At 60.6% G+C, this 57230-nt stretch carries 53 protein-coding genes, 1 tRNA gene and 1 pseudogene (1 of these 55 running past the window's edge); 18 read left to right on the forward strand and 37 right to left on the reverse strand.

All coding sequences use genetic code 11. The features are described 5' to 3' along the window. From ACEWFR_RS09275 to ACEWFR_RS09295, 5 genes are all read right to left on the reverse strand, one after another. On the reverse strand, positions 1–995 hold a 995-nt coding region (locus ACEWFR_RS09275; protein WP_374060756.1), incomplete at its 3' end, for a DUF2254 family protein. A gap of 178 nt (positions 996–1173) precedes the next feature. Further along, positions 1174–3135, reverse strand: a complete 1962-nt coding sequence (locus ACEWFR_RS09280; protein ID WP_374060757.1) for a hypothetical protein — start codon at positions 3133–3135, stop codon at positions 1174–1176. A 246-nt stretch (positions 3136–3381) separates the two neighbouring features. Next, positions 3382–3888, reverse strand: a complete 507-nt coding sequence (locus ACEWFR_RS09285; RefSeq protein ID WP_374060758.1) for a hypothetical protein — start codon at positions 3886–3888, stop codon at positions 3382–3384. Between the two features lie 18 nt (positions 3889–3906). Further along, positions 3907–4476, reverse strand: coding sequence for a hypothetical protein (locus tag ACEWFR_RS09290; protein WP_374060759.1), 570 nt, complete (start codon positions 4474–4476; stop codon positions 3907–3909). A 206-nt stretch (positions 4477–4682) separates the two neighbouring features. After that, entirely contained in the window at positions 4683–7280 is a 2598-nt protein-coding gene (locus tag ACEWFR_RS09295; protein ID WP_374060760.1) for an N-6 DNA methylase, read from the reverse strand. Positions 7281–7561: 281 nt separating this feature from the next. Between ACEWFR_RS09295 and ACEWFR_RS09300 the strand changes: the two genes are divergently transcribed. After that, complete coding sequence (locus tag ACEWFR_RS09300; RefSeq protein ID WP_374060761.1) at positions 7562–8122, forward strand: uracil-DNA glycosylase family protein; 561 nt, start codon at positions 7562–7564, stop codon at positions 8120–8122. A gap of 138 nt (positions 8123–8260) precedes the next feature. On the opposite strand, the gene ACEWFR_RS09305 is transcribed toward ACEWFR_RS09300, so the two are convergent. The 3 genes from ACEWFR_RS09305 to ACEWFR_RS09315 all read right to left on the reverse strand — a co-directional run bounded on the left by ACEWFR_RS09305 (position 8261) and on the right by ACEWFR_RS09315 (position 11597). Further along, positions 8261–8668 (reverse strand): FxLYD domain-containing protein, encoded by a 408-nt coding sequence (locus ACEWFR_RS09305; RefSeq protein ID WP_374060762.1) that lies wholly within the window; start codon positions 8666–8668, stop codon positions 8261–8263. 303 nt (positions 8669–8971) lie between these two features. Continuing rightward, positions 8972–10039, reverse strand: coding sequence for a hypothetical protein (locus ACEWFR_RS09310; protein WP_374060763.1), 1068 nt, complete (start codon positions 10037–10039; stop codon positions 8972–8974). 1069 nt (positions 10040–11108) lie between these two features. Then, positions 11109–11597, reverse strand: coding sequence for a hypothetical protein (locus ACEWFR_RS09315; protein WP_374060764.1), 489 nt, complete (start codon positions 11595–11597; stop codon positions 11109–11111). A gap of 1870 nt (positions 11598–13467) precedes the next feature. Here ACEWFR_RS09315 and ACEWFR_RS09320 point away from each other — a divergent pair. The 3 genes and pseudogenes from ACEWFR_RS09320 to ACEWFR_RS09330 all read left to right on the forward strand — a co-directional run. Then, the gene (locus tag ACEWFR_RS09320) at positions 13468–14112 is read left to right on the forward strand and encodes a hypothetical protein (RefSeq protein WP_374060765.1); all 645 of its coding nucleotides are present in this window, start codon (positions 13468–13470) and stop codon (positions 14110–14112) included. A gap of 226 nt (positions 14113–14338) precedes the next feature. Then, a tRNA-Gly gene (locus ACEWFR_RS09325) sits at positions 14339–14409 on the forward strand. A gap of 362 nt (positions 14410–14771) precedes the next feature. Then, positions 14772–14933 (forward strand): annotated as a pseudogene (locus tag ACEWFR_RS09330) (acetolactate synthase large subunit); the annotation flags it as partial. 108 nt (positions 14934–15041) lie between these two features. Here ACEWFR_RS09330 and ACEWFR_RS09335 read toward each other — a convergent pair. Beyond that, the gene (locus ACEWFR_RS09335; RefSeq protein ID WP_374060766.1) at positions 15042–15683 is read right to left on the reverse strand and encodes a helix-turn-helix domain-containing protein; all 642 of its coding nucleotides are present in this window, start codon (positions 15681–15683) and stop codon (positions 15042–15044) included. Positions 15684–15962: 279 nt separating this feature from the next. On the opposite strand from ACEWFR_RS09335, the gene ACEWFR_RS09340 reads away from it, so the two are divergent. Next, positions 15963–18827 (forward strand): MMPL family transporter, encoded by a 2865-nt coding sequence (locus tag ACEWFR_RS09340; protein ID WP_374060767.1) that lies wholly within the window; start codon positions 15963–15965, stop codon positions 18825–18827. Between the two features lie 648 nt (positions 18828–19475). Here ACEWFR_RS09340 and ACEWFR_RS09345 read toward each other — a convergent pair. Continuing rightward, positions 19476–19727: a hypothetical protein gene (locus tag ACEWFR_RS09345; protein ID WP_374060768.1), complete on the reverse strand. Its 252-nt coding sequence runs from the start codon at positions 19725–19727 to the stop codon at positions 19476–19478. Positions 19728–19836: 109 nt separating this feature from the next. Here ACEWFR_RS09345 and ACEWFR_RS09350 point away from each other — a divergent pair, with 109 nt between their 5' ends. Next, a complete protein-coding gene (locus ACEWFR_RS09350; protein WP_374060769.1) occupies positions 19837–21084 on the forward strand; it encodes a sulfatase in 1248 nt (415 codons plus the stop codon). A gap of 54 nt (positions 21085–21138) precedes the next feature. On the opposite strand, the gene ACEWFR_RS09355 is transcribed toward ACEWFR_RS09350, so the two are convergent. The 3 genes from ACEWFR_RS09355 to ACEWFR_RS09365 are packed head-to-tail and all read right to left on the reverse strand — an operon-like array spanning position 21139 to position 23374. Then, on the reverse strand, positions 21139–21909 hold the full coding sequence (locus tag ACEWFR_RS09355) for an ABC transporter permease (RefSeq protein WP_374060770.1): 771 nt from the start codon (positions 21907–21909) through the stop codon (positions 21139–21141). Continuing rightward, a complete protein-coding gene (locus ACEWFR_RS09360) occupies positions 21906–22964 on the reverse strand; it encodes an ATP-binding cassette domain-containing protein (RefSeq protein WP_374060771.1) in 1059 nt (352 codons plus the stop codon). The genes ACEWFR_RS09355 and ACEWFR_RS09360 overlap by 4 nt, the downstream gene beginning before the upstream one ends. Then, positions 22961–23374 carry a hypothetical protein gene (locus tag ACEWFR_RS09365; RefSeq protein ID WP_374060772.1) on the reverse strand — a complete coding sequence of 138 codons (414 nt, stop codon included), beginning with the start codon at positions 23372–23374 and terminating at the stop codon, positions 22961–22963. The genes ACEWFR_RS09360 and ACEWFR_RS09365 overlap by 4 nt, the downstream gene beginning before the upstream one ends. Positions 23375–23494: 120 nt before the next feature. On the opposite strand from ACEWFR_RS09365, the gene ACEWFR_RS09370 reads away from it, so the two are divergent. Continuing rightward, a complete protein-coding gene (locus ACEWFR_RS09370; protein ID WP_374060773.1) occupies positions 23495–24067 on the forward strand; it encodes a GNAT family N-acetyltransferase in 573 nt (190 codons plus the stop codon). 263 nt (positions 24068–24330) lie between these two features. Here ACEWFR_RS09370 and ACEWFR_RS09375 read toward each other — a convergent pair whose 3' ends face one another. Next, the gene (locus tag ACEWFR_RS09375; RefSeq protein WP_374060774.1) at positions 24331–25335 is read right to left on the reverse strand and encodes a sulfurtransferase; all 1005 of its coding nucleotides are present in this window, start codon (positions 25333–25335) and stop codon (positions 24331–24333) included. Positions 25336–25484: 149 nt separating this feature from the next. Between ACEWFR_RS09375 and fen the strand changes: the two genes are divergently transcribed. Further along, positions 25485–26462, forward strand: coding sequence for a flap endonuclease-1 (gene fen, locus ACEWFR_RS09380; RefSeq protein ID WP_374060775.1), 978 nt, complete (start codon positions 25485–25487; stop codon positions 26460–26462). A gap of 139 nt (positions 26463–26601) precedes the next feature. Here the strand turns inward: fen and ACEWFR_RS09385 are convergent, their stop codons facing one another. From ACEWFR_RS09385 to ACEWFR_RS09400, 4 genes are all read right to left on the reverse strand, one after another. Next, the gene (locus tag ACEWFR_RS09385) at positions 26602–26889 is read right to left on the reverse strand and encodes a HalOD1 output domain-containing protein (RefSeq protein WP_374060776.1); all 288 of its coding nucleotides are present in this window, start codon (positions 26887–26889) and stop codon (positions 26602–26604) included. 122 nt (positions 26890–27011) lie between these two features. Beyond that, a complete protein-coding gene (locus tag ACEWFR_RS09390; RefSeq protein ID WP_374060777.1) occupies positions 27012–27482 on the reverse strand; it encodes an Lrp/AsnC family transcriptional regulator in 471 nt (156 codons plus the stop codon). A gap of 150 nt (positions 27483–27632) precedes the next feature. Next, a complete protein-coding gene (gene mvaD / locus ACEWFR_RS09395; RefSeq protein WP_374060778.1) occupies positions 27633–28616 on the reverse strand; it encodes a phosphomevalonate decarboxylase MvaD in 984 nt (327 codons plus the stop codon). A 404-nt stretch (positions 28617–29020) separates the two neighbouring features. Continuing rightward, positions 29021–29650: a hypothetical protein gene (locus ACEWFR_RS09400; protein WP_374060779.1), complete on the reverse strand. Its 630-nt coding sequence runs from the start codon at positions 29648–29650 to the stop codon at positions 29021–29023. Between the two features lie 220 nt (positions 29651–29870). Here ACEWFR_RS09400 and nth point away from each other — a divergent pair, with 220 nt between their 5' ends. Continuing rightward, complete coding sequence (nth, locus tag ACEWFR_RS09405) at positions 29871–30554, forward strand: endonuclease III (protein ID WP_374060780.1); 684 nt, start codon at positions 29871–29873, stop codon at positions 30552–30554. A gap of 88 nt (positions 30555–30642) precedes the next feature. Continuing rightward, positions 30643–30903: a hypothetical protein gene (locus ACEWFR_RS09410; RefSeq protein ID WP_374060781.1), complete on the forward strand. Its 261-nt coding sequence runs from the start codon at positions 30643–30645 to the stop codon at positions 30901–30903. A gap of 114 nt (positions 30904–31017) precedes the next feature. On the opposite strand, the gene ACEWFR_RS09415 is transcribed toward ACEWFR_RS09410, so the two are convergent. Continuing rightward, entirely contained in the window at positions 31018–31878 is an 861-nt protein-coding gene (locus tag ACEWFR_RS09415; RefSeq protein WP_374060782.1) for an NAD(+)/NADH kinase, read from the reverse strand. A 447-nt stretch (positions 31879–32325) separates the two neighbouring features. Beyond that, on the reverse strand, positions 32326–33648 hold the full coding sequence (locus ACEWFR_RS09420) for a M28 family peptidase (RefSeq protein ID WP_374060783.1): 1323 nt from the start codon (positions 33646–33648) through the stop codon (positions 32326–32328). 137 nt (positions 33649–33785) lie between these two features. Here ACEWFR_RS09420 and ACEWFR_RS09425 point away from each other — a divergent pair, with 137 nt between their 5' ends. The 3 genes from ACEWFR_RS09425 to ACEWFR_RS09435 all read left to right on the forward strand — a co-directional run bounded on the left by ACEWFR_RS09425 (position 33786) and on the right by ACEWFR_RS09435 (position 35713). Next, entirely contained in the window at positions 33786–34850 is a 1065-nt protein-coding gene (locus ACEWFR_RS09425; RefSeq protein ID WP_374060784.1) for a polyprenyl synthetase family protein, read from the forward strand. A 138-nt stretch (positions 34851–34988) separates the two neighbouring features. Next, the gene (locus ACEWFR_RS09430; protein WP_374060785.1) at positions 34989–35408 is read left to right on the forward strand and encodes a hypothetical protein; all 420 of its coding nucleotides are present in this window, start codon (positions 34989–34991) and stop codon (positions 35406–35408) included. 56 nt (positions 35409–35464) lie between these two features. After that, entirely contained in the window at positions 35465–35713 is a 249-nt protein-coding gene (locus ACEWFR_RS09435; protein ID WP_098724228.1) for a DUF6684 family protein, read from the forward strand. A 29-nt stretch (positions 35714–35742) separates the two neighbouring features. Here the strand turns inward: ACEWFR_RS09435 and ACEWFR_RS09440 are convergent, their stop codons facing one another. Then, the gene (locus ACEWFR_RS09440; RefSeq protein ID WP_255291393.1) at positions 35743–35877 is read right to left on the reverse strand and encodes a hypothetical protein; all 135 of its coding nucleotides are present in this window, start codon (positions 35875–35877) and stop codon (positions 35743–35745) included. A gap of 657 nt (positions 35878–36534) precedes the next feature. Here ACEWFR_RS09440 and ACEWFR_RS09445 point away from each other — a divergent pair. Further along, entirely contained in the window at positions 36535–36801 is a 267-nt protein-coding gene (locus ACEWFR_RS09445) for a hypothetical protein (RefSeq protein WP_374060786.1), read from the forward strand. A 50-nt stretch (positions 36802–36851) separates the two neighbouring features. Here the strand turns inward: ACEWFR_RS09445 and ACEWFR_RS09450 are convergent, their stop codons facing one another. From ACEWFR_RS09450 to ACEWFR_RS09525, 16 genes are all read right to left on the reverse strand, one after another. Continuing rightward, a complete protein-coding gene (locus ACEWFR_RS09450; RefSeq protein WP_374060787.1) occupies positions 36852–38552 on the reverse strand; it encodes a methylmalonyl-CoA mutase family protein in 1701 nt (566 codons plus the stop codon). 226 nt (positions 38553–38778) lie between these two features. Further along, the gene (locus ACEWFR_RS09455; RefSeq protein ID WP_374060788.1) at positions 38779–39606 is read right to left on the reverse strand and encodes a CBS domain-containing protein; all 828 of its coding nucleotides are present in this window, start codon (positions 39604–39606) and stop codon (positions 38779–38781) included. An 82-nt stretch (positions 39607–39688) separates the two neighbouring features. Next, positions 39689–41185: a DHH family phosphoesterase gene (locus ACEWFR_RS09460; protein ID WP_374060789.1), complete on the reverse strand. Its 1497-nt coding sequence runs from the start codon at positions 41183–41185 to the stop codon at positions 39689–39691. Between the two features lie 55 nt (positions 41186–41240). After that, positions 41241–42767 carry an NADH-quinone oxidoreductase subunit N gene (locus tag ACEWFR_RS09465; RefSeq protein ID WP_374060790.1) on the reverse strand — a complete coding sequence of 509 codons (1527 nt, stop codon included), beginning with the start codon at positions 42765–42767 and terminating at the stop codon, positions 41241–41243. Beyond that, positions 42767–44293: a NuoM family protein gene (locus tag ACEWFR_RS09470; protein WP_374060791.1), complete on the reverse strand. Its 1527-nt coding sequence runs from the start codon at positions 44291–44293 to the stop codon at positions 42767–42769. Before ACEWFR_RS09470 ends, ACEWFR_RS09465 begins: the two co-directional genes overlap by 1 nt. Then, entirely contained in the window at positions 44290–46338 is a 2049-nt protein-coding gene (gene nuoL / locus ACEWFR_RS09475) for an NADH-quinone oxidoreductase subunit L (RefSeq protein WP_374060792.1), read from the reverse strand. The genes ACEWFR_RS09470 and nuoL overlap by 4 nt, the downstream gene beginning before the upstream one ends. Before the next feature lies 1 nt (position 46339). Further along, on the reverse strand, positions 46340–46645 hold the full coding sequence (gene nuoK / locus ACEWFR_RS09480; RefSeq protein ID WP_374060793.1) for an NADH-quinone oxidoreductase subunit NuoK: 306 nt from the start codon (positions 46643–46645) through the stop codon (positions 46340–46342). Next, complete coding sequence (locus ACEWFR_RS09485) at positions 46642–47073, reverse strand: hypothetical protein (RefSeq protein WP_374060794.1); 432 nt, start codon at positions 47071–47073, stop codon at positions 46642–46644. The genes nuoK and ACEWFR_RS09485 overlap by 4 nt, the downstream gene beginning before the upstream one ends. Next, positions 47070–47342 (reverse strand): NADH-quinone oxidoreductase subunit J, encoded by a 273-nt coding sequence (locus tag ACEWFR_RS09490; RefSeq protein WP_098724237.1) that lies wholly within the window; start codon positions 47340–47342, stop codon positions 47070–47072. The genes ACEWFR_RS09485 and ACEWFR_RS09490 overlap by 4 nt, the downstream gene beginning before the upstream one ends. Positions 47343–47381: 39 nt before the next feature. Beyond that, positions 47382–47843, reverse strand: coding sequence for an NADH-quinone oxidoreductase subunit I (locus tag ACEWFR_RS09495; protein WP_098724238.1), 462 nt, complete (start codon positions 47841–47843; stop codon positions 47382–47384). Continuing rightward, the gene (locus ACEWFR_RS09500; RefSeq protein ID WP_374060795.1) at positions 47840–48919 is read right to left on the reverse strand and encodes an NADH-quinone oxidoreductase subunit H; all 1080 of its coding nucleotides are present in this window, start codon (positions 48917–48919) and stop codon (positions 47840–47842) included. The genes ACEWFR_RS09495 and ACEWFR_RS09500 overlap by 4 nt, the downstream gene beginning before the upstream one ends. A gap of 1 nt (position 48920) precedes the next feature. After that, complete coding sequence (locus ACEWFR_RS09505; RefSeq protein WP_374060796.1) at positions 48921–50582, reverse strand: NADH-quinone oxidoreductase subunit D; 1662 nt, start codon at positions 50580–50582, stop codon at positions 48921–48923. Next, on the reverse strand, positions 50579–51286 hold the full coding sequence (locus ACEWFR_RS09510; RefSeq protein ID WP_098724241.1) for an NADH-quinone oxidoreductase subunit B: 708 nt from the start codon (positions 51284–51286) through the stop codon (positions 50579–50581). Before ACEWFR_RS09510 ends, ACEWFR_RS09505 begins: the two co-directional genes overlap by 4 nt. Beyond that, on the reverse strand, positions 51283–51690 hold the full coding sequence (locus ACEWFR_RS09515) for an NADH-quinone oxidoreductase subunit A (protein ID WP_098727262.1): 408 nt from the start codon (positions 51688–51690) through the stop codon (positions 51283–51285). Before ACEWFR_RS09515 ends, ACEWFR_RS09510 begins: the two co-directional genes overlap by 4 nt. A 360-nt stretch (positions 51691–52050) precedes the next feature. After that, on the reverse strand, positions 52051–52689 hold the full coding sequence (locus ACEWFR_RS09520; RefSeq protein WP_374060797.1) for an AIR carboxylase family protein: 639 nt from the start codon (positions 52687–52689) through the stop codon (positions 52051–52053). A 77-nt stretch (positions 52690–52766) separates the two neighbouring features. After that, entirely contained in the window at positions 52767–53930 is a 1164-nt protein-coding gene (locus ACEWFR_RS09525; protein WP_374060798.1) for a 5-(carboxyamino)imidazole ribonucleotide synthase, read from the reverse strand. A gap of 161 nt (positions 53931–54091) precedes the next feature. On the opposite strand from ACEWFR_RS09525, the gene ACEWFR_RS09530 reads away from it, so the two are divergent. The 4 genes from ACEWFR_RS09530 to ACEWFR_RS09545 form a co-directional block, all read left to right on the forward strand. After that, positions 54092–54919 carry a DUF4097 domain-containing protein gene (locus ACEWFR_RS09530; protein ID WP_374060799.1) on the forward strand — a complete coding sequence of 276 codons (828 nt, stop codon included), beginning with the start codon at positions 54092–54094 and terminating at the stop codon, positions 54917–54919. Positions 54920–55045: 126 nt separating this feature from the next. After that, complete coding sequence (gene ribH, locus ACEWFR_RS09535) at positions 55046–55474, forward strand: 6,7-dimethyl-8-ribityllumazine synthase (protein WP_374060800.1); 429 nt, start codon at positions 55046–55048, stop codon at positions 55472–55474. Positions 55475–55481: 7 nt separating this feature from the next. Next, entirely contained in the window at positions 55482–56627 is a 1146-nt protein-coding gene (locus ACEWFR_RS09540) for a pyridoxal phosphate-dependent aminotransferase (RefSeq protein WP_374060801.1), read from the forward strand. A 124-nt stretch (positions 56628–56751) separates the two neighbouring features. Beyond that, on the forward strand, positions 56752–57230 hold the 5' portion of the coding sequence (locus ACEWFR_RS09545) for an HNH endonuclease (protein ID WP_374060802.1). It continues 271 nt past the right edge of the window; only the first 479 of its 750 coding nucleotides appear in the window; its start codon is at positions 56752–56754; the stop codon falls past the right edge of the window.

The raw sequence follows: 57230 nt of genomic DNA on the forward strand, positions 1-57230 counted from the left end.
GAGTCCATTAGGAGATCGCCTAATGACTCGGCCGCTGAGTTCCGAAGCGTATTCCCGTCGACGACGAGGGGCGTCTCGTCGATGATCTCGGAGAGCCCTTCACTCGAGTAGCGCGTTACCGATTCTGTATCGCCCTTGAGTCCAGTTCGACCGAGTTCGTCGAGAGCATCGACCGTCCGAGTCGCCGTTCGACGCTCCTCCTTCTCGTACGCATGTAGGGCGATCTCCGGGAGGTACTCCTCTTGCACCGTCGCGAACGCGGTCTCGATCTCGGCGTCGTCGATGTCGTTCTCATACGTCTGTATCTCCTCGAGCCCATCCGTCGCGACCTCGTCGATCGTCTCCACGCCTCGGTATGCCGTCTCGGATTCCCCCTGGGAGAGTGCGGCCATGGTGAGGGAGTAGAGTCGGTGGAGGGGGTGTGGCTCATCATTTCGCTCTGCTGTGGTTGTTGCACCGAGGTAGTTCGAGGGAGGGAGGTCGTCGGCAATCGCATCGATAAGCCCCTCCGGTGTACTCTGCGCGAGCGTCGACCGAACGAACCAGTAGAGTATAAACGTGGATGCAAGTGCGAGGCCGCCGGTAGCGGCGACACCGGCGGCAAGTAGTCGCGAAGGCGTCGAACTCACCTGCGAAAGTAGGAAGAGATCGAGTCCGATCGAGGCAACGAAAACGCCGAACGTGAGCCGGAAAGGCCAGTCATCGATGAAAAGGAAGACAAGCCGCGGCGAATATCGGTCCGTAGCTAATTGAATTCCGAGTACGGTGATCGCGAACACGATCCCGAAGAACGCCGCTTGCGCCCCGGCGAGCGTACTAAGAAGAAGCGGGAGATTCCGCGTCGGCGTGTAGAGGAGCCACCCGATGGCGAGCGTACCGAGAGTGAAAACAACGGTTCCGAGGAGGAGATATACTGCTTCTCGGCCTCGATTACTCGATGGAAGTAGGCTTGAGAACCGCCAAGGCGTAGATATCATTGACACGTACTCTTTCAAAGAGATCAAAGAACGGTTCGATTTTCATAGTATGTCCGCTTTCCTGGAGCCTACCCGGTTAAAAGACATCTGAGGCGTTCTTCATTCCCACGTATAGAGGCCTAGTACGCGGGAGTTAGAAACGGAACGATAGATCCCTATCTACGGCCAGCTCTCTAAGTCGGAATATAAATTCCGCTCAAATCCCCATTCGGGAGCGAAACCGGGAGAGGAGATCGCGGTCCGATTCCTTCACCTCCCTCTCGAACCACTCTTCGAACTCGGCATCAGACGTAATCCAAATATCGGATCCGCTTCGTGTAGCTCGGATATGTTGTGGCAGATTCTGTTTAAATCGATTATCAATCTCGTAGCCCGCGAAGGTGTCATCGAAGGAGGCGACGATTTGCCCATTTCGACGGGCGAGCTCGAAATAGTCGTTCTCATAGCCATCTTGCCATCGATCGCGACCGACATCATATTCCCATTCGGCTGGTCGCTCCGGAAAGTAGTCCGGCGGCTGTTCGTTAGCGTACTCATAGAGTTCGTGGAATGTTCTCCGGACCGGGGCGAGAATATCGTCCCGGTTACTTTGGGTATCCTTCAACTCCGTAATCTCGATCGGCTCCCGAAGGAATCGATGGGAGAACCATTTGAAGAGGTCATTTTCCGCCTCAATGATTTCGCGGGTGTCTAACCACGCCTCGGTTACCGTCGGGAACATGAGTTTGAAATGTACCATCTTCGCTCGCTTCATGAACCAGTCCTTCGGCTTATTCTCGTTACTCGTGAGCACGAGCGCCGGAAAGAGCCCGCCGTTCCATTCTTCCCAGTAATTCCGAAGACCCCCGAGTCGATTAAACATCTCACGCTCGATGTCGTCTAACGCGACCGGAAATGCGGTCATCGGTTCCCGTGCTGCATCCGGTGTCTTACTCGAGATCTGTGTTCCATCGATCGGTTTCGTAACCGTGTTCTCGGAGATAAGCCGAAGCGCGAACTCGAGAAACGTCCCCTTCCCGGCGTTCGGCTCGCCATGAATGTAGAGGAAGGGGAGACTCTTCTCGATCCCACCGACCTGGTCTGCACCGAACGCACTCGCGTACTGATTGATAAACGGAGCCCAGAAGAAGTATAAGAGAGCTTCATAGAGATGCGCTTTAGCAGCCATGGCATTGTCCGTCTGCGCGTACCTATCGACCGTTTCGAGATAAGAGTGGACATTCTCGAGTCCGGCCGCTACTTCCTCGGGGGCGGGGAGTGGCTCGGTCATCGAAATATATCGCCCCTTCGGCGTGACGAGGTGGACTTCGCCATCGCTAACCCACATTTTCGGGATATCATACGTCGCACTGACCGCTCGGCCGTACTCGCCGAGACTCGCCTGAAACGTCGTATCGGTAATCGCCACCTCGAAGTTCCGGAAATCGTCTTTCACTTTCTCCCGTGTGTGGTCCTCGTACTCCTGTAGCGATTCCCGGATCGTCTCATCCGCCTCGATCTCGGGACCCATCTCCCCGAGCTGCTGCGTAACCTTTCCATGGAACTGCCGCACTTCGTTCGTATTCGGTTCTTCGTTTACCGCGAGCCACCGATCGATTATCTCGTTATCCGGCTCGTCACTCGACTCGAGTTCTTCGGTGAGATCTTCGAGGAACGGCTCCTCATCGCAATACGCTCGATGCTCGCGGTACGCGTCTACTGCCTTTTGATAGTACTCCGACTCCTTCTCGACTACGAATTCATCTATACAGTTGACCTGATAATGGCCGGACCAGGCCGTCTTCGTGAGATTCGGCGAGCCGTTTAAAATAATAGTTTCGCCGTCCGTAGTCTCGATTATATAGAGTTTCGAATGGAGATCGCGGTCGGGAGCAAGGAAAATCCGTAGTTTTCCGTCTCGCTTGAGCTCCTCGAGCCGCTTCGCGACCTCCGGTGATTTAATCTCCTCCCGGAAGTCCGTTTTCTCGCCCACTATTACTTCGAGTTCGCGAAGCTCGTACTCCTCGAAGAGTTCGAGAAGCATCTTCGGGGAGGTACAATAGCTCACGACGCGCATCGAGACTGCACGAGCGAGATATTTCTCAAACGATTCATAACTCTTGATGGGTTCGAACGGGGTTAGCGATTCGGCCGTCTCTCGATCGATCGTTTCTGCCATTACGGTCTCCGACATGAGCTGGGCCTTTGTTCTTTGTTAACATAGAACGAGGAAGAATGCCTACGAATGTTATGACTTTTCGAGAGAAGAGAAGGTAGGTGGAGTAAGAACCCGTCGGCGATCCGTGGAACCTACCGTGAAGCGAGATCCGGAGAGATTCGTACTCCATTCTTCATTCCCACGTATAGGGCTCTAGTACGTGCGAGTTAGGAATAGGCGGTAAGAACGGCGAGAGCCCATTGAGAATCACTCCGCGAGGGATTCGAAGTGGTGCTCTCTTGTCTTCACCGGGGCGTCATCGGGGGCCCCGGAATAGTTGAGGAGCTTCGACGGATACGCATCCTGTGCGAGCCCGATAAGAAGTGGTTCCGCCTCGGCGAGATAGGCCTCATATCCGTACGGACCCTGATACGTGGCCGGATCCCATGCACGGATCCAGAGGTAGGTCTGCTCCTTGAGTCTCCGTGTCCCCGATTCGAAGAGTTCACTCGCCCAGGCGAGTTTTAGATCATCTCGGCCGAACATAGTGTTCGAGAGTTCGCCGATATGCCAGTAGTCGCCGTCGCCCCAGCGGGCGAAGCTTCCCGTTCGATTCCGATCAAAGGCGATCTCTTCGAAATTCGCGCTTAGCTCGTTCTTCTTCCCGTAGGCCTCCGCCTTTCCGAGATAGCGTGGGATAACGTCCGCCGGCTCAGGTTCCTCGCTCTCCGTCGGAGGTCGGCGAGAGCGATGTCGGTTCGTAGCTATCGGCACCGGAAAGCCACGCCGGACCTACTTTCCCCATCTCGAGTGCGACCCGGTTCGGAACGAATTCCGATTCGCGAATTCCCGTTCGAACCGCGATTGTGAATGGACGAGCCCGACGAGTTTTGCCTCGAGTTCCTGCCGATACGGCGAGGTTCCGTATGGCCCCGTATCGAGCTCTTCGACGTCGAGTATCCAGGCATAGAGGGGACTCTCGGCGTGTTCGTAGACGGCGGCCATGTGGTCATATTTCGACCAGCTTCCCCACGAGCCGTCGTCCTCCCATGCATCGGTCGGGAAAGCCTCACGAATTTCCTTAAAGTGCTGATAGAGTCGTGAGGTAACACCGTTTGTCTCCCCGATATAGACCGGAATAATATCGCTCGCGTCCGCCGCCGGCTCGTCTAAGAGATAGAGGAAGTACAAATACTGCCCATCACCCCGTCCATACCGATAGTTATCGAACTCGTCAGTCGTCTCGAGTTCCGTACCGGATGTGTCGATCATCGGGACGGGATCTGGTGTCTCCGACGAGCGGATACTCGAAAGAGGTGTCCGCTCGATCCAGTCCTCCCAGAGCTCCGCTTTCGTCGTCATCGATTAGACAAGGATACCAGATTAGTTTACTAACAGTTTGTGGTAGTGGGGTCACTTCGATCCTACTACCTGAATATACAACATTTGATATAAATATCCGGTTCAAAATAGAAGCCCCCCATTCTTCCTAGCTCGGGCGTACTAAGTCTCTATATGCGCGAATGAAGAATAGAAACCGACTCTTCCCCTCATTTAAGCGGATACGGCTACCTTGGCGCCTTCTCGGCACCGAGATATTCATTATACTCGTTCAGCAGTGCATAGGTGAATACGAAGAACGAGAGAAGAATTATGTCTGCGTTGCCCTCCGGCTCTTCTAGAAGTCGTCCATGTGCGATTTTGTTTCGTTGTTCCCGAACACTTTGCATCACGTTTAGCAGATCACCACTGAAGAAATCGTCAAGAAGTATTTTCAAACGGAGTGGCTTCCAATCTCCTTGATACTGATACTCGAGACGAGTATTACCTTCGTCTGTCTCCCGAGATTCGACCTCACCACCGGTACTTTCGATGTAGTCCTGAAGCATACCCTCGAACTGCGAAACGGTCCCACCCATGAATGACCAATACCGATCTTCGGAATAAACCGTTAATAGCTCTGCAACGAGTTGTTCTCTAGATGTGAAGAGTTCTGCCGACCGGAATGTTTCTTCTAGCCGGTAAATTATTTCTTCATTGATCGATGGGGCATCAATATCGCCATCCTCAGCGACCTGATTAAGTGCTGTTCTGAGTTGTTCGATCTGCGTTTCATAGCCGGCGAGCGTGGATAGTGGCGATACGGCATCGTATGTATCGGAAACGACACTACGATAAGAGGCATCGATACCCTCGAGAATGATCGTGCGGGCCGTCTCTCGCGATTCTTGGGATTCGTACGGGCTAAGCGACTGGAGTTGATCGAACGTTTCCTTATCGAGATAGTTAAGGAGAATCGGGAGTTGTTGAAGTTGCTGGATCTGGACTTGGACGAAATCCGCGTTAACATTCGGTAATTGGGTTTCGGTCAGTCGCTGGTAGAAGGGCGTATTCAAAAGCGTCAAAAGGGCATCTGCGACGGAGGAGTCACGGCATGAGATACCTACTACTGTTCTGTCATAGAGCACTTCATCGGCGTTGACTTTGACTCGGTGCCATGTAATTTCGGACGCAGCGTGTTTTGTGACGAGGTCCGGATTTGCTAGCGATGTTGGACGGGGGAACACACTATCCAGACTCACACGTTCTACCATTGCAGGGGCGATCATTTCCTCAAGATAGGTGGCAGCTGCTGGATCAACGCTCGCGAGGGCACTGCCTACCTCTTCGGCATCGCGCTCATTAAGGTCGTGATCTATGACGAACTCACGAAGATCGAAAAGATAGCGGTCAATGTGCTCCTCAGTGACTGCACCTTCTTCAGGTATCGATTTAATTACCGGAGTAAAAAAGCGGTCTTGGATTTCTGATTCTACTTTCTCCGATTCGCTAAAGTAGAATGCTCGGTTGTGACCAGTGATCATCCCACCCGCGATGGTATCAGTGACGTCCTCAAGTGTCGGAAAATCACCGGTAAAAAATGGAGCCGCACCGGGGGCTTCAAGGAGCGTGTGGACAGTCGTGGTAGAGAGGTCGGGTTCGACAGAAACAGCATCAACGCCATCAAGCCCATCAGCGACCGATATCGAGTGTATCGCTCCACATATCTGGTCAAGATTCTTGTACGAGGTTATATTTAGAATTCCCAATCCGGTGTCATCGGATGTCCGCTCAACATATACTAGAACTGGTTCAACTCCAATTACGGGAAAAGAGGATTCAGGGAGTTTGATAAGCCGCTTAAGCGTAACTCCGTCTGGCAGAACTCGTTCTCGAAGTTTCCGAATCGAGCGGGCCGGGAGAATGAAACAACCCCGTCCCGAATCGGCGAGTAACCGACATGCAGCATTTACGAACCGATGTTCAATTCGCGAAAATTGTTCGGTCTCACTATCGTAATACTGTGTGTCTTTCCTTGTGGAACGTCCTTTCGGCGGATGGGCGAAGACACAGTCAAATCCATCTCTCGGAATCGAGGAACTCTTGTTGTTAGACGTGATGGATTGATTAAGAGATTGATGGGGGTCTGGGAGTATTCTATCGAGTATAGCAAAGAAATCCGCAGAACGAATCTGACAATTTGAAATATCTTGCTCACGGGCTCGTGTCTCGGTTATCGCGCACGCAAGTCCATTCCGATCAATCCCTAGGGCGTGCGTCGGGTCACCAATCGCATCGACCGCTGCCGTAAGTAGTTCTCCGCTTCCACAGGAGGTATCGATCACAGAATTTCTCTCTCCGGCTGTTGCCCAGTTTGCTGCGAGAGATGCAACCGGTTGTGGAGTGTAGTAGGTAGTTAGGTTCGCGGTCAGCACCTGTTCAAAGAGCGCGATAGCGTTATCGCACTCGGTCGCCGAGAGATAATCCCTCGGAAGTGGCTCTTGGTCGAGACTCCCTTGTATGAGCTCATCTATAGCAGTAGTTAGGTCCTCCCGTTCGACGCCACCTAGATAGGACGGAAAATAGGAAATCTCGAAATCGGCGAGTGTGCCATTCAATTCAAGAACTGCACCCTCGATCGACGCTAATAGGTGATCTGCCGCGTCAAACTCCTCCTCGATTACCTCTAACCGTGTGTCAGACCGGTCTTTTCCACGTCTAGGACCTCCATGCGCGAGTAGGATTGTCTTTGTCCCATCGATCAACAGAAGTCCATCTTCGAGTTCAGCGACTCGTGTGACCCCCTGTAACTCCCGAAGCTCTCGCGTGAAGTTTGATGGTGACATGGTTCTTATCTCCTGTTACTCGAAAATGGACCTTCTTCTAGCTGTTGGCATGAGTGTGGGTGAAGGCTCTTAGGAAGGCTGTTCTCGCTGGCAAATGGGTCCTTCTCTCCTTATATCATATTTTACTGGTATAATATGCAACACTACCATGTGTGTAGATATCGTATCATATGTATGGGATGAGAGTCATGGAATACCTATACCGCATCCAGCAGAATGCCAAACAGGGGAACGGTCCATGTTCGGAATGTCCAGTTCAAGAAGAACAGGTGGGCGCACTCGTGAATCCAGGGCTCGGGAATCCGAACGGCGAGCTCGTCTTTGTAACCGAGGAACCACGCCATCTCGTCGACTGGGACGAGTACGAGGGTTGGGAAACGTATAACGAGGAATGGATGCCGCGATTCGCGGAAGCCTCGGGTGGCCGGATGATCGACCGGTTACTCGAGCAAACACGGCTCAATCTCAAGGATGTATGGATTACAGATTCGATTAAATGCCCGACGAAGGGCGACGAACACCGAGGGATTCCCGAGACCGAAACGGAGGAGGCGTTCGAGTGTTGCCGCGCCTACCTCCGGAGAGAGCTCGAGGCCATCGAGCCGATCGGTATCGTTACTCTCGGGAAGGAAGCGACGAGACGGACACTCGAGGAGTTCGGCGTGCCCGAGTGGAAGGCGAAGCGAGTCCGTGTGACAAAGGAGTACGGCGAGCGCCCCTTCGATAGTTCGATCCCGGTCGTGATCTCGCTTCACTGGGCGCAGCGGACGGTCGAAGAGGACGAGTGGGTGCCGGTCATACAGGCGGCGATCGCAGATCTCGTAGAGAGTGAGGCACGATAGACCGGAAGACAAGCCTACGGATGGAGCTTACCATCTCCCTTGAATGAGTCTCTCTCGCGACGTACTCGGGTTCAGTCGGAAAGAATGGTAGGCGGCCGCCGAAAGAAACATGTTGATTCGTCTATACGACTCGAATTTTTAGTAGTTGTTTACACTCGTCTCAATTTCGTAGTTGTCGACCCGGCTTGGATCCTCCCCCATAAACATGGCGTCGAACTCCCATACCCGACCGGCTGCAAGTTCGTTCGTATTATCAAGGCCTTCTGAGAACTGAACACCCTCGGAATCGAGGAAGTAGACCGCCACCTCCACGTAGCTAAGGGTCTCACCGGAGACGTTCTCTACCTGTCCCCGCACACCAGAACTAAACTGTCCCTCATTATACCACTCATGATTCAGTAGTTTTACTGGATTCTCTCCGCTTCCGCTTGTATCGCCACTACTGTTACCCCCACCGTTTCCATTCTGATCGTCACTGGTGTTCGTACCGCCGGTTTCCCGGTTTGATGGCTCGCTCTCGCTACATCCTGCGAGCGCGGTCGTCAAAGCAATCCCACCAGCAAACAGTACCTTCCGTCTGTGCACATCCTCTCGTCCACTATCATGTGGATAAGGCTACTTCTCTATCTCACCTTCCGCAATCTTGAGTTTGGCTCTTCACTAGTACCACCGCGTCTAGACAGAAGATCAGATACTCTAGAAGGTAGGGTCGGACAAGAGAGGCCCTAAAACAGTGGTCGAGAAGCTAATTTTGTCTGGATAGGACCATTAGCGGCCATAACGAGGGTGTTATAGAACACTTCACAAAGAGCTGTTGCGAATATGATATATTCTCTGCAAAATATGCTATCAAATAGTATTTTGTAACGCTATTTGTAAAACCTGAGGAAGCAACACGCTAATTCCGATCTGGGTCCACATGGTAAATGTAGTAGGATACTCGCTGGTCGCTTGAACCTGTCCGAGACGATATTCAAGATCGTCGAGTCGGTCCTGATCAGCTATCTCCGCGTTACTGATATCGTGTGGGTTATCAATTATGTCGTGAATTTCTTTCTCTATCGTTCGCAACTGTGCTTCCCTCTCTGACTTCATTATTTTGTGGATTTCATACATCGAATATGAAATCGTGATTAACCCGAATAACCAGAGGACCGTGAACATTGTTGCCTCCGCCACATCAGGGGAGTTAGCGATGCTTCCTTCCAGTGGGGTTATAAATACCCCATAATAAAACAGTAAATAAAATAGCAATCCGCCTGTGTAGAAGTAGTACGAGTTTTTCAATAAGGAACCTATTGGATGAAATCCACCCATATTATGCGGGTCGAAAAAGAAAAGACCAACATCTTGTCTACGTAGCCAGCGCGGAATGAGAAGGTGGAGTGTAGCATACTCGCTGACGAAGTCAATCGCAACCGGAAGATAGCATCCAGGTAATAATACGAGGGTGAAAGCGATTCCAGCGATACCCTGGGCCTGAACAACCGTATCGATGCCGATAACGAAGGCCTGGTATGATAAGAATATTATAATTCCAATTACGTAGAAGAACAGTTTAGTACGGAGTGATAGCGCGTAGTCGTCTGCTTGGTTTGTATCGCAGATCCCTCGTTCAACCAAGACAGACATAGCGTCCACGTGCCCGTTGTGCATATATTTTACACCAACCGTTGCCAGCAGAATACTTAGATATAGCGCAATATGGAACGGGTTCCGTACAACGGCGTGAGTTCCACCCGTCAGATGAGTATATGTATTCAGTATCACGCCATCAAGCAAAATGAAGACTAATACGTATAGATATGGAGGATACCCGATAGATATTGGTAGAGCATTAACGAACTGATCCACTCGACTTGCCTGTGTAAGCCGCTCAAGAAGTGTGGGTGAAACCTCCAGTTGTGAGTTATTCATCTTTGCGGCACCCCAAAGGTCACAAATCAATTAAACTATTGATCATCTCACTACTAATAGCCAATACAGCTTACACCTGTACTGATCGCTTCTAGTTTCGAGTGTGATAATTCTTCTATGTCATCCTCGGGCATAATAGCTATGGGGAAAGGTAACACGAATTGTGAAGGGGAAAGGGATAGCCATCATGCCCTCTCCGTAGTAACTGTATCCATGGCGGTGTGAGCAGGGCGTTATCACTACATGCGGAGATCGCCGAAAATGATGCAGTGGGCGATCACTATTGCCTATAGTCTCGTGTAACGTCTCCTGGAGGTGCCTTGTCTCGGCCATAACGGCTATAGGTGGATCAACATGGTAGAATAACACATGCCTCGCTGTGGTGACTGTGATGCGTATATCACGCAGGATTTTATTCGTGTATTCGGTGTCGACGGCGAAGTCTATGGCTGCCCGAACTGCACGACCTACAGCGATCTCCAAGACGGTGGTGGGGCGGGAGCAGCCAACTAAACACCGCTATCGAAGAGCGGGTTGGTGTGCCTGCGGTAGACGGCCCAACTCCTACCCATGAATCCCGTTAACACTGTACTGATCTGCTACTACCGGAGGCAGATCATTGCGACCGTCTCGGAATGGAACCGATCACTCGACATACCGACGTTGGACGATGGCGTACTGAGTCTGTCCCGATAGACTCGGCGGGGGATCTCTTACGGGATCTCCTCTTTCAACCGCGGTTCTGAGTACTGTGAATACGGTCGGCATTCTTACTCATCTATCTCTATCTCCCCTCGAGCTCGGTAAAGGAGATGGAGCCACATTGACACCCCACTTGCGGCCGATCGGTTGAATCGTGCCATCGGGGAGTCGCTCTGACGTATAGACGTTCCCGCAGTCGTCACACTGGGCAAGGATCCGCATCCGCTCGGGTTCACTCGCCATGCGACGGATAGGAGAAGTAAGGCTAAATATTCTCTATAAGACACTATAACAGTAACATGCGTCGATACAAACGGAACAAGACGTTATCAGGAACTGTGCACTCCTCTTCGGATGGGCAGACCCGTTAGGAGGACCTACTCTCGAGTTTCGTATTTGCTCGTCGCTTGACGGCCCAACCAATTGCGGCGACGACGATCGCGCCGATAGCAAACGCGATGCCCCAGATGACGAGTCCGAGAATGCCGCCAATGAATGTGCCCGCTGCTTCAGCACTTTCTCCGCTCCCTTCCTCGAGAATGACTGGAAGGTAGAACAAGACCGGTGTGAGCAACATGACAAGTGCAGTCACCCAGAGACCGGAGCCGATCGCTGCACTCGGAATCGGCTTCTGATAAAGGTAGTAGGTCGCACCCGCCCAGAGGACGACAAAGACCGGAAGAGCGACACCGAGGTTACTTGTCGCCCAGGCCCCAAAGCCGCCGATGATGAGTCCCATCACGGCAGCCGTAATCCCCATCGTCCATGAGATCCCGTTACTATCGTCTATCGCTCCTTCGTCGTACTCTTGTACCCCTCCGTCGCCATAGTCCTGTGGCGTGGGTTCATTTGCCATATCCTCACGACTGCAGTTTTTCCCAAAAGTATAGATAAGATACGGGTATTATACGGAGACTCTACGTGCAAGTACCGTCTCCAGCGAGAGACCAGTCCCGGTCAGCGATCGTAGAGTTGGCATGAATTGGGATCGGTCAACGGTGTCGCTGGATCTCTTTCACCGTCGGATTCTGTCTCGAGAGTACTCTCGATCAGAACCTCGACAGAGATCCATCCAGACTCGACTCAGGATCGACGATCTGTATCGAGGCTTGACCGCGAACTGAACTCGATGAGTAATAGCTCTGGATGGACGTTGTGGCCGAGTGTGATGTTCCGACTGACTCGCACTGGTCGAGCACTGTCATGTTTTCTTGAGATGGTCCGGTTTCGGCAGCCGAGACTACAGACGTTCGGTCACCTTCCGTTCTTGGTTCGAACTTCGCGATCGCCTTGAGCGAGCGACGTCGCACTATCGACCGATGCAAGAGAGGGGCGCTTAGGCGATACAGGGGATACTCTTGTTTGATTACTGCCCCGCCTACCCTCGAGGCAGCGTCTTTGATTCGGGAGCTCCGGTGAAGCCTCGACACGGAAACGTAAGTCGAGAGGGAGAAGGGAGAGCCGAGACCGGCGATAAGAGGCCACCACTCATCATCGAGTCGCTTCGTGTCCTATGGATGTCCTTCTCGACCACCCGGGCGGAAACGACCTCACAACGCGGCACATGGCTTCGTCGTCCATCGAGCGACACTCGAGAGCTGTGAATGGACCGACCATGTCGGATGTGTCGTCCCGAGAGAAGCGCATAGGCGATGCAGAGAGAGGCCGAGTACGGTTTCATGGGATAGTAGTAGGTCTCCGGTCCGGAAGAGCTCGATGCCTATAGCGCCCGTTCTACGGGCACCACTTCCTTTCCTCCCTTTGAGGACGGCGTCGGGAGAGAAACGGATTCGATCGACGAAAGACGGCATCCATCCTACCTCGGGTTAGGCAGAGGTGTTTCGAGGCGAGTATATGCTAGAAGGACGGCCGAGAAACCGACAACGAGAACGCTTCGATACGGTTTCAGAGTCTCATCTCCAGACGAGGCGAGTAATCCACAGGGGACACGAAAGCGAGTATCAGTGATAGGCGACCCCAATCCCTCCGCCGAATTTTCTTGAGTCGGCTTTTCACTGACGGAGGTGCTGCTATCCCTCGGGCCATGAGTGAAAGTGCTAGACGGTTCTCGGGCTGTAAGCCCTGACTTTCCCGCTGTGTGACTTCAGCATGAAATCTTCCAATTTCTAACCATAAAAGCACTTATAAAACTCATATGGTGAGTATAGGTGATGCCGGGTAGGGAGTGGTTCGTCACAAGGACCAATCGGAGGTATTCGGAACGACGGTCATGCCGACCTACCTAAAGAAGCCTGTCAGTCTCTCTTTCGCGGACCGATTTGCCGATTTTTCATAGCTATGATTTCAGCTCTATCTCTGCAGGATCAACCCATAAATTCATTTTTAACACACCTGTATAGTATATAGTTATAAGCAGCATGAAGATTCGGAATCGGATTGCTTCATCCCCACTTATATTCTCCATATTATGGTTCATACAAAAAGGGGCCTATGATATATTTTTAAGAAATTGAAATTCGAATCGATTGGCTAAATCGTATGGAGGTGGAAATCCACTCTATTCTGCACTCTCACGTATAGGGATCTAGTACGTCCGAGTTAGGAATGGATCGACGGAAAACCGGATATCAGCTTCCATGGTAATGGACACCCTCTGAGGAAACATGGTAGACGGCGAGGTTTAGTAAACCGGTAGTTCTACCGCTCCTGAGAGTCTACTTTATCAATAACGGTCTTTATTCTACTCTAACACATCGGTTTCGGATATGAGGTCTGTTGCCGAGACTCTTGATGAGGCGAAAGCCGCCTTAGAGGAGGGTGAGACAACGGTCTGGGAGGTAAAGGAGATGCCGACGCTAGGGATTCAGCTCGCCTCTACTGACCTCGCCCGAGTTATCGAGAAAGCTCGAAATCAGGGTGTTTCCGAATTCTATCTTGCCGATGGAACAGCAAGTGAGAGCGCTTATCCGGGTATCGGGTTTGAGCATAACGGCGCGTTCCATGCAGCAATTCTCGAACCGGAGGATGAGGTAAACGGAAATCCTGGGAGTATGTTCTCCTCGATCGATGACGAAGAGCGGGAAGAACGGGACGAGATAGCCACAGAGCTACTCGAGGAATATGGCGAGTACCTATCCGAGGAGGAGAAATACAGATTAGAAAATGCGCTCGATCACTATCGAGTTAGTCGGCTTCTTCGGATGAAAGAACGCGTTCAGAAAGAGGCAGAAGCAGATCCCGAACTCGAACAGGAGGCGGCCGAGAAGCTAGCAAGCGATCACCGCTTTAGCCATAATTTTAACGAGACGGACACCGAGCTCCTCCTTGAGAAGTACGAGGAGTTCGACGTAGATGATCTTCGTATTAGAGAAGTCCATAAGCAAGCGAAGGGGAGGCTAAAAGTCAAATGACGATATCCTCTCTCTGTCTCTAAGCGCCTTTCTTCTCGGCGAGTTCTTCATCGAAGTCCGTAGAGGGAGCCCTATCCTGCGTCCGATCGTAGATATCAAGATGCGTGCCTCACCGAATCGCCATGAGCCACATGTTCATGGTCCAGGTCTTTTTATAGAAGCCCCTCATTGAGTCGACGTACGGACGCGAGAAAATCGCGAGATGGCCCGTAATTTCGGGTCTCTAGCGCGGATGGTCTAGTGGTAGGACCTGAGCCTTCCAAGCTCATGGCCCGGGTTCAAATCCCGGTCCGCGCATTGCTGTCGCGAGCAAATTCGCGAGCGACAGCAATCGTACGAGGGATTTGAAGCACGCGAGTCGCAGCGTCCGAACGAAGTGAGGATGACCGTCTCGCAGTCGGGTTCAAATCCCGGTCCGCACACGCCTCAGCCCTTCTCTCGTTGGTTTTACGGGTTTCCAGCAATGACCCGACCATGCCATTCGAAGCTTACAACGTGGGTTGGCGTATCGCACCCCGGAGCCGTCCCATAAATATGAAAGGTTTCAGTCATACTAGAGGTATAGTCAGCAGTTCCCCGGTTTTCGCGGAATCGGAGGTAGGGGCTTATGCAGGATGAACGTGACAAGGTCGATGGAGTCATTGTGGTTCCGGAGCACGGAGAGTCATCAGGCCATCGATGTCGTCGACATGTTCGATCCGGTCACGAAGTGGAACGCCCGACTTAACGAGGCGAACATCGTCCACGAATCTGTCCGGAAGGCCTTCAAAACGGCGGAGTACGAGAAGCCCGGCGCGCCCCATCTCGAACTGCCGGAAGACCACCACGTTTGGCACCGGTCAACTCACATTGGAGCTGTCTGAAACTACTCTTCGATGTGATTTTAACGGCCACGGTAGGCGTCTGTCGACGTACTCGTGATGATGGTTTTATACTTCCATATGCTCCTTTATAAACCAGTGGATGATGTGGCCCTCGGCACGATGGAGAACATCGCTACACGTGGCATTTGCGATTCCGAGAGTGTCAGCTACGTCGCCTAACGTCGATTCCCGTGGCGCCTGATAATATCCCTCTTCGGCGGCCGTTGCCAACACCTCTTGCTGGCGGTCAGTTAGCAATCGATCCGCCTGACTCGCATCAATATCACGAATGTGTTCAATAGTGAATCCGATTCCGAGATCATCAAGGTGTGTACGGAGGCTCGAAAGGCGGTCGGCCGATGTAGTCACGTTCCACGTGGCCTGCCCGTTCTGGATGTCGAACGGCATCTTGAGCGGAACGCCAGCTCGCCAGATCGGGAGGAGTGGGAGGGGGTTCGACGTCTGTATCTGGAGGAGCGCTTCGTCGTCGTGTTTCCAGAGCAGTTCAAGGCTATCGATGTCATCGCGGGCCTGAATGTCGGTAATGATCGGCAGCGGATCGGTGGCGGTAAGCCGGATGAGTCCGATGCCGGTGTCTTTTCCGACGATACTCGTGACAACTTGGAACACTAACTCCGGATGGGTAGCCGAGAGATCTCCAATCCAGATGTGCTCTGGGAGATCGATCGTGAGTTTCGCGTGTGGCATTGAGGGTAACTCCTCGTTAGGAATTGTTCTGAATAACACCAGTCACTAATATATTCGTGATACGCTCAATGGTTCGCACTAACGACTAACCGGTATAGACTCGCACGCATACATAATGCTGGAAATCACCGCTCATGAGGCGTTTAGCGTACTACAAGCTGAATCCAGGGTTGTTTCCTTTTATGCTATCGATAGTCTTTTCCACGGTACGGACAAGCTGGTATTTCTCGAATCACAAACAACCACAGAAATATCAAACCAACGGACGGGTTCACAATGATGTCCGGTATAAGCGAGCATATCACGGAAAACGCTCGTCTCGTAATCGCAGTCATGCTCATCGCATCGGCCGTTATTGTCGCCGGGATCCCAATGGTCGAACGCTCGACTTCGCTTGATCAGTTCCAGACTGATGCTGACGAAGCTGACGCACTTGATTACTCCGAGGGGAACTTCTCTGCGGGCACGACGAACACGACATCTGCACAGATTATCGTCCAAGACGATGACGTCCTCGACAAGGAGACACTCGTTTCGATACTCGAATACGAGCAAACAGTACGGAACAACGAAACGGTCAACGACACACTCGTCGAGAACGACCCCACGCGGAGCGTCGCGAATCTGATCGCAACTACGGCGTTCCGTGACGACCAAGCCGAGGAGCTTCGAACCCGTGAGCGCGAACTCGCCGAGACGGAATCGACACTCGACGCTACCCTCGATTCGCTCGCTCGTAACCCGAACGCCAGCATCCGACCGGCGTTCGAGGATGTCAACGCGAACACGTCGATAAATCTCACCGAGACGGAGTACGCGCTCTTTACGAACGCCGTCGAGGAGCGTCGCGCGGCGACTGATGAGAACGCGACTACCGACGGCCAAAACGGGACCGGAGACGGTGACGGGAACGTCACGCAACGTATACTGGCCGAAGAGTACGCGGCCCTCTCCGAGGACAAGCAGCGCCTGAGCAATCTCGACCCCTCTCTCAGCACTCAAATCGACGAACTCCGGTCGCTGAACGAGTCACAGGTCGATGGAATCGCTACCAACGTACTTACTGGAAACACGAGTCGATCGACACAGGCGCTCGCGTTCATGCCCGACTATTACGAGCGGGGATCAACCGAAACCAACGCGACGCTGCTCGTGGTATCCCAGGAGACATCTGGTGGCTCGTTTGCGCCGGGTGACGCGCCCGACGAGATTGAGGACTCCCAAGTGGCCATGACAGACCTCGCACCGGACGACGACTCTATGTCTGTCCTGATTTACGGGGACGGCATCGTGTCCACGGAGATTATTGACTCAATGGTCGACAGCGTCCTGCTGGTCGGGCCGCTGGCCGTCGCGTTCGTCCTGCTCGTCCTCGTGGTCGTCTACAGGGACTTGCCCGACATCCTGCTCGGACTCCTCGGAATCGTCCTCGTCCTCGCGTGGACGTTCGGTGCAATGGGGTGGTTCGACATCGCGTTCAGCCAGCCGTTCATCGTCGTTCTCGTTCTTCTCACCGGGCTTTCCATCGACTACGGGCTCCACGTCGTGATGCGCTACCGCGAGGCCCGCGAGTCCAGTGAAACGGCACCCAGTCGCGCCATGGCCGTCGCACTCGGTAGTGTCGGTGTCGCGCTCGTTTACGTGACTACAACGACTGTCATCGGCTTCCTTTCAAACCTCACGAGTCCGCTGTCAGTCTTCCGTGAACTCGGGATCGTTAGCGCGATCGGGATCGTTGCCACACTACTCATCTTCGGCGTCTTCGTCCCTGCGCTGAAGGTCGAACTCGACGAACTGCTCGAGAGCCGCGGTGTTGACCGTGTGAAACCGGCAGTCGGGACTGGGACCGGATTAATCAGTCGCCTCCTCGATACCGGTGCGACACTCGCAACGACGGCCCCCTACGTCGTAATTGTTGTCGCACTCCTTATTAGTAGTGTGGGCGTTTACGGCGCGACGGAGATCAACGCTAGCTTTGAGCAGTCCGACTTCCTGGCGGAGAACCCCGACGACTGGCTGAAGAACTTACCCGCCCCGATTGCACCGGGAACGTACACGGCAGAAACGGCAATTGACACGCTCGACTCCGATTTTATGAGACAGGATACAACGACGACGATACTCGTCAGGGGTGACGTAGCCGACCCCGCAACGCTTGATCGCCTCAACTCGGCGCGGAAGAACGCCAGCAGCATGGATACGACGGAAACGTACACCGGCGGCGAGGCCGCGATCACTGATCCGATAACGGTGATGGATCGAGTCGCGGCGGAGAACGACTCGTTCAACGCGACGCTCGCGGCCGCCGACACCAATAACGATGGTGTTCCGGACGAAAACGTGGCCACCGTCTACGAAGAACTCTACCGAATCGCGCCCGAAGAGGCAGAGAATGTCATCTACCGTGATGACGGCGAGTACCGGGCGATTCGGATGGTTGTAATGGTCGACGGGAGTGCTGAAGACGAAACCGTCCGTGACCAGATGGGGTGGATCGCTGAGGACGTCGACGGCGAGGGCGTTTCAACGATCGCTACGGGGGACACCATCGTTAACCAGATCACGGCTGATCAGCTCGCGGAGACAGCATTCATGAGTCTGGTGGTCGCGCTTGTGTCGGTACTCGTCGTCCTTACGGCTGCCTACCGGTTCACTGAGGGGAGCGCCTCACTCGGAGTCATAACGATCGTTCCTGTCGCGTTCACCCTGACATGGGTACTCGGAACGATGGCGCTGCTCGATATCCCGTTCAATATCGTCACTGGCATGATCACCGGACTTACCATCGGACTCGGAGTGGACTATAGTCTCCACATCAGCGAACGGTTTAACCAGGAACTCGAGGAGACGGAGACAGTCGCGGCGGCACTGCACGAGACTGTGAGTGGTACTGGCGGCGCACTGCTCTCGAGTGCAGTGACGACTGCCAGCGGATTCGCTGTGTTGCTCGTCGCGATACTTCCGTTCCTCCAGTCATTCGGCCTTATTACTGCGCTCACCATCGTCTTCGCCTTCCTTGCAAGCGTGTTCGTCCTTCCAAGTCTATTGGTCGTCTGGGCCCGGCTCGTGGGTCGCGGCGAGGGTACGGATACAGACTCGTGTGGTGCGGCGGCCGAGACAAACAGTGATGTACCTGGGCGATAGACCAACCCGCCATCCGGTCTAAACAGTCCGCCCTGTGACGTTCCCGCTTTCGGTGTTATCAGATATATGCCGGTTTGGTTTCGTCATGGACGAGATCACTGGTTGTCTTGTCACATCCATCGATCAGGAGGCCGAACGTATGATAAATCCCATCGAAGTGAAGTAGTCGGATATGTGCCGGTCAAAATACTTGCATATCCGGTGCATCATAACCCACCACGACTACCTCCGCTGGCCTTCAACGATGGACGCAACGGTTTACCATTGCCAGCGCGGGATCGTTCGTCGCGTTCCTCCTTGTGATCTCCGTCGACGCCAGCCAGCAAACCGCCGGTTGATCGGCCTGTTCGGTTTTGTTTGTCCGATGGTCTTCGGGATGGGATATCTTCTTTTACCTCCCTACGTCGGCCGAACGCTCGTTGACCATCGCCTCACGGAAAACGGACGTGAGGGGAAAATGCGCGATAGCGGGATTTGAACCACTCCCGGTCCGCACATTCTGTCGCAAACGAACTCGCGAGCGAGTAGGATCAGAAACGAGATTTGAAATTACGGACGTCCCGGGGCGCGAGCGAAGCGAACGCGACCGTCTTCGAGCAGACTTCGACCGACTCGGCCCCGAACGGGGCCACCGGCGGTGACGAATCGCTAACTCTCGAGGTAGCCAAGCGACTCGAGGCGCGCTTCGACTTCGTCCTGCGCTTCTGCCTCGTAGTCGTCCGTTTCGGTTTCGGCTTCGACGGTGGCCAGGACCTCTTCGACGACGAACGTCACGTACTCGTCGGCCGAGTCGAAGTCGCTTCTGGGAACTCGAGATTCGATCCGCGAAACGAGTTCCGACGGGAGTGCGATCGATTCGTGGTCATCGCGGTCCAGCCCAACGGTCTGATTCGAAGCCATGACACGACTATCGGCGCACGACCTAGATTATTATCCGGCGTATAAACCGTTGAGGCTGCCGAATACGACACCGGTATTAATCATCGTGGCCGGATAGCCTCTCGACAGAATGGGCGATCAACGGAATGTTATCCTACTGACTGTCGACAGTCTTCGACTCGATTACTGTGGCTATGCGGACGACTCGTCGGGATCGATGCCGACCCTCGAGCGACTCGCCGACGAGGGACTCGCGTTCGAGAACGCGATCGCGACGGGGCCGGCGACCCACGAGTCGGCGACGACGTTCATGACGGGGGCGCACGCCGTCGAGCGATCGGGGAGCACGGAGTTCACCAAAGCACAGATGCGAACCCATATCCAGTCGCACCTCCGCTCGCAGCGGACGATAGCCGAGCGGCTGTCGGCGGCCGGGTACGACACGGCGGGGTTCACCGCGAATCCGTGGACCTCGAGTCACTTTGGCTTCGATGCCGGCTTCGACCACTTCCAAGACTTCATGGACGAGGACCTCTCGTCGGGGCTCATCGAGGGCGGGAAGCCGGATAACTCGATCCGTTACGCGCTCGTCCAGGCCCTCAACTGGTGGCAGGGCCAGGACATGTTCATGTCGTGGGAGACGTATTACGACGAGCTGTCGTCGTGGCTCGAGAGCGCCGACGAGCCCTACTTCATGTGGTCGTTCCTGGTCGATCCGCACCTCCCCTACATCCCGGGCGACGAGTATCGTTCCCGCTCGAGAGTGATGACGTATCTGGCGAATATATGGATGTACGCCGGCCGACCGGATTGGTTCGACGAGCGGTTCCGCGCGGCGCTTCTGGACGCATACGAGGATACGGTTCGACACACCGACGCGTTCCTCTCGCAGTTGCTCGACGATCTCGAGGAGATGGACGAAGATCCATTGCTCGTGATCCACGCGGACCACGGCGAACTGTTCGGCGAACACGGCCGGTACGGCCACGGCGGGTACCCGCACGAAGAGCTCGCGCAGGTGCCACTGGTCGTCGCCAACGGGCCGACCGATACCGTGACGGAGCCGTTCTCCCTGCGCCGACTGCCCGAACTCGTCTCGACGCTGGCGGCGGGCGGCGACTACGAGACGTTGACGGACCCCTGGGTGGTCACGCGGAATCGGAATCCGACCACGTGCGTTCGCGGTGCGAACTGGAAGTACGCCAGAACGCACACGGGTGAGGAGCGGCTTCGCGCGCTGCCGGAAGAAGAGCCACTGGAGAACGAGGAACTGCGCGCGATCGGCAGCCGACTGGTCGATGACTGGGAAGCCGCGAAATCCGAGCGCGAACGGATCGTCGGGGCCGTCGACGACCTCCCGATCGCCGACAAAGTGTAGGCGACCTCGAGCGACATCGCGCATGGAACCGAGTGATAAAACAGCAGGCGGCGCTCAGACCGCCTCGACGCGCTGGAACAGCGCTGCACCGATCGCAACCATCGCGACCGACGAGACGACGAGCGCGCCGAGATCGAGCCAGACGGAAAACGACGAGGTGCCGACCAGCACCCCTCGCAGGCCGTCGACCCCGTAGGTCAACGGGTTCGCGTACGCCAGATACCGCACCGAACTCGGAAGCCCCTCGAGCGGATACAGCGCTCCGGAGAGGAAGAAAAGCGGGAAGATGACGAACTGGACGATCAGGCCGAACCCCTCGCTGTCGCTGAACTGGGAGGCCAGTGCGATCCCGAAACCGACAAACGTGATCGCGAGGAGCACGAGGAAGATGGCCGCGATCGGAAGCGAGAGCAGGCTTACAGGTGCGAACCCGAGCGGGATCGAGAGCCCGAGGATCAGGAGCGCCTGGACGAGCGCCGTCGTCGACCCGCCCGCGATCCGACCGAGGACGATCGAGGTGCGACTCACGGGCGCGACGAGGATCTCCTTCAGGAAGCCGACATCCTGATCCGCCAGAATTGAGAGGCCGGCGAACGAGGCCCCGAACAGCATCGTGAAGCCGACGATCCCGGGCACGAGGTACTGCAGATAGTCGACGTCCTCGGGGAGTCCCGGGATCGCCGCGCCCTGGAACCCGAATCCCATGAAGACGAGGAACAGCAGCGGCATCGCCAGCGAGCCGACGATCCGCGACGGCGATCGGAGGAATCGCTTCGTATCGCGCAGCCAGAGCCCGTAGATCGCCTGCGGGTCGACCAGTTTCATGGCCGATCCTCCGTGGAAACTGCGCTCGAGCGGTCGTCGCCGGACTCGAGTGCCGTCCCCGTCTGGTCACCGCTCGCCATCACGGTCTGATCCCCGGCTGCTCCGTTCCGGTCGCTGCCCGCCGCCGAGCGATCGGTCAGTTCGAGGAAGACGTTCTCGAGGGTCGGTTCGCGGAGATCGACCGACGAGATACGCACGCCCGTGTCGTCGGCCAGTCGAACGAGGTCGGCGATCCGCGCGTCGCCGTCGTCGACCGTCACCCGGACGCCGTCGTCGCTCGCGGTGTACTCGCGGCTCCACGACTGCCCCTCGAGTCGGTCGAACAGCGCTGTCGGATCGTCGTCGCTCGCGAACTCGAGGGCGACGACGTCGCCGCCGAGCGACGCTTTGAGCGCCGACGGCGAGTCTATCGCAACGATATCGCCGTCGTCCACGATCGCCACGCGATCGCAGAGGTGGTCGGCCTCCTCGATGTAGTGGGTCGTCAGGACGATCGAGACGCCGGCCTCCTCGTTCAGCCGTTGGATGTACTCCCAGGTGTCGCGGCGAGTGCGTGCGTCAAGACCCACGGTCGGCTCGTCGAGGAAGAGGACGGCGGGTTCGTGTAGCAACCCGCGAGCGATCTCGAGGCGGCGTTTCATCCCGCCGGAGTAGGTGCCGACGGGGTCGTCACGTTCGGCGGAGAGCCCGACGAGCGCGAGCACCTCGTCGATTCGCTCTGCGCGTTCGGCTCGATTCTGACCGTACAGTCGCGAGTGAAACGCGAGGTTCTCCGCGCCGGTGAGCTCCTCGTCGAGGGCAGGTTCTTGGAAAACGATGCCGATACTGGATCGAACGGCCCCCCGTTCGGACCGGATATCGTGTCCGTTGACCGACGCCGTCCCAGAACTCGGCGGGAGGAGCGTCACGAGCATATTGATCAGCGTGGACTTGCCCGCGCCGTTCGGGCCGAGCAGCCCGAACAGTTCGCCGCGCTCAACCGCGAACGACAGGTCGTCGACCGCGGTCACGCCGTCGAACTCCTTGGTGATACTGTCGACGTGGATCGCTTTCATGGCGGTATCGTTCTAGTACTGACTGGACGGTCAGTCAATAAACAGTCGTCGGTTGGGAGTACTGTCGGCTGAGCGGTCCCGCTATAGCAGGTGTCGGGATTCCGATCGCGGAGATCGACAATTGCGGCGAAGACGGCTCCGAGGACGACGCTGAACAGTGCGTGTCCGAGCAGGCCGAAGAGCAACCCGAGGACGATCCCGTGGGCGATGTGGATCCCCCAGCCGAGGGGTCCAGCAGGCTCGAGGCCGTAGATCGCGGGGATGGCGGCCTCGAGGACGCCCAGCTCGAGGAGCACCATGACGATGCCAAAGGCGACCGCGCCGATCGCACCGCCGAGTGCGCCACCGACGAACCATCCGGTGGTGCCGCGCAACCCGAACGCAGTCGTCGTCTCTGATTCGCCGCTCATCGTGGGCAGGCCACCATAAACGGATCCAAACGTGTTCGTCACGATCGGTGATGGGGACAGTCACCCGTCGCGGACCGTCCGAAACCGGACATTGTAGTAGATCGGTCGTCAAGGGATCCCGTGGAGTACGAACTGCTCGGCTGGCCGCCTGACGGCCCCAAACTCCGGCTCGATCACGAACGGTTCAGCTACGCCGGCAAGTTCGTCATGACGAACACCGGCAAGGCGGTGGCTCGAGCCCCCGACGGCCGGATCGTCGCAGCGGTGGCGTTCAACGAGGATCGCACCGACGCGGACACGCTGTGGCTGCGCTACGTAACCGTCGACCGAGAGCTTCGGGGTGAGGGAATCGGTCCCCGACTCTGCGGGCTAGTCCGTGATCGCGCGGTCGAACGCGGCTACGATCGGCTTCGAATCGCCGTCAACAACCCGTTCGCCTACGAGGCGCTCTACCGGACCGGTTTTTCCTATACCGGCGAGACGACCGGTATCGCCGAACTGATCCTCGAGTATTCGGCACCGACCGAGGGGCCGACCGACGACTGGCACCCGAACGAGCGCGAGCGCTATCAGGCCGGTCTCGAGGAGTTTCGCGACCGCGATCTCTCAGACGACGAGCACGAGTTCCTCGAGGCGCGGCGTAACAGCGGGCCGCCCGCCCTCGAGTCTCACGACGGCGATAGTAGCCACTGAACGTCACTTCACACCCGATCGCACGACGGAAGCGCGGTTCGGAGCGAGCGCGGTTCGGAGCGGATGCGGTTCGGAGCGAACACAGTGAGCGAGAACCGCAGAAATGCGAACGGTGAGCGAAGCGAGCCGTGAGCGAGCGCGGTTCGGAGCGAACGCGGTTCGGAGCGAGCGCGGTTCGGAGCGAACGTAGTGAGCGAGAACCGCGGACTGTGCGATCGATGTGAAAACCGTGCCAGTTGGTACTATACCTGACGCACCAATCGTCACGCGAAGGTATCGACCACTGTCCCCGTGTCTGGCCCGGACGTGTAGTAGTAGCCGTCGGCTTCGGAAAGGGTTCCCCAGTCCTGCCAGCTCCCCTCGTAGTTCCGGACGGTCTCCCACCCGAGTTGCTCCATAATAAACCAGCCGACGGAGCCGCGGACACCGGTCGAGCAGTACGATATCGCCTCCTCAGCCGGATCGAGACCGGCATCGTCCAGCCACAGCGTTTCGAGGTCCGCCGGCGAACGAAGCCGGTCTCCGTCGTCGATGAGATTCTGCGTGAACTCGATATTTACTGCGCCGGTTATATGGCCGCGTCGACTGACATCGTCGTTCCCGTGCTCGCCGCGGTACTCCGCCGGCGAGCGATTATCGACGAGTTGGACGTCCGCTCCGTCCTCGTCAACGGTCGCAGCGACGCGGTCGCGAGTCGCGACCACGTCCATCTCGAGTTCGGGATCGTAGCTCGCGGTGGTGGGTTCGGGGGTTCCGGTTTCGGTTTCGCCGTCGGCGGCCGTCCAGACCGAGAACCCGCCATCGAGCAAGGAGACGGTTCCGTCGTGACCGATCGCACGAAGCGTGTAGATCGCGTAGGTTTCCCACAGATTCGACCCCGCACCGTAGACGACCACGTCATCGGCAGGTGTTATGCCGGCGTCCGCGACGACGTCCGCGATCGCGTCCGGTGTGGCTTCGTATCCGTCCGCCGTTTCCTCGTAGTGATTTTCCAGCATCGCCGTCTCCGGAAGTCGATGTGCGCCGGCGATATGCCCCTCGGTAAACGCCGTAGTATCCCGAATATCGAGAAGTTCGACGTCGCTGAGGTGCTCCTCGAGCCACATGCTATCGACGACTGCCTCGAACTCGTCGGCCGCCGGCGTCGCGTACAGGTCCGGATCCGCCTCGCCGTTCGCGCCGAGACAGCCCGCGATCGAGAGTCCGCCGGCGACTGCGCCAGTGCCCAGCAGCACTGTCCGTCGGTCGAGTCGGTGATTCGGATCCACGTGTCACTAGGTGAGTGGCTCTCGCTGTGCAAAAGCGTAGCGTCGCTCGGACCCTGCTGCTCGAGGCCCGAGAGCCGTGAACGGAGACGGTCCACTCGCGTACATCGAGAAGGCAACGTTTCAAATCCCAGTCCGCCCAACTACCCCCAATGGGAAATGCTGCACTACGGGATATCGCCGTCATCGAGGAGATCCCCTTCGATGACATCGAAGGCGTCGTCGCCGTCGACGCGCATAACTGGCTCTACCGCTATCTGACCACGACGGTCAAGTGGACCAACAGCGCAAAATATACGACCGGCGACGGAACCGAGGTCGCCAACCTCGTCGGAATCGTCCAGGGACTCCCCAAGTTCTTCGAGAACGACGTGACGCCGGTGATGGTCTTCGACGGCGGCCCCTCCGAACTCAAAGACGACGAAATCGAATCCCGCCGCGAACAGCGACGGAGCTACGAGGAGCAACTCGAGACGGCCCGCGAGGAGGGCGATGCGGTCGCCATCGCGCAACTCGAGTCGCGAACCCAGCGGCTGACGCCGACAATTCAGGAGACCAGCCGGGAACTGCTGCGACTCCTCGACGTGCCGATCGTCGAAGCGCCGGCGGAGGGGGAAGCCCAGGCCGCCCACATGGTCAAGCGAGGCGACGCCGACTACGTCGGCTCGGAGGACTACGACGCCCTGCTCTTCGGATCCCCACTCACTCTTCGCCAGCTGACGAGCAAGGGGGATCCCGAGTTGATGGATCTCGAGGCCACCCTCGCACACCACGAGCTGACCCTCGAACAGCTGATCGACGCGGCGATCCTTATTGGGACGGACTTCAACGAGGGCGTCTCCGGAATCGGCCCGAAAACGGCTATCTCGGCGATTACCGAACACGGCGACCTCTGGAGCGTGCTCGAGGCGCGGGGCGCACACATCGAGTACGGCGACCGCGTCCGGCAGCTGTTCCGCGACCCGAACGTGACCGACGACTACGAGTTCGACGCGGCCGTCGATCCGGATCTCGAGGCGGCCCGCGAGTTCGTCTGCGAGGAGTGGGCGGTCGACGACGACGAGGTCGCCCGCGGCTTCGAGCGGATCGAGGAGAGCGTCACGCAGACGGGGTTAGACCGCTGGACGTGACGGACCCGGACGGCCAGAGTCGACGGCGGATGTCTCTCGGACCGTCGTGTCCCGCTCATACGGACTACTGTCAGTCAGTTCCGGCGTACCTGTACGATGGGGCGCAGGTGCACTGCTGACTCAGTTACAGCAGACAGTCTCACTCGTCCCGTAGCGTGTGTTCGTGAGACGGCGACCCCTCACCCAATGGAGACACCTCGACGCGGCCGTTTCCGTCGACCGACACGTTACAGCCCCTGTACCGAAACCGTATTCGAAGTTCGGTCGGTCCCGAATCGACGAGAGAATCGAGCGCTTCCGGATCGACCGCTTCGTAAAGCGGCGGCGTCAGCTCTATCGGTGATTCATCGAACACGGTTGCGACCGCCGTGACGACGTCTTCGCTGGGCGAACTCCGTCCGTCGGAATGCTGGGATGCTGGCGGCATTGTTCGCCTCTAGTCCGAGGAGGGGTTAAAGATTTTCGTATATTGTACAATTTATACCAGACTAGGTGCCTGCCGGCAACCGAGTCGTAAAGTGGCCCACCATCGATGAAACGAACGAAAACTCAGCCGTCGGTCGTATACTTCTCCCCGAAGTGGTCGAACGACTGCCTGGCCGCTTCGACGATGACGCTCGTCTTCGTGATCTCGATGCCGAGTTCGTGTAACTCGTCGGCGACCGCTTCCGCGCGCTCTTGGGAGCGGGAGACGAGTTCGATATGCAGATCGTCTTCATCGGTCAGCAACCGTCTCACGCTGATGACGTTCTCGAGGTCGCTGACGGCCGTGACAATCTGCTCGTCGGTACCCTGAATCGACCCGACGAGGAGCATCCGCTGTTCGAACCCGGCCGTCTCGTAGTCTATTTTGGGTTCGTAACCCGTGATAACCCCGTTTTCCTCGAGGTTCTTGATCCGCGCCGCGACGGTGCTCGCCGCGAGATTCACCCGCTCGCCGATCGATTCTGTCGTCGCATTGCGCGCGTCGTCCTGGAGGGCATGAAGGATCGCCATGTCGCCTCTGTCGAGATCGTCCATCGGTGTCAGTACAAACACCAGTATGGGGAACGGTCCATATAGGCTTTTTCGGCGATGGAAAACTGGCATGACGCGTCTTCGGCGGTCGCTCCGACAGCGCGGGAACGGTTATCAACGTGGAACGAACGGCCGGCGGAAAGCCGTCGGGTTTCAGAACAGGTGCTTGTCTTCGTCGAGGAGTTTCGCGGGACCGCCGACGTTCCAGGTGGTCGTGGAGACGCCGCAGTCAGAGACCGCTTCCTCGACTTCTTCGGCGTACTCGTCGGTGGTGTTGACGTAGACGCTGGCACCGGTGTCGGTCGAGAAGTAGACGGGAATGTCCTCTTCTTCACGGAGTTCGCGCACTTTGTTGAAGACGGCGAGCGTGGCCGGCTGCCAGTAGACCCAGCCGGAGGGGCCGGTCATCGTGGTCGCCGCGAGCGAGAGCGAGTCGTGTTCGGCGAGTTCGAACGCGCCCTCGAAGTCGTTGTTTCGCAGCGCGTCGCGCATCTCGGCGATCTGGCCGTGAATGTGCGCGTTGCGCGCCTGGAACATGTGACTGTCTGCGGCCTCGCGGTGGGCGTCCTCGGTCTCCTTGTGATAGGGGACGAGTCCGACGATGATCTTGAGGTTCTCGTGGAGATCGGACGGAACCCGCTTCGAGCGGCAGTCCTCGTCGTTCATTCCGGTGTAGAGCTGGGAGAACGCACCGGTGACCGCGCGCGCGGCCGACGCCGAGCCGACACGGGCGATCGTCGAAATCTCCTGTTTGCTGGCGTCGAGTTCGGCGGCCTCTGCCAGCGCCATCGCCGCCGCCGCGAAGCCGGACGACGACGACCCGAGACCGACGTTCGAGGGGAAACTGTTCTCGCTCTCGAGGCGCACCGGATACACCGTGTGGGCGGCGTCGGAGCGCGAGCGGGCCTTCTCGACGACGGCCTCGACTCGTTCGTACGCGCGGCCGTCGAGTTCCTCGCCGTCGACGACGAAGGTGTCCTCCTCGTAGTCCATCGAGAACTCGACTGTTGTCCGGGTGTGGCTGGGGGCCGTACAGACGCTGATACTGTCGTGATACGGGAGCCGCTTGATATCGTCGCGCATCCCGTGGTACTTGACCAGCCCCTGAATGGGGTGGGCCATCGCCGTGGCTTTCATACCCAGATAGGTGGCTGAAGGCCGCTTAAAGTTCACGGCATCCTATCGATTCCACTGGTCTGGGATGGCGGCAGCGCATTCACCGGTTTGTCGGATATCCGCCGCGGGCGGGGAATCCGAGTCGTGGCTGCACACACGACCGCACGACGGGAGCGCGGTTGGGAGCGAGCGCGGTTCTCGCTCAGTGAGCGAGAACCGCGGGGATGCGAACGGCGAGCGAAGCGACCACCGTGAGCGACCACCGTGAGCGAGAGGCGCGGACTGTGCGATCGGCGTGTGAATCGTTTCAGTGAATAGTAGCCACTGCAAGTCAATACACACTGATCGGACAGCTGTCGTGCGATCAGGTGTGTAAATCGTTGCAGTTGTTACTATACTATGCCACGGTGCGCTGGCGGACGATACTACGCGTCGGTCTCGAGTTTCGCGTCGACTTCCGTCTCTTCTTCGAGCGTCTCGAGTCGCCGCTCGAGCGATGCGATATCGTCCCGCAGCTCGATCTGTAGCCGTTCGAGATCGGCCTCGAGTTCCGACGTGACCGCGTCAAAGGCGGTCGCGACCGTTTGCTCGAGGGTCTCGAGATCGTCCGCGAGCGCGTCCAACTGGGCGGCATCGGTGTCGGTCTCGGTGCCAGTGTCGGCGTATGCGTCCGTAACGGAATCACGGACAGCGGTGAGCTCCGATCGGAGCCCCCTCGTCTCGGATTCGAGGGCCGTCAATCGGTCGTCGAATCCCTGCAACCGACGCGCGAGGGAATCGAGCCGCGGTTCGAGGTCGTTCTCGATCGCGGTCCGCAACTCCGCGTTGACCGCCGCGCGGTCGTCGACGTCCGCCCGCAGCGTCTCGAGATCGTCCTCGATATCCACGACTCGGTCCGCACTGGCCGTTCGCTCCAGGTCGAGCGCCCGACGGAGCGTCGCCGCGTTCGGTCCGTCGTCGGCCTCGAGTTCTGCGAGCAATACGTCGAGAAGGCCGGTGGCCCGCCCCTCCACTGTCCGATCGAACTGCGTCCGAGTGTCATCGTCCCCTGTCATTATCGAAATTCGACCCCGGTCGAACCCTCTTCATACTAGTACACTGACGCATGATAATAATATCCCTTCAGTAACTCCTCAGACGTATCCAATTCGCGCGCCTCTGCTCGACACCGGTACCGACGGCCATCGAAACCGAGCGTGCTGACGGATCACCGCGGCGCGGACGGACCGCCTCGAACCGAACGGCTCAAATGCGCGCTCTCGCAACGGTTTCAGCATGGGAACACCCCTCGAGACCCGCGCCGACCAGGCCGAGGCGATCGTCGACCGCCTCGAGGACGCCTATCCGGACTCGACGATTTCGCTGCGATACGCGAATCGCTTGGAGCTGCTGATCGCGGTGATCCTCTCGGCGCAGTGTACGGACGAGCGGGTGAACGAGGAGACGAAACACCTCTTCGAGAAATACGACGGGGCCGAAGAGTACGCGAACGCAGACCAGGAGGAACTCGCGGAAGATCTGAACTCGATCACCTACTACAACAGCAAGGCCGAATACATCCGCACCTCCTGCGAGACGATCCTCGAGGAACACGACGGCGAGGTGCCGGATACGATGGATGAGCTGACCGAGCTCTCGGGCGTCGGTCGGAAGACGGCGAACGTCGTCCTCCAGCACGCTCACGACATCGTCGAGGGGATCGTCGTCGACACGCACGTCCAGCGGCTCTCGCGGCGACTGGGACTCACCGAACAGGAGCGGCCCGAACGGATCGAGACCGACCTGATGGAGATCGTCCCCGAGGACGACTGGCAACAGTTCACTCACCTCTGTATCGATCACGGGCGGGCGACCTGTACGGCTCGTAACCCCGACTGTGCCGACTGCGTACTGGCGGATATCTGCCCCTCGGAGAAGGGCGACGGCGAGATCGATCTCGCCTCCGGAGAGCCCTGGTAATCGTCTGATCTAGTGATATAACCGACATGCCGACTGTCGCAAGCCCAATTCCTTTTCAGCGACCAGCGGTATCTCCGCCGGGATCACTATGTCCGACAACACTGACGAGCGCGAGAACACCGGCACGGACGAACACGGGCGGGACGTACAACTCGAGCACGAGAAAACGGATCCCGAGGAAGCGCGGGACGAAGAGGAGCTCACCGAGGAAGAGAAGGAAGCCCGCGAGCGACAGGACGAGGAGCAGCGGCGGCAGGACATCGAACACAAGTCCGACGATCGAGTCGACGACGCCCTCGAGAACGCGAACCCGGATCACCACCGGGACGAGGAGCCGTACAATAGCTGAACGAAGCTCGAGTCGAAGCAATCCGGGTTCCGCCCGCTGACAACCACAGACAACTGTCCCGCGGACAACTGCTGACACCGCGGTTTTCGCCCTCGGTGCTGCCGATTCCTCGAGTTAGCCCTCGATCCGGTCGTCCGGAACGACCAGCGTCGGGAGCGTTCCGGCGAGGGAGACGACGACCCGCGAGTCGACGGAGACCGTGCCGACCGCTCGGCCGTCGACGACGAGGGTGACGTCGCTCTCCTCACGTTCGACCGTAAACGCGAGGTCGTCGTTTGGGAGTACCCACCGACGGGTCTGTGTCACAAAGGGACCGATCGGTGCGACCGCGGCCGCGTCGACGCCCGCCGAGAGGGACGGCGCGTCGACCGCGCTTGCATAGCCGTGGCTCCCCGCCGGCGTCGCCGCGACGACCCCGTCGGCGCGAAAGGTCGCGATCGACGCGTCCCGGCTTCGGACGCCGTACTCGGAGATCCGCGCCGGTTCGTCGGTGACCAGCGTCACGTCGAACAGCGCGCGCTCTCCGCCACCGATATCGTTCCGATCGGGCCTCGATTCCGTTCGATCGGTCTCCGATTCGGTGTCGGGTTCCGTTTCGGGCGTCGCTCCCGACTCGAGGGTGACGCCGAAAACTGGGCGAGAGCGGTGAACGGCTCGTCCCTCGAGCATCGCCATGATCGCGTCCGGAACGCGGTCGCGGTCGACCGACTCCATTCCTGTGACGGGGCCGACCGGGAGAACGGGCGTTTCGACGCCGGCGCGAGCGACCGCCGACAATGCCGCTTCGTCGACCGTCACGAGCACCGACGGCTCCGCCGCGAGAACGGCGTCGAGACCGCCGGTGACGATCGTCGCGTCCGCATCGGCGAGCACCGACTCGAGCTCCTCGACGGTCTCGATGGCATCGCTCGGATCCGCTTTACGGTCCACGACGCCGACGACGGGTGAATTGCCCGCACTCCACGCGGATTCCATGACCGGCAGTTCACGCGGCCGGCTCAAAAGCGTACGGTTGTCGGTCGCCGACCGCGCGCCGGCGGTCGATTGTAGTCGTCAGCGATGGCCACATCGCAGCGAAAACCGTTCACACGCCAATGGCACAGTCCGCGGTTCTCGCTCGCGGTGGTCACTCACCGGTCGCATCCCCCTGACTCTCGCTCACGGTGGTCGCTCACGGCTCGCTTCGCTCACCGTTCGCATTTCTGCGGTTCTCGCTCACTGTGTTCGCTCACGGCTCGCTTCGCTCACCGTTCGCATTTCTGCGGTTCTCGCTCACTGTGTTCGCTCCGAACCGCATCCGCTCCGAACCGCATCCGCTCCGAACCGCGCTCGCTCCGAACCGCGCTCGCTCCGAACCGCGCTCGCTCCGAACCGCGCTCGCTCCGAACCGCGCACCCCTCGTTCGATCGGGCGTACGCTCGGTCAATTGCTTCCAGACTCGTCGTACGGCCAGTCGCCGGTGATCCGCATCCCTTCGGCGAGGTCCTGGGATTCGAGGTCGGCCGCGATCGCGTCGGGATCCCGGTGGTCGATCGTCACGTCCTCGCGAGCGAGCGCGACGACGTACTCGGTCAGGAGAATCGCCTGTTCGGACAGGGTCCGGGGCTCGAGTTTCTCGATCGTATCCGCGAATGTGTGGCCCCAGCCCCGCCCCGCACCGTCGGACATCGATTTGACGTGACAGCCGGGCACGCCCCATGTGACGAACGACCAGTGATCGCTGTGGGGGCCGAGTTTCGGCACGGTGCCGATCGGATGGTCGTACCGGTCCGCGACGTCGTTCGCCACGTCCCGGAGCGCGTCGAATCCGTGGGTGACGATCGAGAGCGTCCGATCGCGGACGACGCCGTCGTTGTTGACCACCGCTTTGATCGATTCCTGATCGATCCGCTCGGCGGCCCGCGTGGAGCCGACCAGTCCGACCTCCTCGGCGCCGAAGGCGACGAACTCGACGCGGGTCTCGAGTTCCCCCTCGCGATCCGCGAGGGCGTTCGCGATCTCGACGATCATCGCAGTTCCCGCACCGTTGTCCATCGCTCCCTCGGCGATGTCGTGAGCGTCGACGTGGCTCGTCACGAGGACGCGCTCGTCGGTGTCGGGACCGAGTTCGGCGCGGACGTTCTGGCTCTCCGCGGGGTGGATATCGGCTTCGACGGAGAGCGTGATCGACTCGCCGTCGAACCGGCGGGCCAGCCGCGACCCGACCTCGCTCGAGACGCCGACGGCCGGTATCTCGCCGACGGGTTCCTCGTCCGTTCCCACGCTACCGGTCGGGGGAAGACAGCCCTCGACGTGATTCCGGTAGACGAACCCCACCGCACCGTTCTCGACGGCGTGATAATACTTCTCCCGGCGGTGGAGATGCCGGTCGTAGTAGTCGGGCACGTCGCTGCGGACCATGACGACGGCGTCCTCGACATCGCGCTCCTCGAAGTCCGCGGGGAGACCGTAGCCGAGATCGATCAGCGGCGCGACGACGCGGTCGGACGGACTGCGCGGCAGCGCGATACAGTCCTGCGTGGTGTCGCCGGCCGTGATCGCGCTGTCGCCCCGGGTCCAGCCCTGAATGTCGAACGACTCGAGTCGGGCGTCTCGCGCGCCGACGTCGGCCAGCGCATCCCGCGTCAGTTCGGCGGCCTCGTGTTCGCCCTCGCTGCCGGCCATGCGATTCCCCACGTCGACGAGGGCCTCAAGGTGGTCCCAGCCGACGTCGCTCTCGAAGACGGAGCCGATCCAGGCGGTCATGACTGGAACGTGGACCGATGGACTGGTAACTGTACCGCTCGGTCGCGACGGATACCGAGAACTGTCCGACGGTTTTCAATAGTTGGTGATACGACAAACTACGAATCTTTTTCACGCCGCTCCCTCTCGAACTCGATATGCGGGAGACGCTAGCCGACTGGCGGCCGGCCATCGACGAAGCGATCGCCGACCTGGTTCCGCGCGAGATCGACGCCGACTACCTCGAGTCGTTCTTCGGGTCCCCGACGTACGAGTACGATCCCCACGGCATCCAGCGCGCGCTAGCGACGCCGCTGTGGGATCTGCTCGACCGCGGCGGCAAACGATGGCGTGCGATACTCTTCCTCGTCTTCGTCGAGGGGTTCGACGAGGATCCGGCCGAATATCTGCCCTACGCCTGCATTCCGGAGATACTGCACAACGGGACGATCATCGTCGACGACGTCGAGGACGGGGCCACGATTCGACGCGGCGAACGAGCGCTCCATCGCCTCTATGGCCGCGATATCGCACTCAATGCCGGCAACGCGATGTACTTCCTGCCGTTGAAGGTCATCAGCCGGAATCCAGCCGGCCTCCCGGCCGACCGACGGCTGGCCGCCTACGAGATGCTGATGGACGAACTCAATCGCACCCACCTCGGTCAGGGGATGGACATCTGCTGGCACAACGAACGCGATGTCCGGATCAACACGGCACAGTATCTGGAGATGTGCGCGTGCAAGACGGGCTGTCTCGGCCGAATCGTGGCTCGCCTCGCCGCGATCATCACCGACCAGCCCGACGACGTTGAGGAAGCGATCGCCGAGTACGCCGAGCTGACCGCGGTCGCCTTCCAGATCGGCGACGACATCCTGGATGTCGAACACTCGCTGGGCCGGGCCGGCGCGTTCGGCAAGGAGTTCGGCAACGACATCCGCGAGGGAAAGAAGACTCTCATGGTCATCCACGCCATCGATGCGAGCGAGCCGGAGCGCGCCCGACGGCTGCAGGCGATCCTCGAGGCCGACGACAATACCGACGAGCAGATAATCGAGGCCCTCGAAATCCTCGAGGCCGCCGGCAGTATCGAGTACGCCCGCGAGCGCGCGCTCGAGTTGGCCGCGGATGCACGCACGGCGATCGACGGCGTGGCGTTCGACGCGGAGACGACCCGGAAGCTCGAGGAGTTCACGGAGTTCGTCATCGAGCGCGACGAGTAGTCGCCCCCGCAGGACTCGAGTGAGTCGTTCGCGAGGCGGCGGCAGGTGAGACGTTGATTCTTCGAGTCGGAATTAGAGAGAGTCACGAACAGTGAACAGTAGGGGCAGATACTACAGTCTCGAGGTGGAACCCCGGGTATGGCCGACCACTCGAGGCGGGGCGGGACCGATCGCACGGACGCCGCGAGACCGTGGCCGATCCTCGTGGCCCTCGGACTCGTCGGCTCGGAGGTCGGCATCGTCGTCGATCTCGTCCCGGTCGCCGTCGGCGGACTCGTCGTCTTCGCCGCGAGCGTCGCCGGCATCCTCGCGGACGCCAACTACGTGGACCGACCCCTCGCGTTCGCGGCCACGGTCGGCGCAGCGTTCGTCGTCGTCGGCGCGATACTGGCCGCCCACGGCACCGGAACCCTGCCGATCGCCCCCCTCGATCCACTCACCGGTCTGGCGAGTCGCGGCGCGGCGCTCGTCGTCGCCGGCGTGGTGACGATCGGCGGGGCCGGCCTCGTGCGGTCCCGCCAAGCCGAACGCGGCGAGAGCCGCGGGATCGAATCGTGAATCGGAACCGGTCACCGAACGACTCGCTCGAGACACCACGAATCTAACAGCTACCGATGAGCCGACCTGCCTTCGACGCGGAAGTAGCACTCGACCTCGCAGTCAACACGGTCCCCTTCCTGATCATGGCGTTTTTCGTCGCGGTCTTCGCGGTGTTCAACCCGTGGGGATTCGATCCGCTCCAGTCGACGATTCAGTTCGCCGTTTTGCTGTCGACGATGGGAACGCTCGCGTTCGTGACCTACCTCGCGGCTCGAGTGATCGAAACCGACGACCGGACGCGATACGACACCGGCGAGCCCTGATTGCGGCCGAGAGTCGACCGCGGTCGCCGTCAGTTGATGATGAGCACGAACCCGGTCACCGCCATCATACCCGAAATCCCGACCAGGAGGAGCAAGAACAGTTCCTTTTCGGAAAGCCGGCGCTGCGGTGTCGGTCGATCGGACTCGGCCTTATCGGAGCTCATAGACGACCACTATCGGCGAGATACACGACAGACGGGCAAGAGCGTTTCCCAGCTGTGGTCAGCAGACGAGGAAGCGACCGGGGACATTGGGGGAGCGACCGAGGCCATTGGGGGAGCGACCGGGGACATTGGGGGGCGACCGGTGCCATGCGGGGGTGTCATCGGTTCCATGCGGAGGTGCCACCGACCGAGACTCGAGCACGGAGCGAGTCGAGGTCCGCGCTGGCCGAAACGATGGAAGAACACACCGGGCAGTATCACCACTGTAGACGCGGTCTCCCTTGAAAACTACCGCGAGATCGTCGACGGCTCCCGATCGGTCCGCTCCCCAGAGCGGGGGGTGACGCAGTTTGAGCACCGAGCGGGACCGTCGATCCGATCGAACAGCCGTTCACCGCAATCAGGACAGTTTCCATCAGGATATCGAACCATACACCCATAAGACAAGAAAGGGACTATATGTTTTGCGGCTCTGCCCCGTCGATAGGAGACACCGGAGAATACGCGTCTTGTGTCATCGACAGACTCCGTTTCAAATTTGTTAGTTGAAACGGTAGTGTGTCCGTTCCATCAGTATCCGTCCGAGCGTGGGTTCGATCGTCGACCCGCCATCACCACAGCACAAACACCACCATCCGGGACGACGTATCGGGAGCCGTGACCGACGATCGAACGATCGCCGGCAGGGAAGCCGTCGCCAGCCTCGGCCTCGCACTGGTCATCGCGACCGCCGCCTTCGGGGCGCTGCTCGGTGCGACCCTCCCCGACTACACCGGGCTCGAGACGATCACTATCGGAACGGTCGCGGTGGCCGTCTCGCCGCTCTCGCTCGCCGCCTACGGTGCCGTCGCCGTCGGTCTCCTGCTGGTATCGCTCGGGGTCGTCGTCGGCGTCCTCTCTCGGTTCGACGACGACGCGGTGTAGTCGCCGCCCCGGTCATTCCCCCGCTACCGGCATCGGTCCGTCAGACCGTCTCAGGCCAGCCCGATGTTCTCGCTGTACGCGCCGTACTGGTCCTCGAAGACCGCCATGATCTCGCCCATCGTCGCGTAGGCTTTCACCGCGTCGACGATGTACGGCATCGCGTTCTCACCGCGTTCGCTGGCCTCGCGCAGGGCCTCGAGCGCGTCCGCGACCGCTCCGTCGTCCCGGTCCGATTTCACGTCCTCGAGGCGACCGAGCTGGCGTTCGGCCGTGGTCTCGTCGATCTGGAGGATCTCGGGACTGGTATCCTCCTCGAGCGTATATTTGTTGACGCCGACGACGACCTCCTCGCCGCGCTCGACGCGCTCTTGGTACTCGTAGGAGGCATCCTGAATCTCCCGGAGGAAGTAGCCGTCCCCGATTCCAGTGAGAATTCCGTCGCGGACCGAGCCGTCACCCATCTCCCGGATCTCCTCGATGTAACGCATCGCGCGCGCTTCGATTTCGTTCGTGAGCGTCTCGACGGCGAAGGAACCGCCCATCGGGTCGACGATGTCGGCCGCGCCGGATTCGTCGGCGATGATCTGCTGGGTTCGCAGTGCGACGCGGACCGCCTTCTCACCCGGTAGCGCGAGCGCCTCGTCGAAGCTGTTGGTGTGCAACGACTGGGAGCCACCGAGGACGCCGGCCAGCGCCTGCATCGTCACCCGGGCGACGTTGTTCAGCGGCTGCTGGGCCGTCAGCGACTGGCCCGCCGTCTGGGTGTGGAACTTGAGCCGCTTTGACTCGTCGGCGTCCGCGTCGTACCACTCGTCCATCACCCGCGCGTAGATTCGCCGGGCCGCCCGGAACTTCGCGATCTCCTCGAAGAAGGAGTTGTGACAGTTAAAGAAAAAGGACAGTCGCGGCGCGAACTCGTCGATGTCGAGCCCGCGCTCGAGCGCGTCCTCGGCGTAGCCGAAGCCGTCCGCGAGGGTGAAGGCGAGTTCCTGAACCGCCGTCGAGCCCGCCTCGCGGATGTGATAGCCCGACACCGAAATCGGGTGGAATTTCGGCGTTTCCTGCGTGCTGAACTCGAGGACGTCCGTCACGAGATCGAGCGACGGCTCCGGCGGAATCACCCACTCCTTCTGGGCGATGAACTCCTTGAACATGTCGTTCTGGAGGGTCCCGCGAAGCTCCGCGCGGGGAACGTCCCGCTGATCAGCCAGCGCGACGTACATCGCGTAGATCACCGGCGCGGAGGGGTTGATCGTAAAGGACGTCGAGATGTCCGCGAGGTCGATCCCGTCGAAGAGGATCTCCATGTCCCGGAGCGTGTCGACGGCGACCCCCTCCCGACCGATCTCGCCCTCGCTCATGGGGTCGTCCGAATCGAGTCCCATCAGCGACGGCATGTCGAACGCCACCGAGAGGCCGGTCTGGCCCTCGTCGATCAGGTAGTGAAAGCGCTCGTTGGTCTCCTCGGCGGTGCCGAATCCGGCGAACTGGCGCATCGTCCACGTCCGCCCGCGGTACATCGTCGGGTACGGGCCTCGAGTGTAGGGTTCCTCTCCCGGGAACCCCAGATCCTCGAGATAATCGAGTTCCGAGACATCCTCGGGGGTATAGAGTCGATCGACCTCGTGGTTCGAAACCGTCGCGAACCGGTCTTTCCGCTCGCCGTGCCGCTCGAGGACCGGCTCGAGCGACTCCGTTTCCCATCGCCGGCCTTCCTCGCGGATCTCCTCGAGATCCTCGTCGTCGTACATGGTCGTAATATTTGCCGACGATGCAATGAAGGTTCGGGAAGGACGGATCGGCGTGAGAAACGAATCGAAGAGAGAAACGGGTCGGTGGGAGAGACGGCCAGTGTTTGGGGACCGCCACGAGTCGATTTGACGGGAGAAGGGGCCGATCGTCAGTCGACCGCTGGCTCCGACCGGCAGCGTCCGACGAGTGTAAGACACCGTCGCGAACGGCGGGCTACCGACGGCGTTACTCCGTTTCCCTACCCTCACCGCCTTCGGACTGCAGCCGCTTCGTCGTCTGAACCAGCGGATGGCGGGCGTAGTCGACGACATCGATGTCGTCGATCCGCTCGAGGCCCTCCTTTTCGGCCGTGCGTGCCATCCCCAGATCGATTTCGGTGTCGATGACGATGACGTAGGCGTCCATCTCGTCGATTCCAAGCCGGTCGGCCGCGAGCACGCGGTGGTGGCCGTCCGCCAGCAAGAGGGTACCGCCGTTGTCGATGACGACCAGCGGCTCGGCCAGCCCCCGCTCGAGTTCGTAGCGTCGGCCCTCGAGTTCGTCGGCGTAGACCCGTCCCTGCGTGGGCGTCAGGTCCGAGAGCGGAACGGTCCGGCGCTCCTCCGTCAGGTCGATCTCGTGGATCTGCTCGAGGGTTCGCATCAGCTTGCCGACCTTCTCGGGGGTCGCGCGCTCGATCTGACTGCGGATGACATCCGCGTTGGAGATGATCCCCACCAGATTGCCCGCGTCGTCGACGACGGGGAGTTTCTGGATGCCCGAGCGGAGAATGACTCGAGCAGCGTCATTGATCTTCATGTCGGGGTGGGCGACCAGCAGATCGGTCGCCATGACCTTGAAGATCAGGTCGTCGTCCCCGGCGAGCAGCAGGTCGCGAGCGCTGATGAAGCCCTCGACGCGACGACGCTCGCAGACCGGAAAGCCGCTGTGCTCCTCGCTCTCGGCGATCCGCGTCGCGACCTCGCTGACGGTCTCGTCCGGCGACACCGTCGCCACGTCGCGCGTCATATACTCTTTGACCTTGGGTTTCGTCCGGTCCGACACGACGTCCATACACGGAGACACGAGAGCCGCGCGCAAAAGTACTGGTACTGACGCCGCCAGCCGAATTTCTACTCTCGGCCCTCGACACCGCTCACGCCGACTCGCCGCCTTCCGGCTCGCCGCGCTGGGTGAACAGCCACTCGCTTGTCTGCGTGTAGGCGCCAACCGGGACCCCGGGTCGCGTCTGGATCGCCTCGAAGAACCGGTTCGTGATCACCTCCTCGACCACGCTGACGATCGATTCGACCTCCACTTCGTGGTCGGCGCTGCCCAGAATCCCGATCTCGAGTTGGGCGCCGGCCATGTCCGCGTGGCCGCCGGCGCTGCCGATCCGATTGAACCCATCCCGGAGCGTCTCGCCGAGGTCGACGTCGTTGGCTCGCGAGCGGGCAGACAGGAACACCATCTCGTCGTCGAACCCGAACACGAGCGTCGTCTCGACGCCTTCCATCGCGAGCAGCTGATCGGCCGCCTGAGGTAACGCGTCCCGATCCCCGATCCGCCCAACGCTGGCGACGGCCACCGAATCGCGCTGGATGCGGTTCTTGATCGCCCGCGCGATCGTCTCGAGCGTCTCGCCCTCGAGCGAGGGCTGTTCGATCTGGCGCAGAATCGACGTATCGACGTGGGGAGACAGGGTGGATGCGGCCCTGAAGTCGGCGGGTGAGACTTCCCGCGTAAAATCGTTCGTGTCGACTCGGATGCCGTACAACAGCGCCGTCGCCGTCGAGGGGTCGAACGCGAGATCGAAGCGATCGACGTACTCCGTCAGGACGGTGCTGGTCGCACCCGCACCCTCTCGGAGGTCGACGAACTCGCCGGGGACCGGCCCGCGCGGCGGATGGTGGTCGATGACGATATCGACGTTGAGGTCCGTCGGAAGCTGATCGTTGACGCCGGGCCGGGAGTGATCGACCAGCGCGAACGCCGAGTACTCCGAAAGCGAGTCGTCGGGAGCCATGTTTCGCAGATCCAACTCGAGCAAGTTGACCATGGCCCGGTTCTCCTGGTGGGAGATGTCGCCGAAGTAACAGGCGTCGGCAGTGACGCCGACGGACTCGGCGACGCCGACGAGCGCGACCGCGCTCGCGATCGCGTCCGGGTCCGGATTGTCGTGGGCCACGACCGCCAGCCGGCCGTCGATCCGACCCAGCCGCTCCCGGAGTTCGATCGCCGCTTCGGCGGACGGGCTCGCCGTCCCGTCGACTGCGCGGTCGGCCATCGCGTCCGTCGGGTCGACGATCCGATCCGCGCGGGCCGCAAACCGGTCACGGTCGGCGGCCGTCGCGTTACCGCCCAGATAGGCCACGATTATGGCATCGGGAAACCGCTCGCGCGCGGCCTCGAGCGCGGCCCGATTGACGTCGGTTCGGTCGCTCCCAACGAAGATCACGTCCGGCGTGTCGACGTTCGCGATGGTGGCAGGATCGGCCGGATCCGCGCTCCGAGACGGCACGCTCTCGTCGCGCAACGTCTCGACGACGCTCTCGTCGTTGGTGATGACGAGCACGCGGCCGTCGCGCTCGGCGACCTGGTCGGTCACCTGACGGCAGACGGTTCCGCAGCCGAGCACGAGCCGAAAAACCATTTGCCGCGGCTTGCAACCCCGAGGGCTAAAAGCTACCGGGTCTCCCGTCGGGCGACTACGCGATGACCGCGGCCGCCGCCTCGGTCGCAGCGTTGGCAATCGGGTCGAACGCCGGCAGGATGAGGACCGTGATCACTGCGGCGACGATGATCGCCGCGTAGAGCCCGGTCGGCTGGGCGAGTCGATCCCGATCGACGATCGGGTCCTCGATCCAGAGCGCCTTGACCAGCCGCGAGTAGTAGTACAGCGAGAGCGCGCTGTTGACGACGAGCGCGGCGGCGACGAGGAGCAGGGCCGTGTTGTCCGCGGCCGCCTCGATCGTCGCGGTGTACAGGAGGTACTTGCTCCAGAAGCCGCCGAACAGCGGGATGCCCGCGAGGCTGAACATGAAGACCGCCATCGCGGCGCAGGCGAAGGGTGCCTGTTTCGCGAGGCCGCTGTAGTCCTCGAAGGTGCGGCCGACGCCCCAGTACTCCGCCAGGCCGACGAACAGGAACGCCCCCGTGTTCATGAAGCCATAGACCAGCAGGTGCATCATGGCCGCGCCCATGACTCGTTCGCCGGCCCCGGTCGAGAGGGCCGCCAGCCCGATCAGCACGTAGCCGGCGTGACCGATCGAGGAGTACGCGAGCATCCGCTTGACGTTCTCCTGGGTCGCCGCCGCGAAGTTTCCGACCGTCATCGTGACGATCGCGAGGATAACGAACGCCCACGTCCAGTCGACGCCGATGACGGCGGTCGTCGCCTCGAGCGGGAACGCCGTCGTGAACACGCGGAAAGCGAGCACGAAGCCGGCGGCCTTCGAGGCCGAGGAAAGGAACGCCGAGATCGGCGCTGGCGCACCCTCGTAGGCTTCGGGTGCCCAGAAGTGGAAGGGAACGCTCGCGGTCTTGAACGCGATCCCGCCGATCAGCATGAGGATACCCAGTCCGAGCAGGCCGCCCATCTCACCTGCGTTCTCGAGACCGGTCGCGATCGCCTCGAGTTGCAGCGAGCCGGTCGCGCCGTAGACCAGCGAGACGCCGTAGACGAAGATCGCCGACGAGAGCGCCCCGATCAGGAAGTACTTCAGGCCCGCTTCGACGCTGCCGCGGTTGTCCTTCAGGATCGCGACGAGCGCGTACGACGGCAGGCTCGTCAGCTCGAGTGCGATGAAGATCGTCACCAGACTGTTCGACGCGGCCATCATCGACATGCCGGTCGCCGCGAGGATGATCAGCGAGTAGTACTCGGCCTGATAGGTGTGGTCTCGCAGGTAATCGTAGCTCGCGACCGTGACGAGGGCGGTGACGACCGCGATGATGATCATGAAGTACAGCGCCAGCTGATCGACGACGAACTGGCCGTCCATGATATCGATGACGCCGTAGTTGTCGATCCCGGTCGCCCCGACGCCGGCGGCGGTAAACCAGACGGCGACGGCCAGCGACGACAGCGATCCGGCGACGGCGGTGCCGGCGAGCAGCGTGCGGTTCGTCGAACGCGGGTTGATGCTGTCGAACAGGAACAAGACGAGTGCCGTCCCCGCCAGGATCAGTGCCGGTGCGAGTGCCGTCCACTCGGGAAGTTCGAGGACCGCCATCAGAGATCACCTCCCTGGACGATCGGATCGATTGCGTCGGTTATCATATCGAAGATCAGGTCGGGGGCCACGCCGAGGGCGATGATGAGTCCCAGCAGGACGACCATCGACGCGACGTCGTGGACTGGTGCGCGGCCGACCTCGTAGTCGGTCTCGAGTTGATACGGGCCGAATACCGTCCGCTGGAGCGCAAAGAGCAGATAGCCCGCGACGATGACGATACCGAACATCGCGAGCGACGTGAACAGCGCCGAGTACTCGAGCAGTTCGGAGCCGAAAGAGCCGAAGAAGATGAAGTACTCCGCGGCGAAGCCGCTCATCAGCGGCAATCCCATGTAGCCGAAGGCACCGGCGATGAGGATGCCGACCGCGATCGGCATTCGGTCGGCCATCCCAGACATGTCGGTGACCATGCGAGTGTGTGTCGCATTGTAGATGACGCCGACGGCCATGAACATCAGCCCGGAGATCAGGCCGTGGGAGACCATCTGGAACGTCGCCCCGCCGACCCCGAACTGGGTGTAGGCGACCAGGCCGAGGATGACGTAGCCCATCGACGAGACGGAAGAGTAGGCGACGATCCGCTTCAGGTCCGTCTGGGCCAGTGCGAGCATCGCGCCGTAGATGACGCTGATCACGGCGATCGCAGCGATCGGGACCGCGTAGGCCTCGACTTGCTCCGGGAACATCGTGAAGTTGAATCGGAGCAGGGCGTAGGTCCCCATCTTCAGCAGAACGCCGGCCAGCAGTATCGAGGCCGGCGTCGGCGCTTCCACGTGGGCGTCGGGCAGCCACGTATGGAACGGCACGATCGGCACCTTCACCGCGAAACCGAGGAACATCGCGACGAAGACGACCGAAGCGAGCGCCGTCCCGCCGAGGCCGAAGAGCCCCTCGGGGCCGCCCTCGAGCATCGCCGTCGCGATCTCGGGCAGCGCGAAGGAGGTGACCGAGTCACCGAGCCCGAAGACGAGCGCGATGAAGGCACCGAACATCACCAGCGACGCCACGTTCGTGTAGACGAAGAACTTGATCGCGGCGTACTTCCGGCGCGGGCCGCCCCAGATCCCGATCAGCAGGTACATTGGGATCAGGACCGCCTCCCAGAAGACGAACCAGAGGAAGAAGTCGAGCGCGGTGAAGACGCCGAGCAGCATCGCCTCGATGAAGAGGATGAGCCCGTAGAACTGGGACTCGCGCTCGTCGATCGGCGTCCACGAACTCACGATCGCCAGCGTACAGAGGATCGTCGTCAGGACGACCAGCGGCATGCTGATCCCGTCGATGCCGACGAACCACGAGATCGACCGTCCGCCGATCTCGAGCCACGCCGCCTGCGATTCGAACGCCAGTTCCCCGTCGAGCAGGGCGTTCCCGCTGCCGTCGAACGCGGCGAACAGCCACAGGGACAGGGCCGCCGGCACGAGGCTGATGGCGAAGGCGAGTTTGCCGGCGATGCGATTCGGCGCGACGAACGTCACCAGCGCGCCGATCAGTGCGACTGCGATCAGTGTTTCGATCATCATGCGAACCACCCTCCGAGATAGCCGAGGACGAGTAGTAAGCCGATGAACCCGCCCACCAACAGCGCCGCGTAGTTAGTCACGATACCCGTCTGGAGCCGTTTCATCCGTTCGCTGCCGAACAGACTGATCGTCGAAGTCCCGTTGACGACCCCGTCGATGACGGTCTGGTCGAACCGATCGGCCGCTCGAGCCAATTGGAGCGTGAAGCCTTCGGCGAGCCAGACCTGGTACTCGTCTTGGTAGTAGTTGCTCTTGAGGACGCGGTACGCGCCGCCGAGCTTCTGCGTGTGACGCGACGGTTCGGGGACGTTGTACAGCGTGTGCGCGGTGAACGCGCCGGCCAGTGCGAGACCGAGCGACAGTCCGGCGCTCAACAGCATCGTGGTGGTCTCCGATCCGATGTAGCTCTCTTCGAAGGCCACCGTCTCGTGGTAGGCGTGATAGGTCAGTCCCTCGACGGAGCCGTACTCGCCGTCGAGCCAGAACTCGAGGAAGGTGATATCAAGGTCGAGCAGGCTCGCAACGGGCGCGAGGTTCGCAAAGCCGACGACGGCCGCGAGCGTCCCGAGTACGAGCAGCGGGACCTTGACGGCCCAGCCGACCGCGTGAGGTTCCTCGGCCGTGTCGGAGCGGGGCTCGCCGTGGAAGGTCAAGAAGACCATCCGGAAGGTGTAGAAGCCGGTGAAGAAGACAGCGATCAGTCCCATCGCGTAGGCCGCGAGGATGACCGGCTCCGCCAGGCCGACTGCCAATGCGTCGAACAGCACCTCGTCTTTCGACCAAAAGCCCGAGAAGGGGACGATCCCCGCGAGCGCGAGCGCGCCGGCGAGGAAGGTGTAGTAGACGACGGGCGCTTTGTCCTTCAGCCCGCCCATCTCCCACATGTCCTGCTCGTGGTGCATGAGGATGATGACGGCACCGGCACCGAGGAACAGGAGTGCCTTGAAGAAGGCGTGGTTCATGAGGTGGAAGACCCCGGCGACGTAGCCACCGACGCCCAGTCCGAGCATCATATAGCCGTACTGGCTGATCGTCGAGTACGCCAGCACCTGCTTGATGTCGTCTTTGACGACGGCCATCGTCGCGGCGAACAAGGCGGTGAAGCCGCCGACAAAGGCGATGATCGCCAGCGCGGTCGGGGACAGCGCGTAGTAGCCGAACATGCGAGCGACCAGGTAGACCCCGGCCGCGACCATCGTCGCTGCGTGAATGAGCGCGGAGACGGTCGTCGGGCCCTCCATGGCGTCGGGCAGCCAGGTGTGGAAGGGGAACTGCGCGGACTTGCCCAGCACCCCGCCAAGTACGAGCAGCCCCGTGATCGTCACCCAGGTCTCGGCGTCGAAGCCGAACAGCGTCGCGCCGTCGTCGATCGCCGTTTCTGCGGCGGTGACGAACGACTCTTCGCCAGCGAAGCCGACCGTACCGAACGTCGCCGCGATGGCGACGACCCCGACCAAGAAGAAGTAGTCACCGAAGCGGGTGACAAGGAACGCCTTCTTCGCGGCCGAGGGGGCGGATTCCGTGCGGAACCAGAATCCGATCAGCAGGTACGAACAGAGCCCGACGAGCTCGAAGAACATGAACGCCATCAGCAGGTTGTCCGCGAAGACGAACGCGAGCATGCTGAAGGTAAAGAGGCCGAGTTCGGCGTAGTAGCGCCGCAGTCCGGTCTCCCCTTCGGCGTTCATATACCCGAGACTGAAGACGTGGACGAGCAAGGCGACCAGCGAGACGATCACCAGCATGAGCGCCGAGAGCGGATCGATCAGGATTCCGAAACTGAATGCGATCGTCTCGACGCCGGTTGCGCTTTGGGCCGCACCGTTCGTCCACTCGTAGAGCGTCGTCTGATGCGTCTCGCCGCCCGCCACGGCTGCGAACATGACGAGCGAAACGACGAGCGAGCCCGCCGTCGCGATGATGCCCGCGAACGCGCCCTTCTTCGGCATGTACGTCCCGAAGACGAGCGTGACCACGAAGGCCACGAGCGGGAACACTGCGATCGCCGGTGCGAATCCGAACGGATCTGTTGCTATTGCGGCCATCTTACCACCTCATGGTCGTCGGTACCGTGACGTCAACGTCATGGAAGTTGCGGTACAACACCAGAATGATCCCGAGTCCGACGGCCACCTCGGCGGCGGCGAGCGCCATCGTAAAGAGCGCGAACAACTGCCCCGTGAGGTTGCCGTGATAGAATGCGAACGCGATCAAATTGATATTCGCCGCGTTCAACATGAGTTCGACGGACATCAGGAACAACAGTGCGTTGCGACGCGTCAGCACGCCGAAGAGACCGATACAGAACACTGCCATCGACAGCAGCACGTAGTACTGCACGTCGACGGTCATCGATTTCCACCTCCCGTCTCGACTGTCCCACCGTCAGCCCCGCCGTCGGTGACGGCCGGCTCAGGACCCGTCTCGCTGCTCGAGGCCTCGCCGGTGCTCGAGAGCGCGGCGACGGGTTCGCCCTCCTCTTCGCGCTTTGCGAGGACGAGTGAGGCGTCGAGCGCGGCGTCGAGTGCGATCGCGACGAGCAAGACGGCGGCGAGGAACGGTTCCGTGCCGCCGATTTCCTGTAGCGAGTCGAAGCCGAACAGCGCGTAGCCGAGTTCGGCCGTGATCGAGACGTCGTCGGGGAAGCCGGCCCCCGCGGCCTGGGTCATCGGCTCGAAGGCCGTGTTCAGCGTGATGAGCGCCATCACGCCGAAGAGACCGACGGCGAGCAGCCCCGGAACCAGCGTCTTGCCGAGTCGAAGTTTCGGACCGGTCGTCATGCCTGTACCACCTCGTCTGCGTCGGCGTCGTCGCGCTCGGTCAGCATGACGGCGAACGTGATGAGGACGAGGACCCCGCCCACATAGACGAGGATCTGCATCATGGCGACGAATTCGGCCGCCAGCATCACGTAGTGGACCGCCACGCTGAGCAACGCTACGCCAAGCAGGAGCGCCGAATGCCACGGGTCCTGCATGAGCACGACACCCACCGCGCTGGCCAGCGTCACGATGGCGAACAGCGCGAACGCGATCAGCTCGTAGTTCATGATTGTTGATAGTGCCCGTTTGCGGGACGGGCGGACCCGTTACTGGTAGTCGACCTCCCCCTCACCCTCGCCGACCCACGCGCCCCGGTCGGGTTCGCGTGCGGCGAGTGGGTCGATGTCCTTGTACCACGGTACCGCTTTCAACTGCTCTTTGTTGTAGACGAAATCGTGTTTCGTGTCCGCGGTGAACTCGAAGTTCTCCGTGAGCAGGATGGCGTCGACGGGACAGACCTCCTCGCAGAGCCGGCAGTAGATGCACTGCCCGATGTGGAGGTTGTACTGTTCGCCGTTTCGCTGGTCGTCCATCACGATCTGGATCGTGTCGTTCGGACAGACGTTCTCGCACTGCCGACACCAGATACACCGTTCCTGACTGAACTTGTGAACGCCGCGAAAGCGCGGCGAGACGTCGGGTGCGGTCTCCGGGTACTCCACCGTGAAGGTGGAGCCGTCCAGTGCGTGCTTCATCGTCGTTGCCATCGATTTGAGTATCCCGATCATGCTAGCAGCCCCACGATTACCGCGGTCAGGACGAGATTGGCGAACGAAAGGACCAGCAGCCCCTTCCAGCCGATCTCGATCAGTTGATCGATTCTGACGCGTGGCACCGCCGAACGGAGCCACTGGGTCAAGAAGAACACCGCCCAGATCTTGATGAGGAACCAGACGATGCCCGGCAGGATCGGCCCGGCCGGTCCGCCGAGGAAGATCGTCGCGATGATCGCGCCGCCGAGGAAGATGTGGAGGAACTCCCCGAGGTAGATCAGCACGAAGTAGACCGAGGAGTACTCGGTCTGGTAGCCAGCGACGATCTCGGTCGGTGCCTCCGGCGTGTCGAAGGGATTACGGCCGACTTCCGCGAAGTTCGCGACGAGGAACAGGACGAACGCGAAGGGGTTGACGAACGCATACCACGTCGGAATCGATATCCCGGCGATCTCGATCAGCGTCTCGTGTTGGGCCGCGACGATTTCGCCCATCTGCAGCGTGCCGGCGAAGATCACGACCGACATCCCGGTGACGACCAGCGGGATCTCGTAGGCGATGTTCTGTGCCACCGCGCGAAGTCCCCCGATCAGGGAGTACTTGTTCGCCGACGCGTAGCCGGCCATCACCAGTCCGAGGCTCGCGATTCCCGAGATCGCGAAGACGTACGCGAGTCCGACTTCGGGGTCCGCGAGTTGGATCCCGTTGCCCATCGGAATGACGGCAAAGCCAAGCAGGGCCGAGGAGACGACGACGATCGGCGCGAGATCCCACGCTGGTCGATCCACGTTCTCGGGAACGATCAACTCCTTCGAGAGCATCCGAACGGCGTCGGCGATGATGATCCCGATTCCGGCAGGACCGATCTGATTGATCGAGATTCGATCCGTGAAGGAGGCGGTAATCTTCCGCTTCGCCCACGGGCCAGCGAGGGCGGTCATCGTGAGCATCAGGGAGCCGACGAATATCGCCCCGACGAGGGTCGCAAGCAGTTCGCCGGCGAGCCCGAACTGGTCGAGCCCCGTCAGGTTCCCCAACCGCTCGGGAAGCAAGACGGTATCCTGCAGCGGGACGGACGCCACGCCGGACATCTTACCGGTCCACCTCCCCGAGCACGATATCGAGGCTGCCCAGCGACGCGATCAGGTCGGGAACATACTCGCCTTCGGCCATCTCTGGTAGCGCCGAGAGGTTGTGAAAGCACGGACTCCGGATCTTGAACCGGCCCGGCTTGTCCGTCCCGTCCGAGCGAATGTAAATACCGAGTTCGCCCTTCGCCCCTTCGACGGCGCGATACACCTCCGTGTCCGCGTCGGGTTTCAGCGTCCGCGGGACGTTGCTCTGGACCGTCCGCTCGTCTTCGGGCCAGTCCTCGAGCAGGTCGAGACACTGCTCGATGATTTTCGCGGACTCCTCGACCTCCTGCATGCGCACGAGGACGCGGCTGTAGTTGTCACAGCCGTCCTCGGTGACGACGTCCCACTCGAGGTTCTCGTAGTAGCCGTAAGGGTCGTCGCGACGGAGGTCGTAATCGATGCCCGAGCCCCGCGCGACTGGACCCGTACAGCCGTACTGTTTGGCGACCTCTGGCTCGAGAATACCGGTGTCGTGGGTCCGGATCTGGAAGATCTCGTTGCCGGTCAGCAGGTCATTGTACTCGTCGACCTTCGCGGGGAGTCCGTCGAGGAAGTCTCGCGTCTTCTCGAAGAACTCCTCGCGGGGTTCCGGCAGGTCCCAGGCGACCCCGCCGAGCCGGAAGTAGTTGAACATGAGCCGTTGCCCGGTCAGGTCCTCGAGGATGTCCTGAATGACCTCGCGGTCGCGCATGCCGTACTGGAAGATGGCGGTGAAGTCGCCGTAGACGTCCAGCGCGAACGTGGCCAGCGCGAGCATGTGCGCGGCGATCCGGCACATCTCGGCGCTCATCGTCCGGATGACCTGGGCGTACTCGGGGACCTCGATATCCGCGAGGTCCTCGGCCGTGCGCGCGTAGGCCCACTCGTTGAGCAGGCCCGCCGAGACGTAGTCCCAGCGGTCCGGGTAGGGCATGATCTGGTGACGATAGGTCCCCTGCTGGCACATCTGCTCCTCGCAGCGGTGCAGATAGCCGATGTCGGGATCGACATCGACGACCGTCTCGCCGTCCAGCACCGTCTCGATGTGGAGCACGCCGTGGGTGGCCGGATGGTGGGGGCCGATGTTGAGGAACATCGTATCCGACTCGTCGTCGTGGTGATCCGGCTGGACCGGATTGGCGTGCTCAGAGAGGGTCACGAGCTGCGGTTTCTCCTGATCGTAGCCCCGCGAGAGCGGATGGCCCTGCCAGGTCTCGGGCAGGAGGATCCGACGCGGATCGGGGTGGCCCTCGTAGTCGATGCCGACGAGGTCGAAGGCTTCCCGCTCGTGCCAGTCGGCCGTCCGGAAGACCGGTTCGGCGGTCTGACTGACCGGGTTATCGGTGGTCGTCGGGACGACGATCGAGACCTCCTGGGTCGGATCCGCATACTTCCGGAGGTGGTAGATCGATTCGTACCGATCGGCGTACTCCTGTGCGGTGAGATTTGCGAGGTGATCGAACCCCGCCTCGTCACGCAGGTCCGTGAGGACATCCTGGACGTCGTCGGGCCGGATAACGAACCCGGGCGCGTTCAGATGATCGTCGCGTGCGAGCGCACGATCATCGATCAGCGCCGCGAGGTCGTCTTCCGATACCTCGACCGGCGGCTGCTGTCCTCGCTCGAGTCCCGTACTCATGGCGAATCAGCCCAGTTGTAGCGCATGACGAGGTCGTCCTCGTCGATCTCGCTTGCCAGTTTCTGGACGAGTTCGTCCTCCGGCAGGTCCCCGAACTCCTCGAGTTCGTACGGTTTGACGACGACTGGCGTCGACTCGCCGTTGCGGATCCGCTCCTGGAGTTTGACGATGCCGTAGACGAGGGCCTCCGGCCGTGGCGGGCAGCCGGGGACGTGGATGTCGATGGGGATGATCTCCTCGGCACCCTTGACGACGTTGTAGCCCTCCTGGAAGGGGCCGCCGGAGATGGTACACGAGCCCATGCCGACGACGAACTTGGGTTCGGGCATCTGGTCGTAGACCCGCTTCATGCGGGGACCGAACTTCGAGACGATCGTCCCGGGGACGATCATCACGTCGGCCTGTCGGGGCGAGGCGCGCGGAACGCCGGCTCCGAAGCGATCCAGATCGTGTTTGATCGCGTACGTGTGCATCATCTCGATGCTGCAGCACGCGATTCCGAACTGGAGCATGAACATGGAGTTGCCCCGCACCCAGTTCATGAACTTGTCGAACTTCGTGAGGATGAACGGCGTCGAACCGAAGGCCTCGCGAAGCTTGGAGTTGAAGCGGTCGTCGGCACCCTCACCGATCCGCGAGTCGCGGGTGTCCGACGACGGTGCGGTGCTGTCGTAGATTTGCTGGCGTGGTTGTTCGCTACTCATTGTCTGTCAGTTTCCAGCTGGCGAGCGGTCTGTGCCCACTGTACTGCACCGTTGCGCCATGCCCACGCGAGTCCGACGAGCAGGATGGCGACGAACAATAGCATCGGCCCGAGCGCACTGACGAGCGAGATTTCCTCCGCCGCGAGCGCATCCTGATAGGCGACCGCCCACGGGAACAGGAGGACGGCCTCGATATCGAAGATGACGAACAGAAGCGCAACCATGTAGTACTGAATATTGAACCGGATGCGCGTTCCGCCGGTCGGAATCTCGCCACTCTCGTAGGTGGCGCGTTTGCTCGTTTCGGGCACGGTGGGTCGCAGGAGGTACGATACCGCCATCATGCTGAACGGTATCAGTACTCCGACGAGTGCCAGCGCCCCGATAGCGATCCAATCATTCATCTCGGTAACGTTCGAGGCTTCAAACCGCACGCACATAAGGGTTGATTCTTCATTTTTCGGGGAAACACGGGCCAGAGAGGGGGTTCAGAGCGAATAGATCCTCGTAAATAATCACCGTATACTATATATAGCTATGTGTAGGGTGAACGGATCGGTAATACGGTATTACTCGAGGCCGAAATCAACCATGACGCGCCGCGTACGGCGGTAATTTCTGCCACGCAGCCGAGTCGGTCGCTCGACTGGAAGCGCGACCGAGAGCACCGCTCACAGTGTCAGAGACACGCGGAATATCCTCCCCTCGGTACGGGCGACGGTACTGATCCCGGTCTCGGAGTTCACCGATACCGGTCCCGAGGCTTACCGATCTCGGTCCCGGAACGCCGGCGTCCCGGAGTCGTGGAGTTCTCGAGAGACGTCCCCGACGCCCTCGCGCAGATCTTCGTGGTAGGCGACGAGTCGATCACGAACCGACTCGTGCTGGCGGGCGAGAATCTGGGCGGCCGACAGCGCGGCGTTAAAGGACTTGCCGGCGTCGACCGCGACCAGCGGCGCTCCCGTGGGCATCCCGATGACGCTGTCGACGGACTTCTCCTGGACCGGAACGCCGATCACCGGCAGCGGATACGCGATCGATGCGGTCATGTTCGGGAGATCCGCGGATTTCCCGCCCGCACCGGCGATGATTACGTCGAGGCCCCGCTCTTCGGCCGTCTCCGCGTAAGTCGTCATTAAGTCCGGCGTTCGATGAGCTGAGGTCACGTAGGTCTCGAACGTGAACCGTTCCGCGGGCGGGTTCTCGAAGTCGGTCTGCTCGGCGAAGCCGAGTTCCTCGACGAACGCGTCGTAGGCACCCCGGCGCGTCCCGCCGGTCATCATCGTCTCGAGGTCGGAGTCGCTGCCCATGACGATCCCGACGTCCGGGGTTTCCTCGGACGGGCGATCCTGTTCGGCCTCGCGGTCCAGGCGCTCGATCAGTTCGCTGACGCTGTCGCTCATAGCTGGTGGTGGTCGGGCGAGTGACTTGAAACAGTGGCAAACGGACCGAGCGAGCGGGACGACCCGCAGTCGGCTGGCTACGTCCGGAACGTCACACGCTCCTCGAGGTCGCGCGCGACCTCCAGTAGCGCTTCGACGTCGGCGTCCTCGGTCTCGCCCGAGACGGTGATGTGGCCCATCTTGCGCAGCGGTCGGGCTTGCCGCTTGCCGTACCAGTGGAGATGCGCGGCGGGCGTCTCGAGGACGTGGTCGATGTCGCTTAACTCCGCGCGTCGTTCCTCGTCGACGTCAGCCAGCAGGTTCGTCAGAACAGTCGGCGAACGCAGCTCGGTCGACCCGAGCGGCCAACCCAGTACCGCCCGCGCGTGCTGTTCGAACTGCGAGCTCTGGGCACCCTCGATCGTCCAGTGACCCGAGTTGTGCGGGCGCGGCGCGATCTCGTTGAGCAGGATTTCCCCCTCGCGCGTTTCGAACAACTCAATTCCGTAGACGCCCCGCCCGTCCATCACCTCGAGCACGTCGCGCGAGACCGCGTGAGCGCGCTCGGTAACGGCCTCGCTCGAGCGCGCCGGAACGACGGTTTCCCGAAGGATTTCGTCCTCGTGGATGTTTTCCCCGATCGGGAAGGTTGCGATTTCGTCCTCGCCCTTGACCGCGATGACGGACACCTCGCGCTCGAAGTCGACGAACGACTCGACCATCGCCGGGCCGGCGACCGACTCGAGGGCGTCTTCGGCGTCAGCTTTCGACTCGACGGGGACGTTCCCGCGCCCGTCGTAGCCCCCGGTGCGGGCCTTCAACATCACCGGCGCGCCGTAGTCGTCGATCGCCCTGCGGACGTCGTCGGCGTCCTCGACCGCGCGGAACGGCGGCACCGGAACACCGGCGTCCTCGAGGTCGCGTTTCTGAACGAGTTTGTCGTGAATGGTCTCGAGCGTCGACGGCTTCGGGTGAACGGGTGTGCCAGTGTCGTCGCTCACCCGCTCCATCACGTCCTGATCCGCGAGTTCGATTTCGAACGTGAGGACGTCGGCGCGCGCAGCGAGTTCGCGGATTCCCGCCTCGTCGTCGAACCCGGCGACGATCTGGTCGCGAGCCACCGGCGCGGCGGGACAGTCCGGCGTCGGATCGAGCACGACCACCTCGATGCCCAGCGGCGCGGCCGCTTCGGCGAGCATTCGCCCGAGCTGTCCCCCGCCGACTACGCCGATCGTCGGTCCCGGCGTCCGTAGCGTCGTCATGCGCGCCGATTCTCGTCGCCCGCGCTTAAGAATTCTCAAATGGGCCGTCGCTCGAGAGACGGGGTAGCGGCTTCGCTTTCCTATAAAAACCTTCGTGCAGAGTGCCCACCTCGGAAATCGGACAGTATTATATATCTATGTGGCAAGCCACGGATAGGAATATGAAATCGAACGTCTCACGACGTCGAGTGCTCGCCGGAGGGGGACTGAGTGTACTCGCGTCGCTCGCCGGCTGTCTCGCGACGGGACGAGGTGAAACGGAGACCGTAACGGAAACGTACGAGACCGACGATCTCAGCTCGCTCTCACTCTCGGCCGAGAACGGGTCGGTCACCGTCGAGGGCAAACAGGGCGACACAGTCGAGCTTCGGGGTCACAAGGCGGCCCCCACCGAGGACGCCCTCGAGTCGCTGTCGATCGAGACCAGTCGCGACGACGGACGTCTCACGGTCGAAACGCAACAAGAGGACGTCCCGTTCCTGTTCGGTCCCGACCCGAAACTTGACCTCGAGGCGACGGTTCCCGACGGCGTTCGGGTGACTCGTGCGGCGACGACGAACGGTGATGTCGAGGTTCGAGACGTGACCGGCGAGCTGACGGCCGACACGACCAACGGCGAGATCGACGTCCAGGGGGTCGACGGGGCACTGGTCGCCGACAGTACCAACGGGTCGGTTCGGGTGACCGGCGTCGACGGCGACGTTCGCGCGGACACGACCAACGGCGACATCGACATCACGGTCGCGGATGGCGACGGCGATCTGACGGCCGAGAGCACCAACGGTGCGGTCACCGTTCGCGCACCTCCCTCGCTCGACGCGACCGTCAGCCTCTCGACGACGAACGGAGCGGTCTCGCTCGAGGGGTTCGACGGTTCGGAGGCCACGAGCGAGGATTCGATCGAGGTGACGCTCGGTGACGGGACACGTCGGCTGCGAGTCGACACGACCAACGGCGACGTCGTGGTGCAGAGCGAAAACGGCGGGTGAGGTCGCCAAACGGGAGGAAGCCGACATCGCAATTGAACGGACTGGACACTCATCCGGTGGCAGCGTGTCGGTACGCGGCCACCCGAGAACGGTACCTCTTTTACCCGCCCTCTCCACCGCTCGCCTATGACCGCGCTCGGACTGGTGGTCGCGGAATTCAACCGTCCGATCACCGAGCAGATGGAGCAGGAAGCGCTCGAGGCAGCCACCGCCGCGGGCGCCGAGGTGTACGAGACGGTCCGCGTCCCGGGAGTCTACGACGCGCCGCTGGCGGCCGACCGGCTCGCGCGCCGCGAGGACGTCGACGCGGTGGCCGTCATCGGGACGGTCATCACCGGCGATACCGACCACGACCAGGTGATCACGGACGCTACCGCCCAGGGACTCACCGACGTGAGTCTCGAGCGCGATACGCCCGTAACCCTCGGCGTGACCGGCCCCGGGATGTCCGCCGCCGAGGCGCGCGAACGCGTCGCAAACGCGGCGAAAGCCGTCGACGGCGCGCTCGATCTCGTTAACGAACTCCCCGACCCCAGTGCTGCCGATTCAGACTAGATCCACAATGACGATGGAATTCACCGACCGCGTCAGCCGAGTCGAACCGTCCGCAACGCTTGCCATCTCCGCGCTCGCCACCGAACTCGAGGCCGACGGCGCAGACGTCGTCGACCTGAGCGTCGGCGAACCCGACTTCCCCACACCCGAGAACATCGTCGAGGCCGGCAAGGACGCGATGGACGCCGGCCACACCGGCTACACCACCTCCGCCGGCATCCTCGAGCTGCGCGAGGCGATCGCCGACAAGCTGGCCGACGACGGGCTCGATCATAGCACGGACGAGATCATCGTCACACCCGGCGCGAAGCAGGCACTGTACGAAATTGTCCAGGCGCTCGTCGGAGAGGGCGACGAAGTCGCCCTGCTCGACCCCGCCTGGGTCTCCTACGAGGCGATGGTGAAAATGGCCGGTGGGGATCTCACGCGCGTCGACCTTTCGGACTCCGACTTCCGGCTCGAGCCCGCACTCGACGACCTCGCGGCCGCGGTCTCCGACGAAACGAAGCTGCTGATCGTCAACTCGCCGTCGAACCCGACCGGTGCCGTCTACTCCGACGCAGCGCTCGAAGGCGTCCGCGACCTTGCCGTCGAACACGACATCACCGTCATCTCCGACGAGATCTACAAGGAGATTACCTACGGCGTCGACCCGACGAGTCTCGGCACGCTCGAGGGGATGGCAGACCGCACCGTCACCGTCAACGGCTTCTCGAAGGCCTACTCGATGACCGGCTGGCGACTGGGCTACTTCGCCGGCCCCGAGGAGCTGATCGATCAGGCCGGCAAACTCCACAGTCACTCTGTCTCCTCCGCCGTCAACTTCGTCCAGCACGCCGGCCTCGAGGCGCTCGAGACCGAGGACGCCGTCACCGAGATGACCGACGCGTTCGAAGAGCGCCGCGATCTGGTCGTCGACGTGCTCGCCGAGCACGACGTCGATGTCGCAGTGCCGGAGGGCGCGTTCTACATGATGCTCCCCGTTGCTGATGACGATCAGGCGTGGTGCGAGGGCGCGATCGAGGACGCCCACGTCGCGACCGTGCCGGGGAGTGCGTTCGGGACGCCCGGCTACGCGCGAATCTCGTATGCGGCGAGCGAGGAGCGGCTCGAGGACGGGCTCGAGCGATTGGCCGAGGAAGGCTACCTGTAACCTCTTTCCGACAGTTATCGGCAGTATTCCCACTTGGGTATACCGTGTTTTCGCTGGCCGCAGCGCGTCGTCACAATCACGACCAGCCGCAGGTTTATATGCGATACCGAGGCCACCCCACTGCATGGATTGTCCGACGTGTGGGAAATCGCTCCGGACGACGCAAGGAATGCGACAGCATCACACGAAGGTACACGGTGATCCGCTTCCGAACCGAACGTGTAGCGGCTGTGAAACCGAGTTCTACGATCCGAAAGCACAGCGAGACTACTGCGAGAGCTGTAATCCGAACGGTGGCGAACACAACGGAAACTGGAGCAATGCCACGGAAACTGCGGACTGTAAACGCTGTGGGTCGACGTTTTCGTATTATCCGTCGTCCAAGAAAGGCGTCTACTGTTCGGAGTGTGTCGAAGCTGCCGAGGGCCTCCTCCCGGACAACTACGCTGTAAAAGGCGACAGAATAACGGTACGGTGCCAGTCTTGTGGGAACAGCCTCGAGGTTCGTCCGGCGAGGGTCGACGAACAGAAACGGGGCTTCTTCTGTACGTTGGACTGTTATGGAGACTGGCTTTCGGAGAATGTCGTCGGCCCGGACCACCA

Origin of the sequence: Natrinema sp. H-ect4, assembly GCF_041894845.1 — an archaeon.
In the GTDB taxonomy this organism is placed as follows: domain Archaea; phylum Halobacteriota; class Halobacteria; order Halobacteriales; family Natrialbaceae; genus Natrinema.

Coding starts and splice junctions, on each gene's coding strand:
- ACEWFR_RS09280 (WP_374060757.1), bottom strand. CDS start 3,135: ATGGCAGAAACGATCGATCGAGAGACGGCCGAATCGCTAACCCCGTTC.
- ACEWFR_RS09290 (WP_374060759.1), bottom strand. CDS start 4,476: ATGACGACGAAAGCGGAGCTCTGGGAGGACTGGATCGAGCGGACACCT.
- ACEWFR_RS09295 (WP_374060760.1), bottom strand. CDS start 7,280: ATGTCACCATCAAACTTCACGCGAGAGCTTCGGGAGTTACAGGGGGTC.
- ACEWFR_RS09310 (WP_374060763.1), bottom strand. CDS start 10,039: ATGAATAACTCACAACTGGAGGTTTCACCCACACTTCTTGAGCGGCTT.
- ACEWFR_RS09315 (WP_374060764.1), bottom strand. CDS start 11,597: ATGGCAAATGAACCCACGCCACAGGACTATGGCGACGGAGGGGTACAA.
- ACEWFR_RS09320 (WP_374060765.1), top strand. CDS start 13,468: ATGAGGTCTGTTGCCGAGACTCTTGATGAGGCGAAAGCCGCCTTAGAG.
- ACEWFR_RS09335 (WP_374060766.1), bottom strand. CDS start 15,683: ATGCCACACGCGAAACTCACGATCGATCTCCCAGAGCACATCTGGATT.
- ACEWFR_RS09340 (WP_374060767.1), top strand. CDS start 15,963: ATGTCCGGTATAAGCGAGCATATCACGGAAAACGCTCGTCTCGTAATC.
- ACEWFR_RS09345 (WP_374060768.1), bottom strand. CDS start 19,727: ATGGCTTCGAATCAGACCGTTGGGCTGGACCGCGATGACCACGAATCG.
- ACEWFR_RS09350 (WP_374060769.1), top strand. CDS start 19,837: ATGGGCGATCAACGGAATGTTATCCTACTGACTGTCGACAGTCTTCGA.
- ACEWFR_RS09355 (WP_374060770.1), bottom strand. CDS start 21,909: ATGAAACTGGTCGACCCGCAGGCGATCTACGGGCTCTGGCTGCGCGAT.
- ACEWFR_RS09360 (WP_374060771.1), bottom strand. CDS start 22,964: ATGAAAGCGATCCACGTCGACAGTATCACCAAGGAGTTCGACGGCGTG.
- ACEWFR_RS09365 (WP_374060772.1), bottom strand. CDS start 23,374: ATGAGCGGCGAATCAGAGACGACGACTGCGTTCGGGTTGCGCGGCACC.
- fen (WP_374060775.1), top strand. CDS start 25,485: ATGGGAAATGCTGCACTACGGGATATCGCCGTCATCGAGGAGATCCCC.
- ACEWFR_RS09385 (WP_374060776.1), bottom strand. CDS start 26,889: ATGCCGCCAGCATCCCAGCATTCCGACGGACGGAGTTCGCCCAGCGAA.
- ACEWFR_RS09390 (WP_374060777.1), bottom strand. CDS start 27,482: ATGGACGATCTCGACAGAGGCGACATGGCGATCCTTCATGCCCTCCAG.
- mvaD (WP_374060778.1), bottom strand. CDS start 28,616: ATGAAAGCCACGGCGATGGCCCACCCCATTCAGGGGCTGGTCAAGTAC.
- ACEWFR_RS09400 (WP_374060779.1), bottom strand. CDS start 29,650: ATGACAGGGGACGATGACACTCGGACGCAGTTCGATCGGACAGTGGAG.
- nth (WP_374060780.1), top strand. CDS start 29,871: ATGGGAACACCCCTCGAGACCCGCGCCGACCAGGCCGAGGCGATCGTC.
- ACEWFR_RS09410 (WP_374060781.1), top strand. CDS start 30,643: ATGTCCGACAACACTGACGAGCGCGAGAACACCGGCACGGACGAACAC.
- ACEWFR_RS09415 (WP_374060782.1), bottom strand. CDS start 31,878: ATGGAATCCGCGTGGAGTGCGGGCAATTCACCCGTCGTCGGCGTCGTG.
- ACEWFR_RS09420 (WP_374060783.1), bottom strand. CDS start 33,648: ATGACCGCCTGGATCGGCTCCGTCTTCGAGAGCGACGTCGGCTGGGAC.
- ACEWFR_RS09425 (WP_374060784.1), top strand. CDS start 33,786: ATGCGGGAGACGCTAGCCGACTGGCGGCCGGCCATCGACGAAGCGATC.
- ACEWFR_RS09430 (WP_374060785.1), top strand. CDS start 34,989: ATGGCCGACCACTCGAGGCGGGGCGGGACCGATCGCACGGACGCCGCG.
- ACEWFR_RS09435 (WP_098724228.1), top strand. CDS start 35,465: ATGAGCCGACCTGCCTTCGACGCGGAAGTAGCACTCGACCTCGCAGTC.
- ACEWFR_RS09440 (WP_255291393.1), bottom strand. CDS start 35,877: ATGAGCTCCGATAAGGCCGAGTCCGATCGACCGACACCGCAGCGCCGG.
- ACEWFR_RS09450 (WP_374060787.1), bottom strand. CDS start 38,552: ATGTACGACGACGAGGATCTCGAGGAGATCCGCGAGGAAGGCCGGCGA.
- ACEWFR_RS09455 (WP_374060788.1), bottom strand. CDS start 39,606: ATGGACGTCGTGTCGGACCGGACGAAACCCAAGGTCAAAGAGTATATG.
- ACEWFR_RS09460 (WP_374060789.1), bottom strand. CDS start 41,185: ATGGTTTTTCGGCTCGTGCTCGGCTGCGGAACCGTCTGCCGTCAGGTG.
- ACEWFR_RS09465 (WP_374060790.1), bottom strand. CDS start 42,767: ATGGCGGTCCTCGAACTTCCCGAGTGGACGGCACTCGCACCGGCACTG.
- ACEWFR_RS09470 (WP_374060791.1), bottom strand. CDS start 44,293: ATGATGATCGAAACACTGATCGCAGTCGCACTGATCGGCGCGCTGGTG.
- nuoL (WP_374060792.1), bottom strand. CDS start 46,338: ATGGCCGCAATAGCAACAGATCCGTTCGGATTCGCACCGGCGATCGCA.
- nuoK (WP_374060793.1), bottom strand. CDS start 46,645: ATGACCGTCGACGTGCAGTACTACGTGCTGCTGTCGATGGCAGTGTTC.
- ACEWFR_RS09485 (WP_374060794.1), bottom strand. CDS start 47,073: ATGACGACCGGTCCGAAACTTCGACTCGGCAAGACGCTGGTTCCGGGG.
- ACEWFR_RS09490 (WP_098724237.1), bottom strand. CDS start 47,342: ATGAACTACGAGCTGATCGCGTTCGCGCTGTTCGCCATCGTGACGCTG.
- ACEWFR_RS09495 (WP_098724238.1), bottom strand. CDS start 47,843: ATGATCGGGATACTCAAATCGATGGCAACGACGATGAAGCACGCACTG.
- ACEWFR_RS09500 (WP_374060795.1), bottom strand. CDS start 48,919: ATGTCCGGCGTGGCGTCCGTCCCGCTGCAGGATACCGTCTTGCTTCCC.
- ACEWFR_RS09505 (WP_374060796.1), bottom strand. CDS start 50,582: ATGAGTACGGGACTCGAGCGAGGACAGCAGCCGCCGGTCGAGGTATCG.
- ACEWFR_RS09510 (WP_098724241.1), bottom strand. CDS start 51,286: ATGAGTAGCGAACAACCACGCCAGCAAATCTACGACAGCACCGCACCG.
- ACEWFR_RS09515 (WP_098727262.1), bottom strand. CDS start 51,690: ATGAATGATTGGATCGCTATCGGGGCGCTGGCACTCGTCGGAGTACTG.
- ACEWFR_RS09520 (WP_374060797.1), bottom strand. CDS start 52,689: ATGAGCGACAGCGTCAGCGAACTGATCGAGCGCCTGGACCGCGAGGCC.
- ACEWFR_RS09525 (WP_374060798.1), bottom strand. CDS start 53,930: ATGACGACGCTACGGACGCCGGGACCGACGATCGGCGTAGTCGGCGGG.
- ACEWFR_RS09530 (WP_374060799.1), top strand. CDS start 54,092: ATGAAATCGAACGTCTCACGACGTCGAGTGCTCGCCGGAGGGGGACTG.
- ribH (WP_374060800.1), top strand. CDS start 55,046: ATGACCGCGCTCGGACTGGTGGTCGCGGAATTCAACCGTCCGATCACC.
- ACEWFR_RS09540 (WP_374060801.1), top strand. CDS start 55,482: ATGACGATGGAATTCACCGACCGCGTCAGCCGAGTCGAACCGTCCGCA.